The organism is Streptomyces sp. H39-C1 (genome assembly GCF_027158125.1).
Classification (GTDB): Bacteria; Actinomycetota; Actinomycetes; order Streptomycetales; family Streptomycetaceae; genus Actinacidiphila; species Actinacidiphila fildesensis.
In genome coordinates this window covers 63802-121472 of record NZ_JAPVLS010000017.1, presented here as the reverse complement: position 1 = coordinate 121472, position 57671 = coordinate 63802, and the positions used below count along the sequence as shown (strand labels likewise).

Here is a 57671-nt window from a genome sequence, read left to right as displayed (position 1 = left end):
TGACCGAAGCCCGGTACCGCGGCCAGAAGGTCATTGCGGTCGCCCCCGACTACGCCGACAACGTGAAGTTCGCCGACGAATGGCTGCCGGCCAAGCCAGGCACCGACGCCGCCCTGGCCATGGCCATGGGCCACGTCGTGCTCAAGGAGTTCTTCGTCGATCGTCACACCCCGTACTTCACGCAGTACGTCAAGACCTACACCGACCTCCCGTACCTGGTCCGGCTCGACGAAGCAGCCGGAACGGGTGGTGTGAGCGGCGAGAAGACGTACACGGCGGGCAAGTTCCTCACCGCCTCGGACCTCGCCGCGCACCAGCATGAGGAGAACGCCGCGTTCAAGACCGTGCTCGTTGACGCGCGGACAGGACAGCCGACTGTTCCGGGCGGCTCCCTGGGGCACCGCTACGGCGAGGCCGGTGTGGGCAAGTGGAATCTGGAACTCGGTGACGTCGACCCCCAGCTGACGCTGATCGACACCTCGCAGGAGAGCGTGCTCGTCCGGTTCCCGCGCTTCGACACCCCCGACGGTGCGGCGGCCGATCTGCCGCGCGGTGTGCCGGTCCGGCGGGTCGACGGCAACCTGGTCACCACCGTCTACGACCTGCTGCTCGCGCAGTACGGCGTGGGCCGAGACGGCCTTCCGGGAGAATGGGCCACCGGGTACGACGACGCCGAGTCGCCCTACACCCCGGCATGGCAGGAGACGATCACCGGTGTCCTGGCCTCCACGGCGGCCAGGGTCGGACGCGAGTTCGCCGCGAACGCCGAGGAGTCCAAGGGACGCTCGATGATCGTGATGGGTGCCGGAACCAACCACTGGTTCCATTCCGACACGATCTACCGGGCGTTCCTCACCCTCACCAACCTGACGGGTTGCCAGGGGGTCAACGGCGGCGGCTGGGCGCACTACGTCGGCCAGGAGAAAGTCAGGCCGCTCACCGGCTACACGCAGATCGCCAACGCGCTGGACTGGAACCGGCCGCCGCGCAACATGATCCAGACCGCGTACTGGTACCTCCACACCAACCAGTTCCGCTACGACCAGTTCGGTGCCGACACTCTGTCCGCCAAGACGGGCAGCGGGCAGCTCGCGGGAATGAGCACCGCCGATGTGGTCGCGCAGAGCGCGCGCATGGGCTGGATGCCGTCCTACCCGACCTTCAACCAGAACCCACTCGACCTGAGCGACCAGGCCGCCGCGGCGGGGATCCCGGTGGGCGAGTACGTGGTCGGGCAGTTGAAATCGGGGGCCCTGGAGTTCGCGGGGGAGGACCCGGACGCCCCCGAGAACTATCCGCGCATCCTGTCCATCTGGAGGGCCAACCTGCTCGGCTCGTCCGGCAAGGGCAACGAGTACTTCCTCAAGCATCTGCTCGGCGCCGACTCCTCGGTACGGGCCACCGAGACGCCGCAGGACCGACGTCCGGTCGACGTGAAATGGCACGACGAGGCCCCCGAGGGCAAGCTCGACCTGCTGATGACGATCGACTTCCGGCAGACCAGCACCACGATCTTCTCCGACGTCGTGCTGCCCGCCGCCACGTGGTACGAGAAGCACGATCTCAACACCACAGACATGCACCCGTTCGTGCACTCCTTCAACCCGGCCATCGCACCGCCCTGGCAGACCCGCACAGACTGGGATGCCTGGCAGACGATCGCCGAGAAGTTCAGTGAGCTCGCCGCCACCCGGCTGGGAGTCCGCAAGGATGTGGTGGCCGTTCCGCTCACCCACGACACCTCGGACGCGATGGCGAACCCGCACGGAATCGTGCGGGACTGGAAGAAGGGCGAGTGCGAGCCGGTCCCCGGGGTCACGATGCCCAGGCTCGTCGAGGTCGAGCGCGACTACGGGGCCGTGGCCGAGAAGATGAACGCACTCGGCCCGCTCGTGGACACGCTCGGCGCGACCACCAAGGGGGTCACCTTCGAGCTCGGCGCCCAAGTGGACTACCTGCGGCGCAAGAACGGCACGGTCCGGACCGGTGCGGCGGCAGGCCGGCCGTCGCTGAAGCGTGATGTGAACGTCTGCGAGGCGATCCTCGCGCTGTCCGGCACCACCAATGGGGCGCTTGCCACCCAAGGGTTCAAAACGCTCGAGAAGCGCACCGGCGTGCGGCTGGCCGACCTCGCCGAGGAGCACGAGGGCAAACAGATCACCTTCGCCGACACCCAGGGCCCGCCCGTGCCCGTGATCACGTCACCGGAGTGGTCAGGATCGGAGAGCGGCGGCCGGCGGTACTCGCCCTTCACCATCAACGTCGAGCGTAAGAAGCCGTGGCACACGCTGACCGGGCGTATGCACTTCTACCTCGATCACGACTGGATGGCCGAGCTCGGCGAGGGACTGCCGGTCTACCGGCCCCCGCTGAACATGGCGGCACTGTTCGCCGAGCCCTCCCTCGGCAACGTCTCGGACGGCTCCGACGGCCAGGGCGTCGAAGGGCTCACCGTGCGCTACCTCACCCCGCACAACAAATGGTCCATCCATTCCGAATACCAGGACAACCTGTTCATGCTCTCCCTCTCGCGGGGCGGCCAGAACATCTGGATGAGTGACCGCGACGCCGCGAAGGTCGGAATCAAGGACAACGACTGGATCGAGGCGGTCAACCGCAACGGCGTCGTGGTCGCCCGGGCGATCGTGTCCCACCGGATGCCCGAGGGAACGGTGTACATGTATCACGCACAGGACCGGCTCATCGACGTACCGATCGCCGAGACCTCCGGCAAGCGCGGAGGCATCCACAACTCGCTCACCCGGCTGCTGGTCAAACCCACACATCTGATCGGCGGCTACGCCCAGCTCACCTACGCGTTCAACTACCTCGGCCCCACCGGCAACCAGCGCGACGAGGTCACCGTCATCCGCAAGCGCTCGCAGGAGGTGACCTACTGATGAGAGTCATGGCACAGATGGCGATGGTGATGAACCTCGACAAGTGCATCGGCTGCCACACCTGCTCGGTGACGTGCAAGCAGGCATGGACCAACCGCTCCGGCACGGAGTACATCTGGTTCAACAACGTCGAGACCAAGCCCGGGCTCGGCTACCCCCGCACCTACGAGGACCAGGAGAAGTGGAAGGGCGGCTGGACGCTCAACAAGCGGGGCCGGCTCACACTCAAGGGCGGTGGCCGGTTCAAGAAGCTGCTGACCATCTTCTCCAATCCCAAGCTTCCCTCGATCAACGAGTACTACGAGCCCTGGACCTACGACTACTCCACGCTCACCGACGCGCCAGCTCAGGAGCACACGCCGGTCGCGCGTCCCAAGTCGCTGATCTCCGGTAAGGACATGAAGATCGAGTGGTCGGCCAACTGGGATGACGACCTCGGCGGCTCCACACTCAACGGCCACCGGGACCCGCTGCTGAAGAAGATCGCCGACAAGGTGAAATTCGAGTTCGAGCAGACCTTCATGTTCTACCTGCCGCGCATCTGCGAGCACTGCCTGAACCCTTCGTGCGCCGCCTCGTGCCCCAGCGGTGCGATCTACAAGCGCGAGGAGGACGGCATCGTCCTCGTCGACCAGGACAAGTGCCGTGGCTGGCGGATGTGCGTCTCGGGCTGCCCCTACAAGAAGATCTACTTCAACCACCGCACCGGCAAGGCCGAGAAGTGCACCTTCTGCTTCCCCCGCATCGAGGTCGGGCAGCCCACGATCTGCTCCGAGACCTGCGTCGGCCGGCTGCGCTACATCGGCTTGATGCTGTACGACGCCGACAAGGTGCTCGAGGCCGCGTCCACCACCGACGACCAAGGGCTCTACGAGGCCCAGCGTGACGTCTTCCTCGACCCGTCCGACCCCGAGGTGGTGCGCGCGGCCGAGCAGGCCGGCATCGCCCGCGACTGGATCGACGCCGCCCAGCGCTCCCCGATCCATGCCCTGATCACCACCTACAAGGTGGCACTGCCGCTACATCCGGAATACCGCACCATGCCCATGGTCTGGTACATCCCGCCGCTGTCCCCAGTCGTCGATGTGGTCAAGGAGACCGGCGAGGACGCCGAGGACAAAGGCAATCTGTTCGCCGCGATCGACGCCCTGCGGATCCCGGTCGAGTACCTCGCCGAGCTCTTCACCGCCGGCGACATCGCGCCGGTGGACGCCGTGCTGAAGAAGCTCGCCGCGATGCGCTGCTACGTGCGCGACATCAACATGGGCCGTGAACCCGACGCCTCGATCCCCGCCGCCGTCGGGATGAGCGAAGAGGACATGTACGACATGTATCGCCTGCTGGCGATCGCGAAGTACGACGAGCGCTACGTCATCCCGTCCGCCCACGCCGAGCAGGCCCACTCCCTGGAAGAGCTGGCCACGGAGTGCTCGCTCGATTACGAGGGCGGGCCCGGGATGGGCGGTTCCGGCCCGTTCGGGGAAGGATCGGGCGCCCCGACGCCGATCGCGGTGGAGAACTTCCAGATGCTGCAGGACCGGCAGACCTCCGACTCCCTGGCTGGCCCCGACGACAAGGGCAAACGGGTCAACCTGCTCAACTGGGACGGCAGGGGCTCTCCCTCCGGGCTCTTCCCCTCGAAGGGGTCGGACTCGTGAGCAAAGCCCGCGCGAAGCCTGCGCTGGCTTCGCACCAGCTGACCATCGTGTGGCAGTCGGTCTCCCTCCTGCTGGACTACCCGGACGAACAGCTCACCGGACGGATCGCGCTGGTCCGGTCCGCGATCGGACAACTGCCCCCGGCGCTCGGCGGGACGATTCGCGAGTCCGTGGAACAGCTGGAGGCCACGCCGCTGGCGGAGCTGCAGGCGAAGTACGTCGAGACCTTCGACAACCGCAGACGCTGCAACCTGTTCCTGACCTACTTCGCCCACGGGGACACCCGCAAGCGGGGAATGGCTCTGCTTCGATTCAAGCAGGTCTACCTGCGCGCCGGCTTCACGCTCGACGATGCGGAGCTGCCCGACCACTTGTGCGTCGTGCTCGAGTTCGCCGCGACGGTTGACCAGGAGCTCGGCCGAGGGCTGATGCTCGACCACCGGGCCGGTCTTGAACTGCTCCGGCTGTCGCTGCGGGACATGGCCTCCCCGTGGGCCGGCCTGGTCGCAGCCGTCACCGCGACCCTGCCGCCGCTGCGCGGGGACGAGCGGGACGCCGTGAGCCGCCTCGCCGCAGAGGGACCGCCCGAAGAAGAGGTCGGGCTCGCACCCTTCGCCAACCCCCAGTTCAGCCCTGCCGCGTCGCGGGAGACGACACCGCTGCCCATGCCCACCTTCCCAGGAGCCCGAGCATGATTCAGTTCCTGTACGTGGTCTTCCCCTACATCTGCCTGACGGCCTTCGTCCTGGGACATCTGTGGCGCTACCGATACGACAAGTTCGGCTGGACCACCCGCTCCTCCCAGCTCTACGAGAACCGGTTCCTGCGGATCGGCAGTCCCCTGTTCCACTTCGGGATCATCGGGGTGTTCTTCGGCCACGTGATCGGGCTGGGCATCCCCAAGTCCTGGACCGAAGCGGTCGGTGTATCCGAGGGGATCTACCACTTCCTGGCCTTTTCGGTCGGGGCGCTGGCGGGGCTGGCCACGGTCGTCGGGATGGTGATCCTGATCTACCGTCGGCGCACCGTTGGCCCGGTCTTCTCGGCCACCACCCGGATGGACAAGGTGATGTACCTCTTTCTCGCCGTGGTGATCTTCCTCGGCCTGTTCAACACGGTGGCGGCCAACGTCTTCGAGCACTACGACTACCGGGACGGTGTCTCGGTCTGGTTCCGCGGGATCTTCCGATTCGACCTCCACCCTGAACTCATGGGCGAAGCGCCGCTCGGATTCCAGCTCCATGGCCTGTTCGCCATGGCGCTCTTCGCGCTGTGGCCCTTCACACGGCTCGTCCACGTGTTCAGCGCCCCCCTCGGCTACCTCACCCGCCCCTACATCGTCTACCGCAGCCGCGACGTCACACAGCTCGGCAGCCATCAACCACGCCGCGGCTGGGACCGGGTGGGCTGACACCCGCGAAGGCCAAGAACCACCGACCGTGGCAAGAACCTCCCGCTTGCTTCCCCCTGCCGGGCGCTCGGCGAAGCCGAACAGCCGCAGCCGGCCCTCCAGGGCACGGTCAGCGGGCCGCGCCGCCTGAACAGCGGATTCTCGGGCTCCGGCCATGATCCTCACCTCCGTCGTCCGACGTCCCGCCTGCACACCAGGACCGCCCAGGACGAAAGCCCCCACATGGCCTGGCCGTCGTCCGGCTCCTCACCGGCAGGGCCGTCTCGGCCTGCCCGGTGTGCGGAGAGCAGTGCCGTGATTCCGCTGCCACACCACCGCACGACCCCGGCCTGCCGGCCGCCGTACGACGGACCGGCCCTCTCACCCCGGACGGCCAACCGCGGGACCTCGGACTCTATGAGGCCATCGCGCAGCGGCACTCCAGCCGGATGCCGTTCTCCGGCCGGCCGGTGCTCGAACCGATCGTGGCCGAGATGGCGACCGTCGCACACGCTGCGGGCGCACGCCTGCACGTGCCGGACATCGCCGGACAGCAGCGGATGCCGCACCTGACAGCCGATGCCGAGGCGCGCCACCACGCACGCCTGGACCGCACCGCCGGAACCCTCACCTGGATCACCGCCCCAGAAACAGCCACCCGCTACGGCATACTCGTCACCGCCCTCGGCCCGCCTGATGCCGATGCGAGACTTCACCGGCGCGCTGCTGGCCCTCCGCCTTCCCGCCCGGTGCTTTGAACGCCACACTCAGACAGCGTCCGGGCGGCGGCCACACGCCCCGATCCCCTGGGCAACTGGGCACTCCACTACCCGTCTTCCCTCCCAGCACGCCCGCAGCCCCGCCTGTCAGCGCCATGACGCAGGACATGCTCCTGGCGTGTTCAGTGGCGGGGGACGACAAGTGGATTCAGTTCATCGTGCGGAGCGGCGACAAGCCCAGGAGAAGAGGGCCAGTCGGGGCGGCCACCAGATCCTCAACAGTGATCGGGTCCAGGGCGGCGTAGAAGGCTTCCTGCGCAGCCCGCAGGGCGTGGCGCAGCCGGCAGGCGCCGCGGAGCGGACACGGCGGATCGTCCTCGCAGCCCACCACATCGCCCGTGCCTTCCAAGTCGCGCACCAAGCGGCCGACCGAATGGCGGCGCCCGTGCTCGGTGAGGGACAGGCCGCCGCCCCGCCCGCGCCTCGCCTCCAGGACACCCAGATGCTGGAGGCGGGCGACGACTTTCGCGGCGTGACTGTAGGACGCGGCCACGGCATCGGCCACCTCACGCGTGGTCGGCGCCGCATTCTCTTCCAGCACCGCCAGCCGCATCGCGACACGCAGCGCCAGATCGGTTCCCTTGGTCAGTCGCACGACCCCAGTCTAGTTAATACGCATCCTGAACTCCGAATTTGCTTTGTGGTGTGCGTCACCCGTGCGGTGGCGCACTCAAGGTCATGCAGAAGCCCTCACTCGATGGGTGTCGTCCCACGCCGGCGCCGAATGGGCGCGACTGCCGCAACTGCCGGCCATCTCCATGCGCGAGGAGCCGCTGACCCAAGGGACCGGCCGCCTGCCGGGTGCGGGACAACCGTCCTCTCGTCCATGACGGCACACCCTGCGGCGCCCTATCGCGCGGCCAGGGCGCTGATGCCGAGTGCGGTCAGGCCGATGACCTTGGCGGCCTCCAGCGTCACGTAGTACAGGTGTCCGCGTGAGCGGGGCAGGTTCTCCCCGGCCAGGACCCGGTCGGAGCGGCGGTTCAGGCGAGGGCGGATCACCGTGAGCTGCACGGCGAGCAGCACCACAACCGTGACGGCTGTGGCGGTCACCGCCACCGGTGGGGTCGTGGTGGTGATCGCGGTGATCACGGTGAGCGCCAGAACGGCCTCGACCGTATTGAGCGCGCGGAAGACGAGTCGGCCGATGCTCAGCCCGACGGGTACGGTCACGCCGGGCGCGCGGAACTTCAGTGGTGCTTCCAGGAACGAGATGGCCAGCAACATACCCAGCCAGACGAAGGCCGCGGCGGCAGCAACGGCGGTGCCCGGGGTCATCAGGCGCCCGCCTGCGCGTCGGCAGGGCGTGCGCCGATCCGCAGTCCCGGTCGCCGCCGGTGCACGGTCAGATAGGTCAGGCCGCCGGCACCCGCGGCGAGGGCCCGCGCCGAGCCGTGCGGAAGCCACAACGTAACCCCCGCCACCAGGGGGAGGGTGCCCTGCCCGGTATCGGCTACGCCCTCGCCTGCGGTGACGAGGAGGAGGACATCGAGATCGGGTTCGCGGTGCCAGTCGATGCGCTCACCCGGCGGGAGACGGACGAGATTGGCATCGAGTTGACGCTCTGGCACATCCAGACGCCAGAGCGCGCCCTTACTGCCGGCGTCGCGGTCCTGGCCCAGTCGCGACACGTCGCACAGCATGTGGGGCACCGCGGCGGATTCGGGCGATGGAGCGGTCATGGGATTCTCCAATGGCGGGAGGCGCCGTTCTCGGTGGCGGCGCGCGAGTCCACGGCTGTCAGTTGCTGCCGAGCCAGAGGTCGGGGCCGAAGATCTCGTAGTGGATGTCCGCGGCCGGTACTCCCGCCTGCAGCAGGGCGCCGCGCACCGCCCTCAGGTACGGCAGGGGCCCGCACAGGAAGGCCGTCAGGCCGTCTGGAAGGTCGAGCAGTCCCACGTTGGTGCGTCCCTCCCGTGCGCCGGGCATCTCGGCGTGGGCTTCCTCATACCACAGGTGCAGTGCGGCGTGCGGCAGCCTGTCCGCGAGCCGGGTGGTCTCTTCGCGGTGCGGGTGATCGGACGGGGAGCGGTCCGCGTGTGCGATCAGCACCGGACGACTGGATCCGGTGGCCGCGAGGTGGTCGAGCATGGAGAGCATGGGGGTGTTGCCTATTCCGGCGGAGGCGAGCAGCAGCGGGCCGTCACCGCCGGGCAGCGTCAGCCCACCGCACGGTGCTGACACCGTGAGAGTGTCACCCACTCGAAGGTGCTGGTGCAGCCAGGAGGAGACTTCCCCGTCCGGCCCGGCACCGCTTTTCCCTCGCACCTGCTTGACGGTGATCCGCCAGTCCGGGTGACCCGGGGAGTGGGAGAGGCTGTACTGGCGGATCTGCCGCGCCCCGTCCGGCAGTTGCACCTGGACGCTGACGTACTGGCCGGGCAGGAACGGTTGCGTAGGCCGGCCGTCGGCGCGGCACAGAGTGAACGAGACCGTGTCCGGTGTCTCCTCACAGCGTCCGCTCACCCGCATGGGGTGCCAGACATCGCCCTCGGTGACACCGGCCTCCTGGTAGAGCCGGGCCTCCACCGCGATCAGGGCGTTGGCCATCAGCCAGTACACCTCGTCCCAGGCGGCTGCTACCTCGGACGTGACCGCGTCGCCGAGGACCTCGGCGATCGCTGCGAACAGGTGATGGTGGACGATCTTGTACTGGTCCGAAGTGATCCCGAGCGAGGCGTGCTTGTGGGCGATCCGTGACAGCATCACATCCGGCCGGGCCTCGGGGTGAGCGACCAGAGCGGTCGCGAACGCGGCGATGGACCCGGCCAGCGCCTGCTTCTGCGCCCCGTTAGCCTGGTTGCCGCGGTTGAACAGATCCCGCAGCAGCTCCGGGTGGGACGCGAACATCCGGGAGTAGAAACGCTCACTGATCTCGCCGATGGCCGAGCCCACGAGGGGCAGCGTGGCACGGACGACCGGAAGGGACTGCTCGGAAAGCACACCGACTCCAAAGAGGTAGATGATATTCGCATTTGTGACACCACCCGCCCCGGGGCAGGCGACAGACCTCGAACGGCATTCGACACACCAGCAGCCCCGGCGGGGGGATACCGGGCGTCACGCAGTGAGACTGCCGCACGCTCCGCGACGATCCGGCGACCGTGACCGCCGCATCCGACCCTGCCGACCGTGCACTGCGACGATATCTAAATACGCAACTGGGATGCCACTTATTGGTTGTGGGGAGCGCCACATCCACCGATGCGGTCACATTCTTCAACCGGGCGGCCTGCCCCTGCTTCGCGACTGTGCTCAGCTGCACGACCCGTACGGCGCCGTCCCACCACGGGCGGCAGGCAGGCGGCGAACGTTGCCGAGGGCAGCCGCCTGTTCCCGGAGCCGGATGATCTCGTCATGCTGTGCAGCGAGTCGAGAGATGGCGACGGTCTTGAACTCGGTGAGCGCGGCGACGACTTCGTCCCGCTTGGTGACCCGGTCCTTGAGCTCGGCGACCTCGGTCTTGAGCCGTTCGATCTGCGCGGCCCATGGGTCGATGATCTCGCCGGCCTGCCGCAAAGCAACAAGGCGCCGCTCGAACTCCTCGGCCAGGTGCTGGTAGGGGCCCGGCCGAGGAGTGCCGTCCCGGCTTTTCTTCGGGTAGAAGCCGGTCCGGATCACGCCGGACTAGAGAGCCAGGGATTTGAGATCGCACTCGCCGCCCGGCGGGAACTCCCCGCGCAAGAGCCGGTCCATGGCTGCTCGGATGGCGTCCTCGTTGCGCGCGCGGTCGCTGTCGCTGATCCGTCCCATCAGATGGCGTCCTTCCCCGCCGCTCCTGCTTGCGGCTTGGTCGATCTCAGCGAGCACCCGCTCGGCGCGGCTCACGCTGACTTCCAGCCGGGTCCGCTCGATCTTCTGCCGGCGGCTGAGGCCGCCGATGAACACCTTGGCGGTCTCCCGGGATTCCTCCCACGCTGGCCGGTGGCACGGATGGTGCGTGGCTTGGGGACAGCGTGCGGAGTCACACATGTCGGCAAGTGGCCGGTCGGCGTCGGGAGTGCCGGCCAAGCGCAGGCACAACGCCTTGGCCGGATCGATGAACCAGCAGTAGTTCAGCCGTTCCCAGGTAGAGAGTACGGGCCCGGGTCGCGAGCATGGAGACGACCTCCAGGTCGTTGTCGACGATCTGGCTGCTTGAGCCCGCGCGGCTGCTGGTGGAACGCATCCGAATCGAACCCGGCCTGGGCTGCGAGGGCGGGGATGTCGGAATCCTGAAGGTGTAAGCCCATGACCTCAGGGACGTCTTCCGGACGGTGCGGGTCGCCGGATGCGTGGGTGCGTCCGGCCAGAAGGACCACAACCCTGCAGCCGGTCAAATCGGCGATGCTGAAAACTGTGCACGCATGCGGTGGCATGCCTACTCATGCGGGCGGTCCTTCCCGGGCTGGGACGCGGTGGCGAGAGCCTTTCTGATCACGCTAACCGGCGTCAGGTCCGCTTTCGTGGCGTTATGAATCAGCTGGCGGCCAAGACATCAACTCGCCCTCCACATTGCTCCTTAAGCCCTGTTGCTCGTCTGGGCCGGTCGCTAGCCTGTCGCAATGTCGAAGCGTGACCACCAGGGCCCGGGCCCCAATGGGCAGTCATCGTCGCCGCTCTGAGGCTGTCGGCGTATGGACGCTGCCCGCGTCAGAGGCGGTCAACCGGTAGCCGCGGTGGAGGCTGCCGTGGTGGAGACGCCGTGGGAGGTGACCACCAGCCGGGCGCTGCCCTCCGTGAGTTGGTAGGCCAGGCCGACGACGCCGGCGTGTCCGGCGGCGACCTGGTCGGCCAGGATACGGGAGCGGTCCAGGAGCAGGTCCACGGTGTGCTGTACGTGCGCGTCGATCAGGTCTCTGTCCGCCGTGAGGCCCGCCGCGCGGGCGGTGAGCACGCTCGGGGTGACGCGCTCAACGATGTTCCGGACGTACCCGATGGCCGGCAGCCCGTCTTCGACAGCGGCGCGGGCGGCAGCGACGGCGCCGCAGGAGTCGTGTCCGAGGACCACGACGAGGCGGCAGTCCAGCACGCTCGTGCCGTACTCGATGCTGCCCAGGACCTCCGGCCCGAGCACGTGGCCGGCGGTGCGGACCACGAACAGGTCCCCTAGCCCCTGGTCGAAGATGATCTCGGCGGCCAGCCGCGAGTCGGAGCACCCGAGCAGCACCGCGAAGGGCTTCTGGACCGGTGCAAGCTCGGCCCGCCGGGCGGCGTCCTGGTTCGGGTGCTGCGGGGCACCGGCCACGAAACGCTGGTTCCCGGTGAGCAGGGCGTCGAGAGCTTGGGCAGGAGAGACAGGAGTGGATGCCATGCAGGCAGCCTATGAGGAGGCCGCCGTCGCCACGCAGCCCGGGGCGCCGAACAGACTTCGCTGCCTGTCAGGCTGCCGGCGGCATTCCGGGCCGGTGAGCGGGGAGAATGGATGAATTGTCTACGGGTATCACCGCGCCAAGGGCGCACCGGCCCTGGGTGCGCTGCCCGGCCAGGAAGGGCCGTTCGGCCGCCGCCCGAGCCGGAGCAGATGGGCGACACCGACGCGGATGCAGGCCCCGGCGGACGGGCGGCGCCCGTGGTGCCGTCGCCCAGGGACGGGAGCGTCCAGTGACGCTGTGGCGGCAGGTCCTGGCGGCACTGAACGATGACAGCCTCGGCGACGCGGAACGGGAGGCCAGCGTGGCCCGCGGCGCCGCCCAGCTCGCCGTCCGTCGGGCCCCGGCGGCCCAGCAGGCCACGCCGAGTCAGTGATAGCCGTGGCGTTCGATGAGTTCGCGCTGGTCTTGGACGCCTACCAGGCCAGCGCCGCCTTGAAGGAATCCGGCCCCGCCAACTGAGTAACCCGGACGGCCCAGGCGGCGTTGAACCCGGCGTGACCATGACGATGCGGCTCGCGCCCGTCATCGGGGTGCAGTGCAGTGGAAGTGAAACGGTTCCCAACCCCGAGCTAGAGCCGATCCTCACCGAGCTTGCCCAGCAGTGGGAGCTGGACGATCCGTCCCCGGCCAGAGGGACGAGGAATGGATGATCCTCGCCCGTCGGCATTTCCTGGCGGGCCCGCTGACCGCGCGGTGCGAGCACGGCCCCCGCCGCCCCCGCACCGCACCCCCCAAGGAGCCCGCAGACGCCACCGGCGTCGCGCTTCCGGGCTGCCGGACCGGCACACCGTGGTTGGGCCCACCGGTCCGGCAGCCCCACCAGTCCACCACCCGACCCGGCCCGGAAGGAACGCCGCCCGGTACCACGAAGGCCCTGACCACTCGGGGGATCAGGAGGGAAACTGACGCGCCCCCGCCCCCGGGCGGGAATCGGAGCCGCGGACCACACCGGCCCGCCGTGGGGCGACAGCGAGCGTCGAATCCACCAACGCGTATGGCAGCCGGAAGACCCCCCTTGTCACGAGCCCGATAGCTTCCAGCTCGCCCATCCGGCACGACGCCTCGTGAGCGTTGTCCGAGGCCGACGGCATGATGCGGCCATGGGCGAGGAGTACGAGCACCGCTTGGCCCGCCTGATCGCCAAGCACCCGGACAGCGCCGACCACCAGTTGGGCCCGAGGACGTCTCCCTGGCTTTGGCGACGCGTCGAGAGTCATTGCAGTCCAGCGCGGTCGCAGTGGATAACTGGTCGCTGTCGAGTCACAGCCCCCCAATGAAGAGGGCTGGCGTCAGCCGACGGTCAGAAACACCACACAGCCGCACAAAGAGAATGCCCCCAGCGTGAGGGCGACGCAGGTACACAGCAGCCGTAGACGCAGTTGTTCGTAGCGGGTGGTGTATTCGGCCCGCAGCTCGTGGCAACGGACCGTGACCTGCCGCAGGACCCTGAGAGAGACATCAAGGCGGGCATCGGCGTACAGGCGGACGATCTCGTCGCGCTGGGTATCGGTCAGCCACGGCATGCGGTCGGCGAACGCCTCGGCCTCGGCCTGCGCGTTGTGGATCTCCGCCTGGCGGATCAGGTGTCCTTCCAGCCGGGCGATGCCAGCGGCGATGTCCCGTGGGCTGTCCATCCGCGTACCGTCTCCGCCTCAGTCCTTGGCGCCGTTGTTCTGGCCGTCTGCCTGTGCGGAGGCTGAGCCGTGGCGGGCGCCGGCGTACCGTCCCTCGAGGGCGGCGATGTCGGGGTGGTGCAGGTCGAAGGCGGGGGACTCGGAGCGGATTTTGGGCAGGGTGAGGAAGTTGTGCCGTGGCGGTGGGCAGGAGGTGGCCCACTCCAGTGAGCGGCCGTAGCCCCACGGGTCGTCGGTCTCGACCTTCTCGCCGTACTTGGCGGTCTTCCAGACGTTGTAGAGGAAGGGCAGGGTGGACAGGCCCAGCAGGAACGCCCCGATGGTCGAGACGGTGTTGAGGGCGGTGAAGCCGTCGGAGGCGAGGTAGTCGGCGTAGCGGCGCGGCATGCCCTCCGCTCCCAGCCAGTGCTGGACCAGGAAGGTGGTGTGGAAGCCGACGAACAGTGTCCAGAAGTGGATCTTCCCCAGGCGCTCGTCGAGCATCCTCCCGGTGAACTTAGGCCACCAGAAGTAGAAGCCGGAGAACATTGCGAACACGACGGTGCCGAAGACCACGTAGTGGAAGTGGGCGACGACGAAGTAGCTGTCGGTGACGTGGAAGTCGATTGGCGGGGAGGCCAGCAGCACCCCGGTCAGTCCGCCGAACAAGAAGGTCATCAGGAAGCCTGCCGCCCACAGCATGGGCGTCTCGAAGCTGAGGGAGCCGTGCCACATGGTGCCGATCCAGTTGAAGAACTTCACCCCGGTCGGCACCGCGATCAGGAACGACATGAAGGAGAAGAACGGCAGCAGCACCCCGCCGGTCGCGAACATGTGGTGGGCCCATACCGTCATCGACAGTCCGCAGATCGCGATGGTCGCTCCGACCAGACCCAGGTAGCCGAAAACGGGCTTGCGTGAGAAGACGGGGATGACCTCAGTGATGATGCCGAAGAACGGCACCGCGATGATGTACACCTCGGGATGGCCGAAGAACCAGAACAGGTGTTGCCACAGCAGTGCTCCGCCGTTGGCGGCGTCGAAGACGTGCGCCCCGAATTTGCGGTCCGCCTCCAGGGTGAGCAGCGCGGCGGCGAGCACCGGGAACACCATGATCACCAGGACGCTGGTCAGCAGCGCGTTCCAGCAGAAGATCGACATACGGAACATGGTGAGGCCGGGGGCGCGCATGCAGAGGATGGTGGTGATGAAGTTGACCGCGCCCAGGATTGTGCCGAACCCGGACAGCGCCAGCCCCATGATCCACATATCGCCGCCGACCCCCGGCGAGTGCTGGGCGTCGTTGAGCGGCGCGTAGGCGAACCAGCCGAAGCTCGCGGCGCCCTGCGGGGTGAGGAAGCCGCCCACGGCGATGAGCGATCCGAGCAGGTAGAGCCAGTACGCGAGCATGTTCAGTCTGGGGAAGGCGACATCGGGGGCACCGATCTGTAGCGGCATGATCCAGTTCGTGAAGCCGGCGAACAGCGGGGTGGCGAACATCAGCAGCATGATCGCCCCGTGCATGGTGAACGCCTGGTTGAACTGCTCCGTCGACATGATTTGTAGCCCCGGACGCGCCAGCTCACCGCGCATCACCAGCGCCAGTACTCCGCCGAGCAGGAAGAAGGCGAACGACGTGGTCATGTACAGGGAGCCGATCTTCTTGTGATCGGTGGTGGTCAGCCACTGCACGACCGCGGATCCTCGTTGCGTCGCCGGCCTTGGTGCTCCGATCGGTTCGGTCTGCACCGCCATATTGGTCTCCCTCCCGCCTTACGGAACCTGGGCAGTGTCCGCTGTGTGCCCCCCCTATCCGCTGCGGACATGCGGCGGAATGAAATGAATCATTCGTTTGGCGCAATCCGGGGCGGTCGCGCGTCAGCGCGGGTGATGCGGATCAAGTTCCCTCGTGTCGGAGGGGGATGGGTGACCGTGGGTTCTTGTCGGCTCGGAGAGTGGGCCGTTCGGGTGTGCGCGCCATCTTTTGGTGAGGCTGTCCAGGTCTGGCCTGCTGACCGTGCGGGCTTCGGCGGGGGTGGTCGTTGCTGGTGTCGCCGCGGCCGGAGCCGGAGGTTTCGACGAGTCCCTCGCGGTGTGAGGCGAGCCGCTCGTCAAGAGGTGCCGCAGGCGCGTATGCGACGCGGCTGCGGGTATACGTGCGTCTTCTGCGAACAAGGTGCAAGGCGACCTAGATGGAACACATCTCCCTGGGCGAGGGCCGTACGGTGCCGGGTCCCGAGCCCCGCGGCTCACAGCAGCGTTGGACGGTGACAGCGAGTGCATCGCCAAGGCCCGCTGTCTGGCGGCTGCCGGTCTTCTCACGCGGTTGCAGGCCGAATTCGGGCTGCCGGTATCGGCGCCACGGACCTCACGCACTGGTGGTCAGCGAACTGGTTACCAATGCCGGCAAGTACGCCCCCGGTCCCGTGCTTCTGGAGTTGCGGATCACCGGTGATCTGGCCGAGAGATGTGATGGGCGTGGCCCAGCCGTCACGGCACGCTGGGGATCGGCGGCACCTCCGGCTGGTCTATGCGGGTTTCTCACCAGGACCTCACCCGGCGGCGAGTTCCTCCAGTGGCACGTCCGGATCGGCCAGCCGGTCCCGGTCGACCTGAGTGCCGGAGCGGACCAGGTGCTGGATCGCTTCGTTAACGTCCCAGATGTTGACGTTCATGCCGGCCAGCACGCGGCCCTGGGCCGTCCAGAAGGCGATGAACTGCATGCTCGTCAGGTCGCCGCGGACGACCACGTCGTCGTAGTCGCCGGGTTCGGCGTAGCCGGCGTACTCCATGCCCAGGTCGTACTGGTCGGTGAAGAAGTAGGGCACGCGGTCGTAGGAGGCAGCCTCGCCCAGCATCGATCGTGCTGCCGTCTCGGGCTGGTGGAGGGCGTTGGCCCAGTGTTCCACCCGGATGTGCTTGCCGAGCATCGGGTGGAAGGCGTTGCCCACGTCGCCCGCTGCGTGGATGTTCGGGTCGGAGGTCCGCAGGGAGGCGTCAACGGTGATGCCGTTGTCGACGTGGAGGCCCGATGCGACGGCCAGTTGGGAGTTGGGGACGGCGCCGATGCCGACCACGACAGCGTCGGCGTCGATGCGGGTGCCGTCGGCCAGCCGGACGCCGGCGGCCGTCCCGTTCTCGCCGACGATCTCGGCGACCTGTGCGGTCAGGCGCAGGTCCACGCCGTGTTCCCGGTGGAGGTCGGCGAAGACGGGAGCGATCTGCCGGCCCAGCACGCGCAGCAGCGGCAGTTCGTCCGCCTCCAGGACGGTCACCTCCACGCCGGCCTCCCGGGCGGCGGCGGCCACTTCCAGGCCGATCCAGCCGCCGCCGACGAAGACGATGCGGGAGGCGGACTGGAAGGTCCGCTGGATGCGTTCGCAGTCGCCGACGCGGCGCAGGTAGAGCACGCCGTCGAGGTCCGCGCCGGGTACGGGGAGGCGGCGCGGGGAGGCGCCTGTGGTCAGCAGCAGCTTGTCGTAGCCGATCGTCTCGCCGCCGGAGACGGTGACCGTGCGCTGGTCGCGGTCGAGTTCGGTGACGAGGGTGTCCCTCCGCAGGTCGATGGCCTGGTCGATGTACCACTGTGCCGGGTGGACGAAGATCGTGTCGCGGTCCTGCTTGCCCTGCAGGTAGCCCTTGGACAGTGGCGGCCGCTCGTAGGGCCGGTCCGGCTCGTCCCCGATGAGTAGGATCCGGCCGTCGAAGCCGTGCCCGCGCAGCGCTTCGGCGGCTTTGGCGCCGGCCAGGCTCGCTCCGACGATTACGAACGTGGGTGGTGTCATCGCGCGTGCTCCCTGCTGTCAGCGGTGCGCTCGGGCCGGGCGCTGTCGGAGGCGTGCAGTCGTGCCGCGAGTTTCCCTGCCAGTTCGTCCCAGCTGGCGTCGAACGTCTCGAGGCCCTGGTCCTCCAGCACCTGGACAACGTCGCGGTAGTCGACCCCGGCGTCAGCGAGGTCCTCGAGCACCTGGTGTGCCTCGCCGTAGGTGTCGCGGATGCTGCCGGCCGGCAGCACCGCGTGGTCGGCGACCGCGTTCAGGGTGGCCTCCGGCATGGTGTTGACCACGTCTGGTGCGACCAGGTCGACGACGTACCGGGTGTCCTCATACGCGGGATCCTTCACGCCTGTGGACGCCCACAGCAGCCGCTGCGGCCGGGCACCGGCCTGTTCCAGCCGCTGCCACCGGTCGGTGGCGAGCATGTGCTCGTAGTGCTCGTAGGCAATGCGGGCGTTGGCGATGGCGGCGCGCCCTCGCAGCGCGGCGGCCTTCTCGCCGCCCGTCCGGTCGAGCCGCCGGTCGATCTCTGTATCCACCCGGGAGACGAAGAACGACGCCACCGACGTGATGCCGGACAGGTCGTGTCCGGCGTCCCGGGCGCGTTCCATCCCGGTCAGGAACGCCTCCGTCACCGCGTCGTAGCGCTCCAGTGAGAACAGCAGCGTGACGTTGATGCTGATGCCCTCGGCTAGACAGGCGCTGATCGCCTCCAGGCCCTGTTTGGCGGCGGGGATCTTCACGAACAGGTTCGGCCGGTCCACCAGCCACCACAGCGCCCGGGCCTCGGCGACCGTGCGCGCGGTGTCATGCGCGAGCCGCGGGTCGACCTCGATCGATACCCGCCCGTCCACACCCCCGCTGGCGTCGTACGCCGGCCGCAGCACGTCGCAGGCCCAGCGCACGTCGAAAGTGGTCAGCACGCGCAGCGCCTCCTCCACACCGACCCCGCGCAACGACAGATCCGTGATCTGCTCGTCGTAGCAGTCGCTGTGCTCGATGGCCCTGGCGAAGATCGTCGGATTGGTCGTCACGCCGACGACGTGCCGTTCCGCGATCAGCCTGGCCAGGCTGCCCTCGACGAGCCGCTGCCGGCTCAGGTCGTCCAACCAGACCGAAACCCCGGACTCGGACAGCTGAGCGAGCGTGTCGGTCACCGTATGCCTCCCTTGCCGGCGCGGGCGTCATGAACCGCGAAAGACTCCTCAAGTCAAGACTCACCCAGAACGCGCCCGGCCGCAGGTCGACCCTCGGCGGGTCAGACACCGGCCAAACGCACACCTACGGCGAGGCCGCCCCAGGGTGCACCATCACCGCGCTGACTGCATGATCAAGACGTCGAAGGTATAGCCGGTGCACGGACGGCCGGTTCGAGATCGACCGCGAGGAGCAGGCCCGGGCCCAGGCGGCTGCGGCGAACAGACGTCCACAGGAAGTGACGATACGTGAATGATCAACAGCAGCCACCGAGTGAGGCGCCGAAAGTCGGCGGCCTGGCCGGCGACGACATCGGTTACGACAGTGAAGAATGGGCCGCCGTCCGCCCCCGGCGCATCACCCCCGAGCAGTGGCAGCAGTTCGAGGGCTACATGCAGGAGATCTTCACAGCCCTGGGCATGCCGGGATCCCTCTCGACGGCCGATACCCCGCGCCGCTTCCTCCGCGCGCTCTTCGACGCGACCAGCGGATACGAGGGGGACGAGAAGCTGGTCACCGCGTTCCCGACCGAGTGCCGCGGCGGCCCTGACTGCCGCATCAGCCAGGTGGTGGAGGGGCCGATCCCGTTCTTCGCCCTCTGTGAGCACCACAGCCTGCCGTTCTTCGGCATCGCCTACGTCGGTTACGTCGCCCACGAGCACATCCTCGGCCTGTCCAAATTGACCCGACTGGTACGGCTGTTCGCCCGCCGCTTCTCGGTGCAGGAGCGCATCGGCCAGCAACTCGCCGACGCGCTGGTACGCATCCTGCAACCGCACGGCGTCGCCGTGCACCTGGAGGCGGTGCACCTGTGCACGCAGATGCGCGGCGTCCGCGAGATCGAGTCCAGCACCCGCACCACCTACTGGCGCGGCACCTACGACACCGAGGACCAGCTGAGAATGGAGTTCTTCCACCTGTGCGGCCCCAGAAGCACCAGCCGTGGCTGAACCTGACGCCGCCCCCACGGCCCCCGTCCCCCACACCGAGCCGCTGGTGCGGCTGTATGAGGAACCCGAGGCGCCCCGCTGGGGCCTGCCACCGGCGCTCGCCGCACTGTACGGAGGCGACCTCGGCTTCCCCGAACCGTGCCTGTACGCCAACTTCGTCGCTTCCCTCGACGGGGTGGTGTCGCTCGGCCCGCAATACTCGTCATCCGGTTCGACGATCAGCGGACGCGAACCCGCGGACCGGTTCGTCATGGGACTGCTGCGGGCCTGCGCCGACGCCGTCCTCATCGGAGCAGGCACGCTGCGCGCCTCACCCCGCCACCGGTGGACGCCCGAGCACGTCTACCCGGCCGCCGCAGCAGACTTCGCCCAGCTCCGCCACCACCGGCGCCGAGCTGCCGAGCCGGAACTGGTCGTCGTCACCGCGAGCGGCATCCTGCCGGCCGAGCACCCCGCCCTGCAGGCGGGCGCGCTCATCGCCACCACCACCCAAGGTGCCGGCCGCCTCGCCGGACGCCTCCCACCGACCTGCACCATCCTTCCCCTCGGCGACGGCCCGACCCTGCGCATCCCGCAGGTGCTCGACACCATCCGCGCCCGCGGGCACACCACGATCCTCTCCGAGGCAGGGCCGCGCCTGGTCGGGCAACTCGTCGGCGCCGGCATCCTGAACGAACTGTTCCTGACCCTGTCTCCCGTACTGGCCGGCCGCGCAGACACCACCCGCCACGGACTGATCGCCGGGCTCGAACTCCTCCCGACCTGGCACGAGACAGCCGACCTGATCAGCGCCCGGCAGCGCGCTTCCTATGTGTTCCTGCGCTACCGACTGCCCGGTCGCCGCCCCGAGGCCGACGACAGCTACCGCCAAGTGCCGCCTCGATGAAGAGAGGCAGCCCAGATCGACCGCGCGGCCCTTCAGGCCCGCCCACCGGAGCGTAGCCGTACCGGCACTGATCAAACACGGCCCCGGGCAAGCGCCCCCAGAGCTCATCCGGAACACTCCGTAGCCACCTGTGGCATCCCGGGACACACCAAAGCCCTCATGGTGAGCCACGCCGTGATAGTCGCCGGCATCACGGGTAGTCTGTGGTCATGTCCGAGCAATTCCAGATCGAGCCGATGGGGGATCACGACTATCTGGTGCGCACCTGGTACAGCGGTGACGTGATCGAGTCCCGGTTCCAGGCAAGTCCGGCCGTCGTCGACCAGGTCGGTGCGGCAGAGGCCGACGAGCAGCGGGTGATCGAGGAAACCGCCCTCTACCTCGCCGAGCGGCAGCCCGTCATGGACTTTCCCCCGATGGTCGATCTCGACGATGTCGCGGCCGTCTACGGTGACCACTACATCGATGAGCTGAGCCGCCGCCTCAAGGGTTCCTGACGCGCCGCCCTGCACACGTTTGGCCTGGCGGGGTCCGCCAGCGCGCCGGACGGGTTGCGGATCCCACCCGCGGAGAGACGAAGAGCGATCGAACGGGGGGCGCACTTGGGAGGCTACATGTACAGCAAAGCCACGCTCGCCGGTCACCCCATTCACCCGATGCTGATCGGCTTTCCGGTCGCCAGTTACACCGGAACCCTGGTGGGCTTCGCCGTGTACGCGGCCACCGGGCACCAGTTCTGGCTCAACCTGGCGATCGCACTGAACATCGTGGGCGTCGGCAGCGCACTGCTCGCCGCAATCCCCGGACTCGTCGACTGGGCCTTCGGGATCCCGCGCGGCTCGGCGGCCAAAACCGTCGGTCTGGCCCACGCCGGCCTCAACGTGACCGCCCTCGCGCTGTTCGCCATCAGCCTGGGGACGTACGTCACCCACTGGAATGGCCCGGCCACCGGAACCACCCTTGGCCTCGCCCTCACCTCGGCTGGCGTCCTGTGCACCCTCGCCGCCGGCTTCCTCGGCTGGATGCTGGTTCAGGACTATCACATCGGCATCCGCCTCACCCCGACACAGGAACTCGACGAACTCGAGGTGCAGAACGTGCACCGGATCGTCACTCACAAGCGTCACGCCGCCTGACCCACGTCGCGTTGGCTGGGCCCGGCGGCCCCGGGCCCCGGGAGGCACCCCGCCCGTGCGGCTGGAGGAAGCGTCCTCACGACGGCCTCTGAGCCGACGGCTGGATATAGCGCAGGGCGGCTTCGACACCGAAGCCTCTTGGACGCGCAGACAGGCGGAGGCGAACGGAGGATGCCTACCGCGGCGTCTCAGGGAGGGAAGGGTGCCTGCGGGTGCTGTGGCTCCTGTGGCAGCCCGGCGAGCACGGCGCCCCGGTGCAGCACGTCGCGGAGCATGGCGGGGGTCAGGGTGCGGGTGGACATGTTGCGCTGGCTGGGGTGGTACCCGCCGATCAGGTGTATCCGCCGTTCACCGCCTGCGTCGGTGAGGAGGGCTTCGGTGCCGTGGCCAAAGGCTGGGCGGGGGCGGGGCAGCTGCCAGCCTGCGCTCGTCAGCACGGGCAGCAGCGCCTGCCAGGCGAAGCCGCCGAGCACCACGATGGCCCGCAGCGTCGGTCGCAAAAGTTGCAGTTCGCGGGCGAGCCACGGACGGCAGGTGTCGCGCTCGGTAGTGGTGGGCTGATTGCCGGGCGGCGCGCAGTGCACGGGCACCGTGATCCGCAGCCCGTACAGTTGCATACCGTCACCGCGGTGGGTGGCGGTCGGCTGGGAGGCCAGGCCGAGGTCGTACAGGGCGGCGTACAGCACGTCGCCGGACGGGTCGCCGGTGAAGATGCGCCCGGTGCGGTTGCCGCCGTGCGCGGCCGGTGCCAGGCCGACGATGGCCAGCGCCGCGTCCGGCGGGCCGAGGCCGGGTACCGGCCTCGCCCAGTACTCCCACTCTCTGTATGCCCGGCGCTTGACCAGGGCGACCTCTTCCCGCCAGGCCACCAGGCGCGGGCAGGCCCGGCAGGTGGTCACGGCGGCGTCCAGCCTGCTCACGTCACGCATCCGTGGTGCGGTCGCGGCCGGGAACTGCTGCGGCTCCGGGGTGGCAGGGCCTGTGTCGCGCACACCGTTCTCCTCTCCTTCGGGCTGAGGGCGCGGGTACCGACAGCCGATCTCCGGCCAGCCCACCCACTCGGCGATAAAATTGGGTGAGCCGAACACATCCGCTCCCACAGGTGACGTCACCGCTGTCCACCGGTCCCGGGCCAGGAGCGGCCGATCGATCTGAAGGGTGCCGTCATGGCCGAACAGATCACCTATCGCCGAGTCTATGAGGAGACCTCGCCCGAGGACGGCAAGCGGGTGCTCGTCGACCGGGTTTGGCCGCGGGGCATGCGCAAGGAGGACGCCAACCTGGACGAGTGGCTGCGTGATGTCGCCCCGACAAGCGAACTGCGCAAGTGGTACAGCCATGAGCCCAGCCGCTTCACGGAGTTCCGTCGCCGCTACCTGGCAGAACTACGCGATGCCGGGCACCGCGAAGCCGCCGAGCATCTGCGTGGCCTGGCGGCGCACGACAAGCTCATGCTGTTGACCGCCACCAAGGACGTGGACCACAGCCAGGCCGCTGTCCTGGCCGCATGGCTAACCAAGAAACGGTGACGAACACACGAGGGTCTCAAGGACGGCGAGGGCTGATTTTTGTCGTCGACGGCGGGTGGGGCGCAGCTTACGTCGTGCGGTGCTGTGTCGTGGGCGTGGCCTGCACTGGCCCGTCACGGTCTGCGTCGACCATGCCCCGGCTCGCTCTCTCTGACAGACCGCGGACGAGTCCTGGTCGACTGTCTCCGCCATCAAGGACCTCGGGGTGCTGGTCCATCGGCGCCGCGCGGACGAGTCCATCGCCAGGTGTGGCGCCATGCTGGGGGATCCTGCGCCCGAGATGTGAGGAGCGATGATGGTGCGAACGAACATCATCCGCAAGGAGCGCATGACCGTCAGCTACGACGTGGTGAACGGCTGGACGGTTGTTGAGATCGACGGCGAGGTGGACGCCCACACCTCCCCCCTGGTCCGTGAAGCAGTGATCAAGCTCGTCGACGGCGGACACCGCCACTTCGTCCTGGATCTGAGCTTCGTATCCTTCATGGACTCGATGGGGCTGGGCATGGTCGTGGCGGTCACGAAACGCATCCGTGAACACGAAGGCTCACTGCGGATCGCGTCCGCCTCCGGCCGGATCGTCAGAGTCTTCGACATCAGCGGCCTGCGTAACGCTTACGAGATCCACCCCTCACCAGAAGAGGCAACGCGCAGTGCTCCCTCGCTCGGCAGCCTGGCGCACTGGCCCCGCCCGTCAAGCTGAGGAACTCTCACGGGAACGACCTGCTTCTGCTGCGCAACGTTGTCGAAGCCTCGCCCGGTTTGGAGCAGCGCATCCCGGCCTGAGGCATCGCGCCGGTGAGGGATGGCGAGAGATACGGCAACCATGGTGAGGTCACGGGTACGGGGGGTTCGGTCTCCTCCATGGCGTGCAGGGGGAGGGTGGAGTGGGCATCGGCGCCGCCGACACGCACCTCGGCCGCGACCCAGATCGCCCATGGTCTCCTGAGGCTCGGCGCCTTTGCGCCGCGCGAGGCGGGTGTGCCCCTGGACGCAGTACGGACACTGGGTCAGGTGGGCGACTGCGACGGCGATCAACTGCTTGGTCTACTCCGGCAGAGCCTCTGCGAAGAAGGCGCGGCTGAAGTTGTCGAACGCTTCGTTGATGACCGGGGCGAGTTGGCCGCGTCGCCGGCCGATCTCAGCGGGTGGCTGGGTGGTAGACGGCCTCACTCGTGGTGTTGCCTCCGCTTGTTCGCGTCAGGGTGTCGGACGGGCGCGTCAGTGAGCGGGTGAGGAGCTGCTACTCATGCTGTCGATGGGCAGCTGGGCTGCCTGGTGCCGCAGTAGAGCGAAATCACGGCGGTCTTCGTACACGACGATGCGCATCGGCTGTTCGAGCAGTGCCTTGAGGGCGGTGAGGAAAAGGGCGCCGGTGGCGCCGTCGAGGGCCCGGTGGTCGATGGAGTGGGTCAGGGCCATCACTGTGCCGGCGGCGAGTTCGCCGTCGCGGACGACGGGTTCGGGGTGGGCGGCTCCGACGGCGAGGATGGATGCCTGCGGGGGACTGATGACGGCGGTGAAGTGGTCGATGCCGTAGGGGCCGAGGTTGCCGTGGTGAAGGTGCCGTCGGCGAGATTGTCGAGGCTGAGGTGCCCGGCGCGGGGCCCTGTCGGCGAGGGCGCGGGGCTTCGCGAGCGCTCTCGGTGAGGGTCTTGCGGTCGACGTCGTGGATGACGGGGACGGTCAGTATGGCCACTTAGTAATGCAGTCCTTCATGGCCCTGTTCGTCCCTCGCCTGGACGCCTGCTTCGAGCCGGTCGACACGGGCCTGGCCATGGTCACGGTCTACGACGTGACGTTCGCGGGGTACAGCGGCCATCTGGTGAAGGGCTGGCTGAAGATGCTGGCCGCCGCCGAGGGTCTGCTGCCGCTGGTCGTGGAGTTCGCTCCCGGCGACAACGCAATGCCCGACGGTTCGGGATGTCCACTCCTGAGCGGCGGGTGCGGCGGACCAGTGTGGCGCTGCCGCCTGCCGAGCCTGCACGGTGGAGGGCCTGGGCTCCGTCGCCCGGGTTGCCGGAGGCGGGAAAGCCGCTGACCATGAGTGCGGGCGGTTCTCCGACTGTGACGGGGGCCGCTGGAGCGCCCGCCTGCGGCGCGGGACGGGAACCGATGATGGCGGTGAACGCGAAGAACAGGCCCCGGGCCGACACCGGGGCGCGTACGCGTCGCACCGACCGGTGGCGACGGCGTACGTGGCCTACGGGCTGGCCCCGAACGAAGCCCACACCGCAGAGTCCGTCTGTACATCAGAGAAAACCGTCGCCCTGACCTTCGCCCTCGTGGTGATCAACGGCTGGAACAGGCTCGCTGCAGGACTGCACGCACCGGTCACCAGCCTCGACGGACTCGACCTGCCGCCGAACATCCCTGGAGCCAGCCGATCCTGAGGAGCCTTCCGTGACCGTCGACAGTTTTGCCGCCCGAGGACCGCTTTCCGCCGCCGGATTCTCCTTCACCATCTACCGGCTCGACGCGGTCGAAAGGGCCGCGCGGCTCCCGTACAGCCTGAAGTTGCTGTTGGAGAACCTACTGCGCAACGAGGACGGCCATACGGTGACCGCCGACCAGATCAGCGCGCTGGCCGGCTGGGATCCGGCCGCCGAGCCGGCCGCCGAGATCCAGTTCACCCCGGCACGAGTGCTGATGCAGGACTTCACGGGCGTGCCGTGCATCGTGGACCTGGTGGCGATGCGCGAGGCGTTGGCCGCCCTGGGTGGCGATGCGGCGCGCATCGACCCGTTGCGGCCGGTGGAACTGGTCATCGACCACTCCGTGATTGCCGACCACTACGGCGTTCCGGAGGCGTTCGACCGCAATGTCGAGTTGGAGTTCCGGCGCAATGCCGAGCGCTACCAGTTCCTGCGCTGGGGCCAGAACGCCTTCGACAACCTGCGCGTCGTTCCGCCGGGCACCGGCATCTGTCACCAGGTGAACCTGGAGCACTTGGCACGCGTCGTTTTCGGCGAAGACGGGGTGGCCTTCCCCGACACCCTGGTCGGCACCGACTCCCACACCCCGATGGTCAACGGACTTGGCGTACTCGGCTGGGGCGTGGGCGGCATCGAAGCGGAAGCGGCCATGCTCGGCCTGCCCCTGAGCATGCTCATCCCCCGGGTCATCGGAGTGAAGCTGACCGGCGCACTGCCCGAGGGCAGCACCGCCACCGACCTGGTGCTGACCATCGCCGAGAAACTGCGCGCGCACGGCGTGGTGGGCACCTTCGTGGAGTTCTACGGTCCCGGCGTGGCCAACGTGCCGCTCGCCAACAGGGCCACCATCGGCAACATGAGCCCGGAGTACGGCGCGACCTGTGCGATCTTCCCCATCGATGACGAGACACTCTCCTACCTGCGGCTCACCGGACGCAGCGCCGAGCAGGTGGCGCTCGTCGAGGCGTACGCCAAGGAACAGGGCCTGTGGCACGACGCCAGTCACGAGCCCACCTACTCCCAGACGCTGGAGTTGGACCTGTCGGCTGTCGTGCCGTCGATCGCCGGGCCGAAACGCCCACAGGACCGCATCCCGCTCGCGGACGCACCGCGCGCCTTCCACGCCACACTGGACGGATATGTCCGCTGGGACCCCGCGCCGGTCGGGCTGGACGCGAGCAGCGCGGAATCCTTCCCCGCCTCCGACCCCGTCGCGGTGACCGGCAACCGCCCCGGTGACGCACCCGCACACTTCGAGACCGCCCCAGCCGCGGACGACCCGCCCCTGAACATCACCCGTCTGACGCTGAAGGACGGAACCAGCGTCGAGATCGGTCACGGCTCGGTGGTGATCGCCGCGATCACCTCCTGCACCAACACGTCCAACCCGCAGGTCATGGTCGGCGCCGCCCTGCTCGCCAGGAAGGCGGTCGAACACGGGCTGAGGCCGAAACCGTGGGTGAAGACTTCCCTCGCCCCCGGCTCGAAGGTCGTCATGGACTACTTGGCAAGCGCCGGCCTGGTCCCGTACCTGGACAAGCTCGGCTTCGCCCTCGTCGGCTACGGCTGCACCACCTGCATCGGAAATTCCGGCCCATTGATCGACGAGGTGGCCCGCGCCGTGTCCGAACACGATCTGGCAGTGGCCGCGGTGCTCTCCGGCAACCGCAACTTCGAAGGCCGCATCCACCCCCAGACGAAACTCAACTACCTTGCCTCCCCGCCGCTGGTGGTCGCCTACGCACTGGCCGGGTCAATGACCTTCGACCTCACCCGCGACCCACTCGGCACCGGAGGCGACGGCAAGCCGGTGTTCCTGCGCGACATCTGGCCCAGCCAGCAGGAGGTCCAGGACGTCATCGCTTCCTGCCTGCGGCCGGAGATGTTCACCCGCGACTACGCGGACGTCTTCGCGGGTGGCGAGCAGTGGCGGGCCCTGCCCACCCCGGAAGGCGAGTTGTTCGCCTGGGACCCCGATTCCACCTATGTGCGCAGGCCGCCCTACTTCGACGGCATGAGTCGCACGCCCGAGCCGTTGCACGACATCGAGGGCGCTCGGGTGCTGGCCCTGCTCGGCGACTCGGTCACCACCGACCACATCTCACCCGCGGGCGCCATCAAGCGCGACTCTCCCGCCGGGGAGTACCTCACCGGCCACGGCGTCGCACCGAGGGAGTTCAACTCCTACGGTTCCCGGCGCGGCAACCACGAGGTGATGATCCGAGGCACCTTTGCCAACATCAGGCTCCGCAACCTGCTCGCGCCGGGCACTGAGGGGGGCGTCACCCGGCACCTTCCCGACGGGGAGCAGAGCACCATCTACGACGCGGCGACACGGTACGCGGCCGAGGGCGTGCCGCTGCTGGTGATCGCCGGAAAGGAGTACGGCTCCGGCTCCTCCCGCGACTGGGCAGCCAAGGGCACCGCCCTGCTGGGTGTGCGCGCCGTACTGGCCGAGTCGTATGAGCGCATTCACCGCTCCAACCTCATCGGCCTGGGCGTCCTGCCTCTGCAGTTCACCCCCGGCCAGAGCCGAGAGTCCCTCGGCCTGACCGGCGAGGAAACGTACGCAGTCCGCGGCCTGGCGGGCCCGGGGGAAATGCCCCGGGAGGTCACGGTCACCGCCGTGGGTCCGGCCGGCGTGCTTCAGTTCGCGGCCCGTGTCCGTATCGACACCCCCACCGAGGGCGACTACTTCCGTCATGGCGGCATCCTGCCCTACGCACTGCGCACCCTGCTGCCGTCGGCGTGAACCGGCACCGCTCCACCCGGGCCTACGGAAACCAGCCGACGTGGCTCACTGGCCGGCCGTGTCGGGCAGGCGCACGGCGAGCAGGGCGACATCGTCGTCGAACCTCTGGCCGCGCTCGGTCAGCAGCTCGTCGCAGAACGCGTCCAGCGGCGCGCGGGCCAGCCTAGAGGCATGGTCGGCCAGCGCGCGCAGCGTGTCGTCGATGTCCTGGTCACGGCGTTCCACCAGGCCGTCGGTGAACAGCAGCAGCGTGGTACCCGGTGACAGCGGGTGTGTGTGGTCGAACCGGGGCACGGACGGGTCGATGCCGACGGGGATCCCATGGCGGGCCGGGGCGAGGTAGCGGGTGTGGCCGTCCGCGGCGACCAGCAGCGGCGGCGGATGCCCGGCGTTGGTCCAGCGGAACCTGTACGCGTCCTCGCTCTCACCGCCGCGCTCGATGCGGCCGAGCACCAGCGTGGCGGCGGTCGGATCGCCGAACATGGTCAGGGCCGCGTCGAGCTTCGACACCACCAGGCTGGGCGGCCCGCCCCGGTCGTAGGCCAGGGCACGCAGCATGTTGCGGATCTGCCCCATCACCGGGGCGACCTGCGCATCGTGGCCGGTGACGTCGCCAACAACGACACAGGTCGCCCCGTCTGGCAGCACCAGGGCGTCGTACCAGTCACCGCCGAGTTTCGGCAGGTCCGACGCGGGCTCGTAGCGGGCATAGACCTCGACCGGCGCCAGGTCGGGCAGAGTGGGCAGCATGCTGCGCTGGAAGTGCTCGGCGGCACGGTTGAGCTGCCCGTACAGGCGGGCGTTCTCGATGCTGACGCCCGCAGCGCTGGCCAGCGCGGTCAGCAGCGCCTCGTCGTCGTCACCGAAGGACGTCCCGTCCGTCTTGTCGGCCAGGTACAGGTTGCCGTAGACCGTGCCGCGCACCATCAGCGGCGCCCCCAGCAGCGTCCTCATCACGGGGTGGCCGGGCGGGAAGCCGACGGAGCGGGGGTCGGCCAGGATGTCTGGCACCTGAAGCGGTTGCCGGTCCGAGACCAGGCTGCCGAGCAAGCCGTGCCGCTGCGGGAGCCCCACGGTGGCCGTAAGGTGCTCCGCATCCACCCCGACCGTGATCAGATCGGCGAACTCACCGCTCTCCCCGAGCACGCCCAGTGCTCCGTAGCGCGCGCCTACCAGGTCGGTGCCCGCCTCCACGATGTGGTGCAAGACCGCCCGGGTGTCCATGTCGGCGCTGATGGCCACCACTGCGTCCAGCAATCGTTGCAGCTGGCGCTGCCCCAATGCGCGGGGCGTGGGCTCCGTCCTCGGCGCATCCGGGGATTGCGCCTCAGCCGACAGTTGGGTCTCGTCGCTCGCCGTCGTTGGAGGCTTGGAAGTCTGCTCCGGCCGCCGCCTGGGATTGTGCGCCATGCCTGCTTCCTCCCTGCGCCGTCAGCACCTGGACGCCTGTCCGACACCCTACGGTCTTGCCCGAATTGGGAGCAGCCACAACTCGCGCTTGACGCGTGGAGATCCCAGCCCAGGAACACACCGCCGCAGCATGCGGCACGATGTCGGAACGGCGCCTGCCTCCGCAAGCCCTTGCCAGGCCGACCACGGCAAAGGAGAGGTCAGGGCACGACGACGACGGGGCAGTGCGCGCGGCGGGCCATCCATGCCGGTACCGACCCGATCAAGTGGTGCAACCGGTGCTCCGGTGCTCCCAGCACCAGGGCCTCCGCCCAGTGCTCGTCCGCCAGGCGAGCCAGCTGGCGCGCCGTGTCGCCGACGCAGTCGGCGACGTGAACCTCCACGCCGGCCAGGGTGGCCGCGGTGAGTGCGTCGGCGAGTTCCGCGCGTAGCCGATCGAGCACATCGTCCTCGGGGTCGGCGACGAAGACGAAGGGGGCGTCCGTTCCCATATCATACCGCGAGGGATCCGGGCTGATGTGTGCCACGAGCAGTGGCCTGCTGGTCCGGCGGGCCAGCCCGGTGGCCCAGGCCAGTGCACGGCGGCTGGCTCTCGATCCGTCATAGCCCACCAGAACAGGATGCGCCGGAGCAGCAGGCGGCGCAGGCGACGTCTCATCTGACGTCACGGCTGCACTCACACGCTCGATGGAGGGGCACACTGGGCAGGATACCGGTGCCTCGGGCTCGGGATCAGCCTCGCGCACAGCCGGGGGCCTGCCGCACCCAATCGGCTGCTGTGCCGCGGCCCGTTCGCCCACAGTGCTGTCGTCGTTGTGCACGTGGCTAGTCCCGCTCCTGTTCGCTCTCGGCGCATGGCGGCGCCTGCTGCACCGTGGGAGCAATGGCGGCGTAGTACCCGGATGCGACGCGATACGACTCCGCGAGTCACAGTCTCCAACGAAGCCGGCGCGATTCAGGACGTATCCATGTTGGCCTCCATCCCGGCGGTGCCGCTCCACCTCGGACGGGCGGGGTAAGCCTGACCAGGCGGTCGTGCGCGCTTGCTGGGAGGCGAGCGGGACAATGCGGCCGGTGGGACAGTAGAGCCATGGAGGCTGACGGTCGACCTGGGACCGGCTGGGCTGCGGCGGCGCGCAGGACGGCTCGGGTGGACGGCTACGTGCCTCTGCGTGACTACGCGGTGATCGGTGACGGCCGGACCGTGGCTTTGATCGCTGCGGACGGTTCGTTGGACTGGCTGGGGCTGCCGGACCTGGACGCGCCGACGGTCTTCGCCGGTGCCCTGGACGCCTCTCGTGGTGGCCGGTTCCAGTTGGAGCCCGAGGAGCCGTACCAGGTGACCCGCAGGTACCTGCCTGGCACGAATGTACTGGAGACGACATTCCGTACGGAGCGGGGGACGGCAAGGGTCACGGACGCGCTTTCGCTGGACGACGACCTGGCGCTCACTCCGATGCGGGAACTGCAGCGCAGGCTCGACGGTGTGGCGGGGACCGTGCCGATGCGCTGGAGCCTACGGCCCCGGTACGGCTACGGCTCTCGCGCACCGCGCATGGAATGGCGCCGGGGTATCCCGGTGGCCATCGATGGTGCCGATGCGCTGGCTGTGTGTGGCTGGGATGTCGGCGTGGTGGAGTGCCATGACGGCGCAGTCGGAGGCCGGTTCGACCTGTGCGAAGGCGCCACGGCCCTGATCGCTGTGCCGTTTGCCCACCAGGAGCCGCTCGTTCTGCCGACCCGCGGCGAGTGCGAGGCGAGGATGGAGCGCACGTGCCAAACATGGCGCCGCTGGGCCGGCTCACGGGAGTACTCCGGGCCGTGGCAGGAAGCGGTCTCACGCAGTGCGCTCGTACTGAAGCTGCTCGTCTTCGCCCAGTCAGGAGCGGTCGCCGCCGCGGCGACCTCCTCCCTGCCGGAGTACATAGGCGGCCAACGCAACTGGGACTACCGGTTCTCCTGGATTCGGGACTCAGCGTTTGCTCTGGACGCGTTCCTGCAACTCGGGTGCCCTGCTGAGGCACATGCCTACTTCTGGTGGCTGATGCACGCCTCCCAGCTCACGCACCCACGGCTGCGGGTCCTCTACCGGCTGGACGGCGGAGCCCCCGCCCACGAGCGGGTCCTTCCACTGGCGGGCTACCGGGGCTCGGCTCCGGTGCGGACCGGCAATGCGGCCGTCGACCAGGTCCAGTTGGACACCTACGGCGAGTTGCTGCATACCGGTTGGTTGTATGCCGGTGCGACGGGGCGGCTGGACGCGGACGTAGCCCGCAGGCTGGCGGAACTGGCTGACTTCGTCTGCGCCGGCTGGCAGCGGCCCGACTCCGGAATCTGGGAGGTCCGCAGCACGCCCCTCCACTTCACACAGTCCAAGATGATGTGCTGGGTGGCGCTCGACCGGGCCATCGATCTGGCACAACGGCGGCTGATCCCCGATCGACACGCGCCTCGCTGGCGCGCCGCCCGGCAAGAGGTCCACCATTTCATCGAGAACCAGTGCTTCTCAGATCGCGGCGGCTGCTATGTACGGTCCGCCGGAAGCGAGGACCTGGACGCCGCCGTGCTGCTCGGCCTGCTGTACGGCTACGACGGCGCCCATCCGCGCCTGCGCTCCACGGTAGACGCCATCGATCGCAGACTGCGCAACGGTCCGTATGTTGCCAGGTACTCCGGTGAAGACGGCATCAAAGGCAGCGAGGGGGCGTTCGTGGCCTGCTCGTTCTGGCTGGCGGAGTCCCTGGCACGGACCGGGCGGGTGGAGCGGGCCGCCACCTTGATGGATGACCTGGTCGCGCTGGCCAATGACGTTGGCCTGTACAGCGAGGAGATCGACCCGGCTGACGGCGCATTCCTCGGCAACCTCCCCCAAGCACTCAGCCATCTGGCACTCATCAGCGCGGCCACCGCCATCGACACGGCCCGTAGCGTGGCAGCCCGATGAACCCGGCAGGTATCGCCGCAGGCGGATTCATCGGAACGCTCATTCTGACTACCGCGTTGCGCGCAGCCAGCGCGTTGAGCCTGACACGCATGGATCTGCCGTTTCTGCTCGGCACGGTGGTCACGGTCGACCGCACCCGCGCGAAGGCCCTCGGGTACCTGATGCACTTCGCCAACGGGCAGATCTTCGCCTTCGTCTACTATGCCGTCTTCCTCGCTATCCATCACGCCGGCTGGTGGTTGGGCGCGCTGTTCGGCCTGGTCCACGGACTCTTCGCCGTCACGGCGCTGGTGAATACCCTGCTGCCGCTCGTCCACCCCCGCATGGGCAGCCCAATGACCAGTGCTCCGGACGTGGCACTGCTCGAACCCCCCGGCTTCCTGATGCTCAACTACGGCCCGAGCACACCGGCCGTCACCATATTGGCCCACATCGCCTACGGAGCTCTGATCGGCGGATTCGCCTCGCTCTCCGGTTGAGGCACCACGAGAAACTGGCGCGGATGAAAGTGTCGCGCCCTGGTACGAGGCTTCCCACCACCCCTGCCTTACCGAGCGGTAGGTGCGGGGGGCCTGTAGCGTACAGAGAAGGTCTTCCTGGGAAAGCCGAGACGGCAGCGGGCAGAAATTGGGGGCCTCGATGGGATCAGACGCAGCCTCGATGTCCGGTGCCGGCGAGTCGGCAGCCGGCGCCGAACGGGCCGATCCGCCGGGGGCGGACCGCGGACCGCAGCTTGCATCGGTGGTGATGTTCGTATCTGACCTCGACCGGTCGGTGGAGTTCTACCGCGAACTGCTGAAGATGAGGGTCACAGTCCGCACCACTACCGCTGCGCTGCTCGTTGGCTCCGACGACATGCAGGTATACGTGCGCGGCATGGGCAGGGTCACCCACGCCCTGGGCGGTATTGGCGTTCAGTACGTGATCTGGACTGCGGACAGCCTCGATGATCTCCACCGGTGTGAGCGGATCCTCAAAGAGCGCTCTGCCCACACCTCGTCCAGAGAGATGGCCGACGGCTTCACCGTGGTCGAGGGACGCGATCCCGACAATGTGCCTCTGGTCATCGCCTACCCCGGGCCGAACAAGGCAGCACGGCATGAGATTATGACGCGGATCTACACCTGGTGAGCATCGCCCTGGCCGCTCTGCCCCCGGGAGGCATCAGGTCGCCAACGTCTGCGGAATTGCCGGCCAGTGGGTCACGGCAGGGTGGGTGCTGTGAGCGCCGGCGCTGCGGGACCGCGCAGATCAGTGGTGAGCCGGCCACCGCCATGGTCGGCTCCCCTTGGTGGGGTTACTTCTGGTAGTTCCTTCGACGGCGCCCCTGTGTCGCATTTCTCGCCGCTCTCAAAGCGCTCGTCGAGTAGCCCTGGTGCGTCTGGCGCAGGGCCTTCCACGCTCGCCACCGTCGGTCACACGCTGAACACTGTTCATGGGTACTCGCCAGGTCCGGCTGTTTGAATCAGGTGCCCGCGCCACGGACAACCAGGACGGGACAGGTGGCGTGGGTCACACAGTGCTGACTGACAGAGCCGAGCAGGACGCCAGCAAATCCGCCGTGTCCGCGGCTTCCGACCACGAGTAGTTCCGCGCCCCGAGCAAAATCCACCAGGACACCCGCAGGGTGACCCTTCCGGACGTATGAGCGCACCCCGACGTGTCCACCGTGGGGCAGTGCCAGCTCAAGCGTGGCAGCAAGCCTTTCCTTGGCGATCTTCTCGAAGTTCCACTCCTCCGGTGGCTTCGGCACCCAGCCGTACGTAGTGGGGAATTCCCATGCGATCACAGCCGCCACCACTGCATCGAAGCCCTTGGCGTGCCCGACTGCCCAACGCAATGCAACCATCGACGCCTCCGATCCATCCACACCGACGACAATCCGCCGGTCGAGTCCGCCTGGCATTTCGCGCATATAGACCACCTGTCTTTCAAGGTCAACTGGCTACCTTGCCTGAGTATGGACGCTCTGCTGCGCGGAGACGCGGTCCCGTGCGCGCGCGTTGGGAAACGGACTGACTATTAAAATGAGAGGTCGGCAAAGGCTCGCAGTCTCGCCCGCGCACGACCGGCGGCTGCGACAGCACCAGTCGACCGCCTTCGGGCACTGGCCCAGGCCGGGGCCTGCAAACTCGGCAGCGAAGGAGGCACGATGTCAGCCATCGATCGTTACCTCAAGAACAACGAGGTCTTCGCCCTGGAGTTCCCCGGACCACTACCGATGGAGCCGACCCAGCACGTCGCCGTGGTGGCCTGTATGGACGCGCGGATGAACATCTACGCAATCCTCGGCCTGAGGGAGGGTGAGGCAAGTGTGATACGGAATGCTGGCGGCGTTGTCACGGACGACGTCATCCGCTCCCTCGCCATCAGCCAGCAATTGCTGAATACTCGCGAGATCATCCTGGTCCATCACACCGACTGCCGGATGCTCACGTATCCCGCCTATAGCCTCAAGCCGCCGATCCGCAGCACGGGCGGCCGCAAGCCCCTTTGGCCGGAAGAGTCGTTCCACGATGTCGAGATCGATGTCCGCCGCTCGATGAGCCGTATCAAGGCGAGCCCCTACATCCCTCACCATGATGCCATGCGCGGGTATGTCTATGACGTCGCCACGGGGCGGCTCAACAAGGTGCAGTGATCACAGGAGCGATACGTCGCGGATGCTGCGAGCCGGAACGACACCGTGGTCGGCAACAGCATCCAGTGTCCCCTCAGACATGGTGCTGACCACGTCGGGGGCGACCAGGTCCATCACGTACCAGGTGTCGTCGTAGGCCGGGTCCTTCACCCCAGCGGACGCCCAGAGCTGGGCGCGCGACATCCTGCGCACAACCAACGTGGTCAGTGCCTGCAGTGCCTGCAGTGCCTCGCCGACCTCGACGGTGCGCAGCGCCAAGTCCTGAATCTGGGCCGTAGGCATCGCTGGCCTTTGCGAAGATCATCGGGTTCGTCGTCACCCCTACGACATGCCGGCCCCTGACCAGCTGTGCCAGGCTACGGTCGGTCAGCCTCTGCCGGCTCAGCGTCGAGCCAGATAGATCTCCCGCTCTCCGATAGCCGAGCAAGCACATCCACGACGCTTCCTTCTCATTTCGGCATCCGAGGAACACAGCAGGTGATTGTCGTGCATCAGGATGGTTTTGCTGGCGTGCTGGACGGCACGACCACGACAGGGAGGTGTGCGTGATGCACGACCTCGGTGCTGGTGGACCCCAGGGTGAGGCGTCCCCACGCGCCCGAGCCTCTGCTGCCCACGACCAAGAGGCAGGCATCTGCACTCGCTTCGAGCAGGACTTGCGAGGGGCGTCCCGGCTCCACTTTGATCTCTACCTCGACCGGGGTACCCCCCAACTGCTGCATGGCTTCTTCCACGGTGTGGGCAATGGCCTCATACGTGGCGTCACGTATCTGTGTGTCCAGGCCGTAGGAATCCGGCACGGTCAGCCATCCGTAACTGCTTGCCCTGGAGGCCGTGAAATCGTACGCACAAACCGCACGCAGGCTGGTATTCCGCGACTGTGCCTCGTGCAGGGCGAAGCGCATGGCGAGTTCGGAGATGTCTGAGCCATCGGTTCCCACAACGATTGGTGCATGCCCCGTGAACTGCGTCATGGAAATATCCATTTCGGTTGGCACTGCGGGTTCAGGTGACCCTGCGGACCACCAGCGCGGTGATGTCGTCCCGTTGGTCACCTCTGGTGTAACGGCGCAAGTCGTCGGCCAGGTCGTGGGCCACGTCCCACGGAGACACATCCGCCCAGACCCGGAGTTGTTCTTCGAGGGGATAGAACCCGCCTGCGGTGTCACGTGCCTCGGTGACGCCGTCGCTGCAGAGCAGGAGTGTCGCACCAGGGGGGAAGTCGAACCAGTCGACGATCCTGGGTTCCGCAGAAAGTTCCGCCAGACCGAGCGGCACGCCTGGTTCGCCCGTGGGAGCGGTGGTGACGGGTCCCCCGTCCAAGAGGTACAGCGGAAGGTGGCCGCAGCTAAGCTTGGCGTTTAACCCCGCAGGTCACCCGACCTGCTGAACTGCGGTTCTTCCCGGGACAGCGGACGCGGCCGTTCCTCACGCTTCGAGATGTCGAGTAACGAATCGTGAGAGAACGGCCGCTGCATATGAGTCTCCCCGTCGACGCACCCGCAGGCGAGGCATTGGGTGTGTTGTCCCGCTTTCGTGTCGAGTTCTACGACTGCCTGTACAGACGCGCGGACGCGCTCTTCGAGCTCACCGACGCGGTGCTGTGTGCGGACGGGCCGGTGAAAACTCTGGTCGAGCTCTCCTTGGCGGTCGAGCATCGGCGCGGGCACGGTGCGCTGTACGCGGCCCTGGACCGTGGCTGGCTGGAGCCGACACGGTTGCGCCGCGCGCTGGCGGGCCTGCCGCTGCCGAAGGCGGCCGACGGGCGGATCGTGCTCGCCGTGGACGTGTCGCACTGGCTGCGACCCGACGCTCCCACCAGCGGCGACCGGCTCTTCTGCCATGTCTACGGACGCGGCGACCGCAGCTCGGACCAGCTGGTGCCCGGCTGGCCCTACTCCTTCGTCGCGGCCCTGGAGTCCGGCCGCACCTCCTGGGTCGCTCTCCTGGACGCGGTCCGCCTGGGCCCGGCCGACGACGCGACTACCGTCACTGCCGCCCAACTCCGCGATGTCGTCGTACGGTTGATGAGCGCAGGTCACTGGAGACCAGGCGACCCGGACATCCTGATCGTGATGGACTCCGGCTACGACGTCGCCTATCTGACCCACGCTCTCGCCGACCTGCCCGTCGCGCTGGTCGGGCGCCTGCGCTCAGACCGGGTCATGCTCCGCGACCCCGGCCCCGCCCGGTCGGGTCCCCGGGGCGGGCGCCCCCGCCGGCATGGCGGCGTCCTCACATTTAAGAAGCCCGACAGCTGGCACGGGCCCGACGTCACAACCGCCACGGACACAACCCGCTATGGCACGGCCACCGCGACGGCCTGGGACCGGATGCACCCCCGACTCACCCACCGCGGACCCTGGCTGAACCACGCCAAGGAAGAACTCCCCGTCCTGCACGGCACGTTGATCCGCCTGAAGGTCGAGCGCCTGCCCGGTGACCGTGACCCGAAACCGGTCTGGCTGTGGTGCTCGGCCACCGCCGCCGCACCGGCGGACCTGGACCGCTGGTGGCAGTCCTTCCTCCGCCGCTTCGACCTGGAGCACACCTTCCGCCTGATGAAACAGACCCTGGGCTGGACCGCCCCGAAAATCAGGAATCCCGACACGGCCGACCTGTGGACCTGGCTGATCATCGCCGCCCACAACCAACTCCGCCTCGCCCGGCCCCTCGCCGAGGACCTGCGTCGCCCCTGGGAACGACCCAGCGAGTCCCGCCGCCTCACCCCAGCACGGGTCCGCCGGGGGTTTCGCAACGTCCGCGCGACAGCAGTCAGCCCGGCAAGCGCGCCGAAACCGTCCCGACCAGGTCCCGGACGGCCTCCCGGCTCGAAGAACAAGCAACGGGCCAGGCGCCACGACGTCGGCAAGACCGTCAAACGCGCCGAATCGATCAAGGAACACCAAGCCCAGCGGGGTTAAACGCCAAGCTAAGGGCCTGCGTTGCGTCCGAACCATCGACGCCGAGGATGAGAGCAGTGACGAACCGTTCGGGCTCTCCGGTCTGCGCCGCAAAGGCATTGTGGAGGCCGACTGCCGTCTCCAGAGCGTCCGCTACAGCGGTGAGCGTAGGCTCACGCTGAGCAGTCTCACGAAACGCGCCGAGCACAGCGAAGGCGGCTGCCACCGCGGGCAAGCCCTTGCCCTGAACGTCGCCGATGAGCAGACGCGTCCCGTACGGCGAAGCCACAGCCTCGTAGATGTCACCGCCCACCAGTAGGTCTTCCTCCACCGGAAGACATACTCCGTCGACGATCACCCGATCAGTGAGCACAGGCAAGGGGCGCAGCATCTGGCGCTGAAGCGCGGCAGCGCCAGATCGCATCCGCCGGGATTCCTCCTCCCGTCTGATCCGCTTATGGCAGGTCAGCACGCACAGCATGCCGAGAACAAAGGCCAGCACCATCACGATGACCTGGTCGCCGAGTGAGGGAAGCGGCCGGTAGACCAGTACTGCGATGATTACCAGGATCACCCACCCGACGGCATAAACCGTCTCGCGTAGCGTACCGATGGTAGCCGTCAGAGCGGGAAAGATAATCATGAGGGGGATCAATCGCACCGTGCTGTCACTGATGGCCAGCTCCAGCAGCACGAGGGGAATGGTCAGCGCCACCACGGACATCAAGGCGACGCCGGGCATGTGCTGAACACGCCTTCGCGATGTCTTCCGCCGCCCGCGCGCCTTGGAGAGCGCGTCAATGAGGTGAGGCCACATCAGCCAACGGAACACATTTCTACCGTCCCGCCGAAATCCCATCCACGCAAGTTTTGCTGTCGGGCTGCCCTACCAGAGCCTGACGGTTCACCTCCCGGTACGCGCTTACAGCCAGGCGTCACGATCAACGTGAGGCACACGCTCCATGGTGGGGCATGGCGTTGGGAGATGCCGGGCGCGCTCCGCGGTGGGACCTTGGGAAAGGGGAAAGATGTTGTCGGCCGCTCCGTACCGCCCCGGTCCACGCGCTGTCCGCTCTGACGTCGTCGCGGAACAGGAGTGCCCGAGATGCCGAAGGCGCAGTGTGCCGACACACCCAACGCGCTGGCGGCGCGGAGGACGGCACACACTCAGGGAACTCGTACACCAGTTCGCCCATCCGCTCGCGCTGCTGCTGGTGCTTGCCGCCGTACTGGCCGCCGCAACCGGCACGACCTCGCTGGCCGTGGCCATCCTGGCGGTGATCCTGCTCAATGCGCTGCTGGCCTTCGCCCAGGAGTAGCAGGCCGAGCGGGCGGTCGAGGCGCTGTCCGAGTTCCTGCCGGAACTGGCGACGGTGGTCCGCGACGGAGTGACCCGTGATGTTGCCGCCGCGTCCCTGGTGCTGGGGGACGTCCTGATCGTCGAGGAGGGCGACGGCGTATCCGCGGACGCACGGCTGATCGGCGGGGGGTCGAAGTGGACCTGTCGGCGCTCACGGGAGAGTCCTTCCCCGCGTTCCGGACGGCCGAGTCTGTCGACCGTCCGGGTCCGCTTCTTGACACGAGGGATCTGCTGTTCTCAGGTACGGCGTGCACCGGCGGCCAGGCTTCAGCAGTGATCACCGTAATCGGGATGCATACCGAACTGGGCCGGGTAGCGGCGCTCAGCCAGCGCACCCACCGCAGGGAGAGCTCCCTGGAACACCAGGTGAAGCGCGCAGCCCGGCTCATCGGGATCATCGCGATCGCGGTGGGGGTGGCCTTTCTGCCCCTCGGCCTCGCCGCAGGTCTCTCCCTCGGAGCGGGCGCGACCTTCGCCATCGGGCTGCTCGTCGCCAACTTACCCGAGGGACTGCTTCCGGCGATCACCCTCGCCCTGGCCATGGGCGTGCGGGAGCTGGCCCTCCGGGGAGCGGTGGTCAAATGGCTGTCCGCCGGCGAGGCGCTCGGCGCGACCACCGTCGTCTGCACCGACAAGACCGGCACCCTTATCGAGAACCGGATGCGGGCGGTCGCTCTGTGGATCCCGCAGGGCGAACGCCCGGCGGACGATCCGGCACCCCCGTCGGCGGGCGTACACATCCTCGTCGGCGCCGCAGTTGGAAGCCAGCCGCCGCACCTACGACAACATCCGCAAATTCATCGTCTACATCTTCACTCACGCGGTCCGCGAAGCGGTCCCCTTCCTGGCGTTCGCCCTCTCGAGCGGAGCCCTTCCCCAACCGCTGACGGTGATGCAGATCCTCGCCGTCGCCCTGGCACCGACACCCTCCCCACCGAGGACGCGGCGGCTGAGATCGTCGCGCACGCGTACCGGATCGCGGCGGCACATGGCTGGTCCACCAGCCACCAGCCCCGGTACTCAGCGGAACGGCATCGGGAACAGAGGAGAGACTCGTGAGAGCGCCTGACGCCGCGCGGATCGCCGTCGCCGCGAACCAGAGGCGGGAGGGGCGGGAGGACGCGCTAACACCGCGGAGCGGGCCCTGCTCACAGGCCCGGGCAGCACTCACATGCATTGCGCGGCCTCGCGATTCATCGTCTACCGCAGCCGAGTCCGGGCCCGCCGTGCGGAGCTGGAAACCAGCTAACGCTGCCGACGACGCATCGGCGTCCGCCGCTGATAGCGTGCTGTGATGCCTCCCGTGACACTGCTGACGTTCGGACACGGCCTTGCCGCACGCGAGGACCTGACCGCCCTCATTCATGGTGCTGGTGTACGCGGTGACGGACTCCTCATCTCTGACCATGTGTGATCGCGGTCTGGCCCACGGGATTCGCGATTCCCTGGACCCTGGCTATTCCGGCGCCCATGCCTCTTCGAAGGAAGAGTGTGAACAACGAGCCCGGGCTGATCCCCAGGCAGATCAGGACGGCGACCTTCGCGACCTCGGCGGCCACGTAGTACAGGTGCCCACGGGAACGAGGGAGGCACTCTCCGGCCAGTACCCGGTCGGACCTGCGGTTGAGCTGGGGACGGATCACGGCCACCTGTACCAGGAGCAGGAGGGACACGGCGACGGTCAGGAGGGTGACCACGCCGGGAGCGCCGCCCACGACGACCGCGACGATTACAGCGCCGGCCAGCACGGCCTCCACGAGGTTCAGCGCCCGGAAGACCAGCCAGCCGATGCCCAGTCCGATGGGGATGGTCACCCCTGGAGGCGCGGAATTTCAGCGGTGCCTCCAGGAAGGAGATCGCCAGCACCATTCCGAGCCAGACGAAAGTGGCCGCGCCCGCCACGGCGGCAGACGCCCGGTGGAATACTGGCTTGCGAGAAACCGGACCCCCAGCATGGGCTCCATATGCGCCTCGATGAGGCTCTGAATATCTGCCTCGACGTCAGCAAGACGCGGCATGACCTCGGTCACGCCGCCTTTTGTGTTGAACAGCTTCAGGCCCGACACCTCCCCCTCCCCGCGTTCCCGTCCTGCAACAACGGCCGGGGCAAGATCGTTTCCGGAGGAAGAGATCAAACCCGTGCAAGCGGCACGGCTGACCCTGAATGACCAAGATCAGCCGTTGGTTTGACACAACCTCGTAGAGCGCGATATCTCCTAGCAGACAGCTAAAGACGCACAAACGGACGCGCTGGTGCGCCTATTCTTGGCGTTTCAGGGCTGCGAGTTCAGGATGGTGGGGGAAGTCTCCAGTTGCTGTTTCGAGCAGTGTGCGGAGACTAATCCGCTGTCCTCCCCCGCCGAGTTTGAGGTTACGCAGCGCACCGAACCAGTTCGCCCGACCGGTCCCGTAGAGCCTTAGGCGTGAGAGGTCTCCGCCTGCCCGGGCCCAGACTTCCTGATCGGTCGGGCCTGCGGGGTATAGGTCCGCCATGATCGTCTCGATCTCGCGCCAGCTGTCGGGCTCAACTGGTTCCGTGGGGGTCGGGGCTTTGAGACCGCCACGATCGAGTGCGACGGGGAAATTGTCTTCCAGATCGGAAGCCTTGAAGATGGGGTGCTGTCGACCGGGAAAGGATGTGCGGACATTTTCGGCGACGTGGTTGAAGACGTCGAATACCCGGATTAGACCGTCTCCTGTTGTGCGCGCTTTTCCTTTAAATGCTTCGAGGAGGTACTGCGTGAACACGCTGTTACGAGCACCGTTCATCACCAGGGAGAATTCCTGCGCGCGGGATGATGCAATAACGACGCGGCCGGTTCCCTGGGTGAGCTGATGGAGGGCTTTTTCGCTAAACCCTGTGCGGATGGGATCTTCTTCGCGATGTGTCTTCAGTGCGGCCACTCCACCAGCGTGGCAGGCGTCGACCAGCACCACCAGTCGCTGTGCATTGATTGCGGAAAGTGCTGCGGTGAGCTCAACTTCGAGGAGTGCCGTTCCAGGAAGATTGTTGGCCTGACAGTCGACAGGAAGGAGGGCGCTGATTTCGCCTACGGCTGCGGGGAATCGGGCACCATGTCCCGAAAAGAAGATAACGACTGTGTCCTGCGCCACGGATGATGATGCCAGGTCGGCCAAGCCAGAGCGAATCCCTTCCAAAGTCGCCTGGTCGTCCAGGAGGACCTGGACTTGGTTCGGCGGGAATCCGCAGTACTCTACCGCCCGGAGGGTGGATGCAATATCCCGGGCATCGTTCAGTACGGCCTCTGGGAGACTGCTTATATTGTCGTAGTTTGCCACACCGATAACTAGTGCACGCCTTGCCCCGTGGGTCATTTTCTCACAGCCCCATTTTCTTCGAGCACCGCTCGGCGGTCATCGCTCGTTCGTGAATTTTTGGTTACTAGCGAAAAAACTAAGGGATTGGTTCGCCGGGTAGTCGTTCCGCATTTCGTCCAGAAGTGACTTCAAGCGAGGCTTTCTGCTGCCGTGCTCGATGCGTTGGAGTGCTTGGTGCCATCGTGTGCGGCCGGTGCCTGTTTGATCGAGATCGGCGGCACGGCCGCCTGCTCGTTCCCACAACTCGCGGTCGTTGGGTCCTGCCGGGTATAGCTCGGCCGCCAGGTCTTCCAGCGCTTTCCACCGCTCGGCGGAGCTGACCGCGGACAGTCCGTGTCGCCATCGGTCCAACAGACTGATTATAGGCAGGCACGCGCGTAGCGCAGGCCGGATGTCCTCACGCCCGTAACGCAGCATGACTGTCAAATCCCCGGCCGTGTGGCGCCAATGCCGATCCAGTGCGAGATGGCCGATGGCCTCCCAGGTAGCGGCAGGAATGCGCTGCCCACTGGAGACAACCGTGCGAAGCCATCTGCGGAAGCGATCTTCCTCGAATGCTGGCAACACCGTCACAATCCCGACAACCGCACCGGCTTCCAAACGGCCAAGCTGACCGTCGAGTTCGGGACTACTGAGAACAGCGGTTTGGAGAAGCGGTTCCAGGTGGAACGGGGGCAGGCCCGTAGCAGCCTTCTCCAGCCATCCCTGCACGGTCGCCCTGATGAGGGCGTCGTGATCCGGGCCGCTGAGTTTCGCCCATAGTTCGGAACGGCGTGAGAAACCGCTCAGGTCGGCTAGGGGCGTACGGGACAGAGCGCCGATGAGGCCGTCATGGACAGGTCGGCCGTCAATAAGGTCGATGAGAGCCGATTGAAATGCGGCCTCTGGGTTAGCGGGCCCTCGCCAAGCGTTCAGGTCGTAGTTCAGCGAGGCCGCCCACAGGGCTTGAGCCGTCTGAGTGGAGAAGTCGACGTTCGTGAGGAGCGTTAGTGTCCGGGAGGCGTAAGCGCCTGCCAGGTCAATCATCCGTGGGTCGCCGATGTCGATCGAGCAGCGCACAATCTGTTCCGGCGTCGCGTTCCTCAACGCTAGCTCCAGGCCGTCCGCGAAAGGGTTGGCTTGGATGGCGAGTTGGAGGCGGGCGGCCTCGCATGGGGGGAAGGCCGTCGACGCCGCGACGCCGTGCAGTCGCAAGAAACGCCCTTCGCGGGCAAGGGCGATCATGTGTTGCGCCGCGCCGAGGGGCAGCGTGCGCGGGGCAGTCTCAACCAGTCGTCCCTCCAACTCCCCCTCCGGTTCAGCCGCTGTCCACAGAGGCCGCAAAAGATCTGGATCAGCTGCAACCCAGCGCCATACAGCGCGAGCGAACCCCGGACCTGGCGCGCACGCCGCCTTCCGCAGTCCTCCGAGAACGGCTTCCCGCCATAGGCGCGTGCTCTTGGACGGCTGTGTGGCGTCCTGAATCATCGTGGTGAATGACATATCCTGGGTGGCCGGGAAGGCGTTGTCCCCCGTCCACGTCGCCAGTTGTTTCCATACCGCCTGGGCGTGGTCGAACCCTTGCATGTCGAGGTTCCGCAGTGTCAGGACGTCGTCTGTGGTCGCGGTCTCAAGCTGGTGCAGTAGGCGCCTAATGAGATCGGCCTTGCCGCTCGTGCCGCGGGTGGGCTCGGGTGACAGTCTCTGCACTAGCCGCACGGCGGCGATGGTGCTGTCGATCGTGGCCGGCACGTCAGTAGTGAGCCGGTATGCCTGTTCCAGCAGGGAGAGTTCGCTGAACCCGTTGCTTTCGGCTCCGATTTCGTCAGCGAAGGAGAGTAGTAGTGTGCTCTCCTCGTGGTCGGTGAGTGCGGCGGCCACCAGGGAGCCCGGCACCGGTGTCACGGTGTCCAGCCGCTTGTACCCGCGCCACCGCGCTTCGAGGCTACGGGGGGTGCATACCAGTGCTGGCGTTGGAATCTCGACAAGGTCGGCGGGGCCGAAGCTGAGGCGGAACGCGAAGTTTCGGCGCATCGCCGGCCACAGCCGAGCCCACAAGGACACGACAAGGTCGTCGAAGTCTTGGTGGCCTAGGCGGACCGCGGGGCCGGCCGGGCGCTGTACGAGCGCTGCTGCGGCCGCTGGCAGATCGGCTGCGGCAGGGGGGATGTCGTTCTCGAATTCGAGTTCCAGGGGTGCGATGGTCAGAGGGGCGTGGGGTCGGGCCATCAGCCGAGCGAGAAGGGGTCGCAGGTCGGAGGCGGAGACGAGGTCGTTGAGAGACACGATGAGCGCGTGAGACAGCACCATTCCTGCCCGCGTTGCTTGCGGGTCCCGGAAGGTGCGAGCGAGCACGTAGTAGTCATCGTGGGGAAACCCTGACAGGAAAGGTGACCACTCCACGCCAGACGGTGCGGTGTCGGGCAGGTCGAGTCGGGGTGCTAGCTCGGCTGCAAGGCCCCGGAGGCCACTGGTTTCCCTGAGCGCATGCCCTCCCCGGACTTCCCCGAACAGCGCCTGCTCTGCATGAATACGCAAGGCCCTAGTCCGCCTTTTGTCGGCTGTGTTCGTCAAGAAGGAGGTGGATTGGCCAGGTGAGGTCGGGTGAGTGCGTCCCCTCAGGCATCACGACGAACCCGAAGTGCTCAGGGCCGCAACTGGAGTACTCGCTGTCGGATGTGTGCGGGTTGAGGGGGCGCCCCAGGGCTGACAGCCCCAAGACGCAAGGCTCAGGCCATCTGGCACTGAGGAACGCCCAAAACATTGGCAGGCGTGCCCGGAGTGCCTCGGCCGGGGTGCCGTCGAATCCGAGTTCGTCCCAGCAAGTGAGCAGTACGGCCAACTGTGGGTTTCCCAGTCGAAGTGGGGACGACATATCCCTGACGTAGATGAGCATTTGGAGAAGCTCAATGAGGCGCGCCTGGTCCGAGATCTGGTGGGCTGAGTTCTCAGGAGCCGCTTTCCGCAGGTCGGAAAGGGGGCGTGAGAGTACGTCTTCGCCCAGTTGCGTCTGTTGGAGGCGGATCATCAGCATCCAGCTGTTTGTATGCTGCACACGCGTACGCCACGCACTTGGCACGCGACGCGACTCGATCATGGATTTGATCTGCTCGCCGCCGTATTCGGGCCAAATGAGTTGTCCGCATGTGCCATTCTCTTGCGATACGGGCCACACGCTGTCCACGTAGGTGGAGGTAGCGGTGTGATCGGCTGCTCTTCCTTCGCTGAGACTTTCCAGTGCCGCTTCAAACGACTCAAGGTTTGTCGCTTGGCCGTCCATGCGAAGTCGGCAGTCCTTCTTCATGAGCCGCCTGAGAAGTTGCGCCCCGTAATGCGTTTTTCCCACACCACTCTCGCCGAGCAGAAGGATGGAATCGCCCGAAGTGCTCATGCTGACCCCACCCCGTACATGAATAGCGGGTCGTCGCTGGCGGATGGGACTGGCGGCAGAACGGCGCACGGCGGTCGTGAGGTGAGTGCCCAGTCCAGAAGGCTAGCCAGGGAGCCGTCTGCCTGCCGTTCGCCGGTGTCGCCCGAGGTGATGCGGACTGAGAATTCTCCAGCCCCGGGCATGGGGCCAAATACGGACTGACGGACGGAGTCCTCCATTCCGGGAGTGATAGGGACGTCTGATTTGGTCCATACCAGTGCAGTAGGGCGAGATTTTCGTTCGTCAGCCACGCGGGCGGCGAGTAGCTGCAGGGCATTGCGGGCGGACCCCATGGTCGCGCCCGACAGCGCCTCACGGTCGGCGACGAGAAGTAGGACATCGGCATGTTCGGCGATCCAACGGGCCCCTGCGGCCTCGGACCCGCCCTTGTTGACTGCCCACTTTTGGAACCACTCGCCTGGCGCGTCGGTGAACAGGTAGTCCGTGGGCTGCTTCTTCTGCTCGGCACGGAAGCTCAGATGCAGCAGCCCTGGGGCCCGTCCGCTGCGGCTGGTTGTGTGGGGGGGAAAACTGGGCGCCTGGCCCGGGGCCCACCGGAGGGAGTTCGACACTGCCTCCCAGCCGGCCAGGGAGAACGAGCCTGCAAACTGGCCTGCGCGCAGATCAGCAGCGCCGCGGCCGAGGAGCAAGTACCAGGCGCCCAACATGGTCGTCTTCCCGGCGTTCTGTGGCCCAATGGTTGCGATGATGCGGGGACGAGCGCGGCCCGCGACGAAGGCGAGATCAGCAAGTCCCAGTGCACTGCCGGACCAGGGCAGCAGTACGTCATCCGTTGGCTCGGGCGCGGAAGTCGCCTTGCCTGTGCCGTGATACACGGGGCATGCGGAAAGGTCTACGTGGCCGAGGGCACAACCGGTGTCGGGAACGAAGCAGCTCTGCTGTGAGCAGTCATTCATACCGTTCACGCTCGTGTCCGCCGTCTGCCGCTGCGGCTGGCCTTGGTGGCGGCTGTGGCGCTGGTGGCTTGGAACTCGCGAAACACCCAGCACGCCCACTGCGGCAGTGTCAAGCGTGCATCATGTGGTACCCCCGTCAAGCGGCGAAAGGCGTTCTCGTCGCGTGAGGCAGGAACATCGCGGTGGGCGATCAGCGCGATCACCGGCCCGCGGCCTTCGGGTTCTGCCGTGATCAGTGCCCCGGCATCCCGGGCTCCATTTAGCGAGGCATCGGTCTGCGCACGTTCGACAAGGTCACGGACCGCGTAGGTCTGTTCCACCTCAACGAGGGGAAGCGACATAACCGTCTCAGCCAGGAAGGCAACCACGCTAGCAGGGGAGGACGCTGGCACCTGCTGGTGCAGGTCGAAGGCCATCAGGGTTGCCGCCACGGTCGGTGGCAGGTCCCGGTAACTGACCTGACCGGTCGGAGAGAACAGAGACTCCTTCCACCACAACAGGGCTACCCTCCGCTGGAGGCCCGCGGTGGCGGCTGCCACGGCGGTCAGTGCTTCCGCGACGTACCCGGACACGCCCGCTGCCAGCGACCGGATCGGCTCCGACAAATCGACGCTTTGAACTGTCACTCCGTCTACGGCCGCATCCAGAGCCTCAGCCACAGAGACAGCCATACGATCACCGAACTCACCTACCCAGTTGTGGGGGGCGTTGTGCGCCCAGTGGGGATTTCCGTTCGTGGCCACCTGCCCCTGCTGCGGGTGCGCGTATTGAGGGCCCGCCGCTGCTTGGAACTCGGCCCTGAGCTGGTCAACATCCGTGCGACCGGCGGATACCGCCAGCGGCGTGAGGTCCGGGACCTTGAAGTCCGCGACCGGGGCTGGGACGGAGGAGGGCACCGCCCACTCGGCTTCGGCCCGCGCGTCGACTACCTTCTCGATCCCCGTGATCACATCGGCCCACACCGAAGTGTCCGCACCCAACTCCGAAACCGCGAAGGCATTGCGAGTCAGAGCGACAAAGGCCGCTCCGACTGGGGCGTTGTCCGCAGCCGCCTGGACGAGAGCCTCAAGAACGATGGCGCGAGCCACTGCCACCGGCGGGCCGGAGAAGGTGTTGACATACGTCACCCAGTGCTTGGCGAGAGCGGCGAGCGCTTCGACGATCACGGGATCGCCAGCATCTACCTCAGGGTCGACAGCCGTTAGGACGTAGGCGACCGCCTTGGAAGGAGACTTCCGGAGTGCACCGGCCAGGTCACCGGCCGCAAGGCCAATCTTCTCGAGCTTGGTGTCATCTCCTTGGACATCAATAAGCCCACTTGTCAAGAAACGCAGAAGGATACTTTCAGCCACTTACGCCCCATTCCCGCCGTGCCCCGCTACCGTATCGCGGTCAAACACCGGCCAGCCGGCTTGTCGCCGCATGTGGTTCACGTCCCGCAGTTGCCTCGGTTCTGAACTGCAAGTCAGGCACCAGAGCTTACCGACAGTAGACCCACTGGGCCTGGTCCGCATGTCGCGACACTCGCATAAGCTGCGCTGCATCCGCCCAGGAACCGCACACTACGTACATCGGATACGGCACACGGCCACCCCGACGGAAGTACCGGCTGGGGCTGGCTGCCTCGAGACGTCACGCCCACGTCAGGAGCGATGCGAGGGTGGAGGCTGCTTGGTAGGACTCCGCAGATTCTCGTAGCGGGTGGCGAGGCCGCGCCGCTGCTTCAGGCGGTCTATAAGCACCGTTCGACCAGGTGGCGGTACTTATAGAGCTCTGAATGAGAGTAGGCGGGCGGCGGCCGCGCCGCAGGCGGTTGGCGATCTGGTCGCACCGTTCGGGGATGGTGCGGCCGATATCGTGCCGCCGCAGCCACTCCGGATCGCCTTCGAGTTGCAGCCTTTGTCGCCCAGTACGTGATCGGGCCGCACCCGCAGGCGTCCCGGACCGATCCAGCGCACCCTTGTCGCCCCCACTACGGCTCCCCACGAGTGCGGGGAGCAGCTCCTGCGTGGCCTCTCTGATCACGCCGACCTCAGGCGGGACACGGCAGGGTCCATCCCCGCGGGTGCGGGGAGCAGGGTGGCCGGCCCAGGCCCGTCGTCTCTATGACGGGTCCATCCCGCGCGAGCGGGGAGCAGGCTGGTGACCTGCGAAGTCAGCCTCAGGAACTCGGATTTGAAGCACTTCCATCGACTCGGACATTACGGACCCCTGCGCCTTTTTGAATTCGGCGGTCACTGAACGCCCCGTTGACGATCCGCCCTTCCCGATCTCCGCAGAAGGTACCCCCGCCGGATACCACGCAGTGTCGTCACCGCCCGCCCCACAGCAGAAGCGGGATGGGCGAGCCGGGGCATCACCAAACCGCGTCAATCACCCCGGAGCACACCCTGCCGCCAGACACAGAACCCGCCAGCACCACCCCCACTGCAGCCCCCCACGCCTGACGGCAGAGCCCCGCCAGATGCAACCGGCGGGGCCCTCACCTCTCACAGACGTCTCACTAACAACACCGACGACCCTAGACCACAAGACCCCGACCTGGCATTACGCCACTTCCTTGTACCCAGTGGACGCCTCTGGACGGCCCCTACAACCTGTGCCAGGTGGTGCCGTTACAGCTCACTCCGAAGGGCAGTCGCGGGCAGGTTTGGCTGCGATCAGGCCGCGTCCCACAGGCCGGCGTCCAGGACGCGTGCCGCCTTGGCGATGCTCCCCGGCATCAGGTGCCGGTAGGTGCGGTACGTCTCCTCGATCGATTTGTGCCCCATCCACTCCGCCACGTCGGTGATCGGGATGCCACTACCCAGCGCGTTGGAGGCGAAGTAGTGCCGAAAGCCGTACATCCCCATCCCGTCCACTACGGGCAGCTTCTCAAACAGTGCGCGGACGCGCCGACGTTCCATCGGCTCCGTGTAGTACCCGCTCGGCCCCCGCAGCAAATACCCTTCCCTCGTCGTGCCGTGCTTCGCCTCATAACGTTCGATCGCCTCCCGCACCGAGCGGGGCAGCGGAACCTCCCGAAACTCCCCCACCTTGCGATGCTTCAGCTTCGCCGGACGGTGCGTGTTGGAGTGGATCTGCTCGTGTACCCGGTACACGTCGTCCGCTACCGCGTTGTTGATATTCACGGACCTGGCTTCGCCATTGCGCAATCCGCACCCCGCCATCATCACGATCTCCAGAGCAAGGTCGTCACCCGCGACCGCCAACGCCTGCTTCACATATGCCAGGTCCGGAATAACCACCTTCTGGCGAACGTACTCCGGCTCCTGCACCCCCTTGATCGGATCATCCGCCATCGCCCCCTTGTCGTAGGCGTCCCGCAGAATCGCCTTGAGGGTGCGCAGTATGTTGACCTGATTCCCCCGGCCAACGCCGTCGGCCTCCAGCTCGTCCAGGAAACGCTCCACCACGATGGGGGTCACGGATATCAGCTTCCGCGAACCTAGGCGCGGAACGATATGGACGTTGATGGAGCTGTTGACGTGCTCGCCCGTTGAGTATTCAGTCATCCGGCGCTGCCGGGGGCGCCACTGCTTGGCGTACTCCGCGACCGTCTTCTGTCCCAACTCCCGGCGCGCTTCCGCGACAGACGGCGCCGTGCGCTTCTTCTCCGCGTAGATCTGCGTGAGGCGTTCGATCGCGTCGTCCTGCGTGGCGAAGCCGCCCTCTTCGAGCTGCTTCCCCAGACCGCTGCGGAAACGGATGGTGTACGGATGGGGGCACCGAGTCGGCTTGGCGCAGGCACAACCCTTGGAGAACGAGCCCATACCCCGGGCGAGTTGACGAGCCATGTGATGAACCTTCCGAGCGAGAGCCAAGCATCTGCGCTCTGGTCCCCGCGCGGCGGTCGCCAGGTCAGCATGTCACGACGCATCCGCGCCCAATGCTGACCGTTTGCTGACCTGAGCCACCCGATCATAGCTTTGACCTGCACACATGCCCAGATGCTAGATCTTGGACTTGAACATGGTGCGCTGCATGGCTGCGACTCCTGGCGGTGAAAGGTCGCGCCCCTGAAGGGTGCGCGCCGTCAGCGAACAGCGTAGGACATGCCCGGCGAAGCGCGGCGATGACCCCCGTCACGGTCTCGCCCGTGTTCAGAACCCGAAGACACCTACTTTCCGGGATACCCGCTGGTCATCGCTCCGCTTCAACATCTGTCGCAATTTCCGGGCCATTTACCGTTGTTCGCCGAGCTTCTCCCGGTCCCCGTTCGCACTGCGTGCACAACTCTTGACATGCAGGAAACACAGGGAGAACCATCGCGGTGTACCGGGAGAGCGCTCTCTCACGCGTGAGGACTCACCCGTGAGGACGCACCCGCATGTCGCTGCCCGCATCGCGTCGTCCGGCCACCGCACGGCCGGACGGCCACCGAGTCCTGCCCTCGCACGTGGAAACAGGAGAGTTGCTCATGCTCGCACCCCCCACCGGTCCACCTGCGCCGAGACCGACGGCGCCGGTGAACCTGCGCAACACGGCCGTGGCGGTCATCACGGCGCTGATCGCCTCGCTGCTCCTCTTCATCCCCTCGCACTCCGCGCACGCGGCGGGCACCCTCCTGTCGCAGGGCAAGACCGCGACGGCGTCGTCCACCGAGAACGGCGGCACCCCCGCCGCGGCCGCGGTCGACGGCAACACCGGCACCCGCTGGTCCAGCGCCGCCGCCGATCCCCAGTGGATCCAGGTCGACCTCGGCGCCACCGCCACCATCAGCCGGATAGCCCTCACCTGGGAGACTGCGTCCGCCAAGGCCTTCGCGATCCAGGTCTCCGACAACGGCACCACCTGGACCGACGCGTACTCCACCACGACGGGCCCCGGCGGTAGCCAGACGCTGGACGTCAACGCTTCCGGGCGCTACGTCCGTATGTACGGCACCGTCCGCGCCACCGGCTACGGCTACTCCCTCTGGGAGTTCCAGGTCTTCGGCACCCCGGGCGGCACCACGCCGCCCACCGGGGGCACGCTGCTCTCGCAGGGCAAGGCCGCCACGGCGTCGTCCACCGAGAACGCGGGCACGCCCGCCGCCTCCGCGGTCGACGGCAACACCGGCACCCGCTGGTCCAGCGCCGCGACCGACCCGCAGTGGCTCCAGGTCGACCTCGGCGCCACCGCGACCATCAGCTCCGTCACCCTCAACTGGGAAGCGGCGTACGCCAAAGCCTTCAAGGTCCAGACGTCCGACAACGCGTCGACGTGGACCGACGTCTACTCCACCAGCACGGGCACCGGCGGCAACCAGACGCTGAACGTGACCGGCACCGGGCGCTACGTCCGGGTCTACGGCACCACCCGCGCGACCGTATACGGCTACTCGCTGTGGGAGTTCCAGGTCTACGGCACCCCGGGCGGCACCACCGACCCCGGTGGCCCGATCGAGGGCGGCGGTGACCTCGGTCCCAACGTGAAGGTCTTCGACCCGTCCACCCCCAACATCCAGGGGACGCTGGACCAGATCTTCACGCAGCAGGAGTCGGCCCAGTTCGGCACCGGCCGGTACCAGCTGTTCTTCAAGCCGGGCACGTACAGCGGCCTGAACGCGCAGATCGGCTTCTACACCTCGATCTCGGGTCTCGGCCTCAACCCCGACGACACCCAGATCAACGGTGACATCACCGTCGACGCCGGCTGGATGGCGGGCAACGCCACCCAGAACTTCTGGCGCTCCGCGGAGAACCTGGCGATCACGCCGTCCAACGGCACCGACCGGTGGGCGGTCGCGCAGGCCGCGCCCTTCCGCCGGATCCACGTCAAGGGCGGGCTGAACCTGGCGCCCGCGAGCTACGGCTGGGCGAGCGGCGGCTACATCGCCGACAGCAAGATCGACGGCACCGTCGGCCCGTACTCGCAGCAGCAGTGGTACACCCGTGACAGCTCGGTCGGCGGCTGGACCAACGGCGTCTGGAACATGGTGTTCTCGGGTGTCCAGGGCGCTCCGGCGCAGGGCTTCCCGAACCCCGTGTACACGACGCTCGCCACCACCCCGGTGTCGCGCGAGAAGCCGTACATGTACCTGGACGGCAACGACTACAAGGTCTTCGTCCCGTCCAAGCGCGTCAACGCCGTCGGTACGTCCTGGCCGAACACGCCGGGCACCTCGCTTCCGCTGAGCCAGTTCTACGTGGCGAAGCCGGGGGTCTCCGCGGCGACCATCAACGCGGCGCTCGCCCAGGGTCTCAATCTGCTCTTCACTCCTGGCGTCTACCACGTCGACCAGGCGATCAACGTGACCCGCGCCGACACCGTCGTGCTCGGTCTCGGCCTGGCCACCATCGTTCCGGACAACGGCGTGACAGCGGTCAAGGTCGCCGACGTCAACGGCGTCAAGCTGGCCGGCTTCCTGATCGACGCCGGTACGGTCAACTCGCCGGTGCTGCTGCAGATCGGCCCGGCCGGATCCTCCGCCGGCCACGCCGCCGACCCCACGTCCATGCAGGACGTGTTCGTGCGGATCGGTGGCGCGGGCCCCGGCCAGGCGACCACCGCGGTCGAGGTGAACAGCAACGACACGATCATCGACCACACCTGGCTGTGGCGCGCCGACCACGGCGCGGGCGTCGGCTGGAACACCAACCCGTCCGACTACGGGCTGAAGGTCAACGGCGCCAATGTGCTGGCGACCGGACTCTTCGTCGAGCACTTCAAGAAGTACGACGTGGAGTGGAGCGGCGAGAACGGCAGGACGATCTTCTTCCAGAACGAGATCGCCTACGACCCGCCGAACCAGGCCGCCATCCAGAACGGCAGCATCAGGGGCTTCGCCGCCTACAAGGTCGACGACAACGTCACGACGCATGAGGGCTGGGGCCTCGGCAGTTACTGCAACTTCACCGCGGATCCGACGATCGTGCAGGACCACGGTTTCGAGGCACCGAACAAGCCGGGCGTGAGGTTCCACGACCTGCTGGTGGTGTCGCTCGGCGGCATGGGCCAGTACGCCCACGTCATCAACGACGTCGGGTCGCCGACGTCGGGTACCTCGACGGTGCCGTCCACGGTGACGTCGTACCCGTAACCCGCTGACGGCATGAGTACGGGGCGCGGGGCGGCACGGAAGTGGGCCGCCCCGTGTCACAGCAGGAGGAGAGCGCTCTCCCTCTGTATGCCTCAGCAGGTGTTCAGAGGGTCCGCAGCAGTTGTTCGGCGCCGGCGACCGCGAGGAGACCGGCGCCCAGCAGCCACATGGCCACCCGGGTCCGGCCCTTCCGGCTCAGCTCGATGACCACGCCGCACACGATCAGCGCCGCCCCGTACACGCCCACGACCAGGACCGACGGCTGGTCGCCGAGCCGCACCACCAGCACGGCCGCCGCGACGGCCATGAAGAACGCGGCGACGACGATGCGGATCCGGCGCGCCTGCCGGGGAGTCAGCGGCTGATGACGGAAGTCGCGGATCAGGGCGAGCCGCTCCCGCGGTGTCGCGTCCTGCCATCGCGGGCCGAGCTGCTGGCTGTCGAGTTCTTCATCGCCGGTTGTGGTCACGGGCTGAGCCTAGGGCCTGGGACGTGGCCCGCGGCCACTTCACCGACCAGTCCGTTCAGGACCCGGCGTGACGCCCGCATCAGATCGGCGACATCCCCGGCAGACAGGGAGTAGACCACGGTGTCCTTCTCACGGGTCGAGGTGACGATCCCCGACCGGCGCAGGATCGCCAGCTGCTGCGAGAGGTTGGAGCGCTCCACCTCGATCGCGGCCAGCAGCTCGCGGACCGGCATCGGCCCGTCCTGCAGCAGCTCCAGGACCCGGATGCGGACCGGGTGCCCCAGCATCCGGAAGAGCTCCGCCTTCGCCTGGTACAGCGGAACCGGCACGGTCCTCACGTCCTCTCGCCCCCGTCGGCCGCGGGGAGCTCGACACCATGGAGCCTGGCCAGCCCCAGCGATTCCTCCAGCGCGTCGAGGGCCCCGGAGATCGCCCCGTACTCGCCGCTGTCCACCGCTGCCGCCAGGGCGGCACGCGCTTCCGCCACCTGCCCACGGACCGCCTCGGGTGTCATCTCCGTCATCGCACCTCCCGCATGCCGCCCCCCTTGATGAGGACATGATGTACGGAAGTGAAGAATTCTTCAATTCACCCGGCCAGGCCGGTTCGCGCTCACCGCGGTGGAGCGCTCTCCCCCTTCTGACGTGATGGCGGCACCGCCGCACTCATCCCTGCGCAGAGAGCGCTTCCACCGATAGGAGATGCCATGACAGGCAGTCCCGGCACCATCCGGCCCCGCCGGAAGCCCCATCGACACCCCTGGCGGCCCCTCGTCCTGACCCTGGTCGCCGCACTGGTGGCAGCCCTTTCCCTGACTGCGGCCGGAGCCCCCGCGCAAGCGGCCGACGCGCTGCTGTCGCAGGGGAAGCCGGTGACGGCGTCGTCCACGGAGAACGCCGGCACTCCCGCTTCCGCGGCCGTCGACGGCAACGCCGGGACCCGTTGGTCCAGCGCCGCCGCCGATCCGCAGTGGCTGCGGGTCGATCTCGGCGCGACTGCCACGATCAGCAAGGTCGTGCTCAACTGGGAGACCGCGTACGGCTCCGCGTACCAGATCCAGACGTCGCCCGACGGCACCGACTGGACCACGGTGTACACGACCACCACCGGCGCGGGCGGCACCGAGACCCTCAACGTCACCGGCAGCGGCCGGTACGTGCGGATCAACGGGACCGTCCGGCACACCCAGTACGGCTACTCCCTGTGGGAGTTCCAGGTCTACGGCACCACCGGCCCCACCACTCCCGCCTGCGGCACCGCCGACGCCGCGCTGAACCAGCCGGCGACCGCGTCCTCCACCGAGAACGCCGGCACCCCCGCGACCGCGGCGGTGGACGGCAACGCCGGGACCCGCTGGTCCAGCGCCGCCGCCGACCCCCAGTGGCTCCAGGTCGACCTCGGCACCGGCCAGAGCATCTGCGGAGTGCAGCTGAGCTGGGAGACCGCCTACGCCAGGGCCTACCAGATCCAGACCTCGGCGGACGGCATCAACTGGACCACGATCCACTCCACCACCACGGGACCGGGCGCGACCGAACTGATCACGTTGTCGGGAACCGGCCGCTACATCCGCGTGTACGGCACCCAGCGCGCCACCGCGTACGGGTACTCGCTCTGGGAGTTCCAGGTCTTCACCACCGGCGGCGGCACGCAGCCGCCCCAGGACGGCTCGGCGCTGCTCTCGTACAACAAGCCGGCCACCGCCTCGACCTACCAGAACGCCAACAGCTGCACCGGCTGCACCCCGGCCAAGGCCCTCGACGAGGACCCGGCCACCCGGTGGGCGACCAGCGACACCAACGGCTGGGTCGACCCCGGCTGGATCGCCGTCGACCTGGGCGCGACCGCGCACGTCACCAAGGTCGTGCTCCAGTGGGACCCGGCCTACGCCACCGCCTACCAGATCCAGGTCTCGCCCGACGGCACCAACTGGGCGAGCATCTACTCCACCACCACCGGCAAGGGCTTCAAGGAGACCCTGACCGTCGACGGCAACGGCCGCTATGTGCGGATGTACGGCACCGCCCGCAGCAGCAGCTACGGCTACTCGCTGTGGACCTTCGACGTCTACGGCACCGGTGGCAGCCCCACGGCGCCGCCCGCCCTGCCGCCGAACCCCGGCAACCCCGAACACCTGGTGTGGAGCGACGAGTTCAACGGCGCCGCGGGCACCAGGCCGGACACCGGCAAGTGGACCCAGGACGTCGGCAACGGCCAGAACGGCGAGCTCGAGTACTACACCAACGGTGACAACACCGCCATGGACGGCGCGGGCAACCTCGTCATCGAAGCGCGCAAGGAGGCCAGCGGCCAGTACACCTCCGGCCGGATCAACACCTCGGACCACTTCAACTTCACCTACGGCCACGTCGAGGCGCGGATCAAGGTGAGCGGCACGCAGGGCCTGTGGCCCGCGTTCTGGATGCTCGGGTCCAACTTCAAGACCGGTACGCCGTGGCCGAACTCCGGTGAGATCGACATCATGGAGCATGTCGGCAAGGTCGCCGACTCGGTCTACTCCACGCTGCACGCCCCGGCCTACAACGGCGGAAACGGCTACGGCTCGCCGTACACCCTCGCGGGCAGCGACTTCGCCTCGGCCTTCCACATCTACGCCGTGGACTGGGACTCCACCCACATGACGTTCTCGGTGGACGGCCACGCCTTCTTCACCGCGGACAAGGCGGTGGTGGAGTCGACGAGGGGCCCGTGGGTGTACGACCACCCCTTCTACCTCATCCTCAACAACGCGGTCGGCGGTGACTGGCCCGGGGCGCCCGACGCCACGACCGTCCTCCCGCAGAAGATGCAGATCGACTACGTGCGCGTCTCCCAGTAGGACGCCGCCGCCACGCCCGCTCGGGCGCCGGCTGCCGGTCGGGCCCCGTCCACACCTGGAC

General features: G+C 67.5%; 50 protein-coding genes and 7 pseudogenes (1 of these 57 running past the window's edge). 25 read left to right on the top strand and 32 right to left on the bottom strand.

What is annotated here, in order from left to right; all coding sequences use genetic code 11:
- The 5 genes from O3W51_RS14340 to O3W51_RS14320 all read left to right on the top strand — a co-directional run.
- Positions 1-2900, top strand: partial view of a nitrate reductase subunit alpha gene (locus tag O3W51_RS14340; RefSeq protein WP_269286033.1) — the 3' portion only. Its footprint begins 835 nt before the window's first position; the window shows 2900 of its 3735 coding nt (coding positions 836-3735); the start codon falls outside the window, past its left edge; its stop codon occupies positions 2898-2900.
- Complete coding sequence (gene narH, locus O3W51_RS14335; protein ID WP_269286030.1) at positions 2900-4558, top strand: nitrate reductase subunit beta; 1659 nt, start codon at positions 2900-2902, stop codon at positions 4556-4558. Before O3W51_RS14340 ends, narH begins: the two co-directional genes overlap by 1 nt.
- Complete coding sequence (gene narJ / locus O3W51_RS14330; protein ID WP_269286028.1) at positions 4555-5253, top strand: nitrate reductase molybdenum cofactor assembly chaperone; 699 nt, start codon at positions 4555-4557, stop codon at positions 5251-5253. The genes narH and narJ overlap by 4 nt, the downstream gene beginning before the upstream one ends.
- A complete protein-coding gene (gene narI, locus O3W51_RS14325; protein WP_269286026.1) occupies positions 5250-5969 on the top strand; it encodes a respiratory nitrate reductase subunit gamma in 720 nt (239 codons plus the stop codon). The genes narJ and narI overlap by 4 nt, the downstream gene beginning before the upstream one ends.
- A gap of 428 nt (positions 5970-6397) precedes the next feature.
- Positions 6398-6706, top strand: coding sequence for a hypothetical protein (locus tag O3W51_RS14320; protein WP_164606842.1), 309 nt, complete (start codon positions 6398-6400; stop codon positions 6704-6706).
- Between the two features lie 169 nt (positions 6707-6875).
- On the opposite strand, the gene O3W51_RS14315 is transcribed toward O3W51_RS14320, so the two are convergent.
- The 6 genes from O3W51_RS14315 to O3W51_RS48465 all read right to left on the bottom strand — a co-directional run bounded on the left by O3W51_RS14315 (position 6876) and on the right by O3W51_RS48465 (position 10615).
- On the bottom strand, positions 6876-7322 hold the full coding sequence (locus O3W51_RS14315; protein WP_164606845.1) for an RrF2 family transcriptional regulator: 447 nt from the start codon (positions 7320-7322) through the stop codon (positions 6876-6878).
- 254 nt (positions 7323-7576) lie between these two features.
- On the bottom strand, positions 7577-8008 hold the full coding sequence (locus O3W51_RS14310) for a hypothetical protein (protein ID WP_443048284.1): 432 nt from the start codon (positions 8006-8008) through the stop codon (positions 7577-7579).
- Entirely contained in the window at positions 8005-8409 is a 405-nt protein-coding gene (locus O3W51_RS14305; RefSeq protein ID WP_164606848.1) for a cupin domain-containing protein, read from the bottom strand. Before O3W51_RS14305 ends, O3W51_RS14310 begins: the two co-directional genes overlap by 4 nt.
- Positions 8410-8467: 58 nt before the next feature.
- Positions 8468-9670, bottom strand: coding sequence for a globin domain-containing protein (locus O3W51_RS14300; RefSeq protein WP_269286021.1), 1203 nt, complete (start codon positions 9668-9670; stop codon positions 8468-8470).
- Between the two features lie 312 nt (positions 9671-9982).
- The gene (locus O3W51_RS14295) at positions 9983-10348 is read right to left on the bottom strand and encodes a hypothetical protein (RefSeq protein WP_331284070.1); all 366 of its coding nucleotides are present in this window, start codon (positions 10346-10348) and stop codon (positions 9983-9985) included.
- A gap of 6 nt (positions 10349-10354) precedes the next feature.
- The gene (locus O3W51_RS48465) at positions 10355-10615 is read right to left on the bottom strand and encodes a hypothetical protein (RefSeq protein WP_331284069.1); all 261 of its coding nucleotides are present in this window, start codon (positions 10613-10615) and stop codon (positions 10355-10357) included.
- A gap of 209 nt (positions 10616-10824) precedes the next feature.
- Between O3W51_RS48465 and O3W51_RS14290 the strand changes: the two genes are divergently transcribed.
- A complete protein-coding gene (locus tag O3W51_RS14290; RefSeq protein WP_269286019.1) occupies positions 10825-10953 on the top strand; it encodes a hypothetical protein in 129 nt (42 codons plus the stop codon).
- A gap of 416 nt (positions 10954-11369) precedes the next feature.
- Here the strand turns inward: O3W51_RS14290 and O3W51_RS14285 are convergent, their stop codons facing one another.
- Positions 11370-12020 carry a carbonic anhydrase gene (locus O3W51_RS14285; protein WP_164606852.1) on the bottom strand — a complete coding sequence of 217 codons (651 nt, stop codon included), beginning with the start codon at positions 12018-12020 and terminating at the stop codon, positions 11370-11372.
- 290 nt (positions 12021-12310) lie between these two features.
- Between O3W51_RS14285 and O3W51_RS14280 the strand changes: the two genes are divergently transcribed.
- Complete coding sequence (locus O3W51_RS14280; RefSeq protein ID WP_164606854.1) at positions 12311-12454, top strand: hypothetical protein; 144 nt, start codon at positions 12311-12313, stop codon at positions 12452-12454.
- Between the two features lie 916 nt (positions 12455-13370).
- Here O3W51_RS14280 and O3W51_RS14275 read toward each other — a convergent pair.
- From O3W51_RS14275 to tal, 4 genes are all read right to left on the bottom strand, one after another.
- Positions 13371-13715: a hypothetical protein gene (locus tag O3W51_RS14275; RefSeq protein WP_164606856.1), complete on the bottom strand. Its 345-nt coding sequence runs from the start codon at positions 13713-13715 to the stop codon at positions 13371-13373.
- Positions 13716-13733: 18 nt separating this feature from the next.
- The gene (gene ctaD / locus O3W51_RS14270; protein ID WP_164606858.1) at positions 13734-15449 is read right to left on the bottom strand and encodes an aa3-type cytochrome oxidase subunit I; all 1716 of its coding nucleotides are present in this window, start codon (positions 15447-15449) and stop codon (positions 13734-13736) included.
- A gap of 797 nt (positions 15450-16246) precedes the next feature.
- Positions 16247-17479, bottom strand: coding sequence for an NAD(P)/FAD-dependent oxidoreductase (locus tag O3W51_RS14260; RefSeq protein WP_164606860.1), 1233 nt, complete (start codon positions 17477-17479; stop codon positions 16247-16249).
- Positions 17476-18627, bottom strand: coding sequence for a transaldolase (gene tal, locus O3W51_RS14255; protein WP_164606862.1), 1152 nt, complete (start codon positions 18625-18627; stop codon positions 17476-17478). The genes O3W51_RS14260 and tal overlap by 4 nt, the downstream gene beginning before the upstream one ends.
- A gap of 288 nt (positions 18628-18915) precedes the next feature.
- Here tal and folE point away from each other — a divergent pair, with 288 nt between their 5' ends.
- The 4 genes from folE to O3W51_RS14235 all read left to right on the top strand — a co-directional run bounded on the left by folE (position 18916) and on the right by O3W51_RS14235 (position 21639).
- Complete coding sequence (gene folE / locus O3W51_RS14250; protein ID WP_164606864.1) at positions 18916-19617, top strand: GTP cyclohydrolase I; 702 nt, start codon at positions 18916-18918, stop codon at positions 19615-19617.
- Positions 19610-20503 (top strand): dihydrofolate reductase family protein, encoded by an 894-nt coding sequence (locus O3W51_RS14245; RefSeq protein WP_164606866.1) that lies wholly within the window; start codon positions 19610-19612, stop codon positions 20501-20503. Before folE ends, O3W51_RS14245 begins: the two co-directional genes overlap by 8 nt.
- A gap of 209 nt (positions 20504-20712) precedes the next feature.
- Positions 20713-21000 (top strand): hypothetical protein, encoded by a 288-nt coding sequence (locus tag O3W51_RS14240; RefSeq protein ID WP_164606868.1) that lies wholly within the window; start codon positions 20713-20715, stop codon positions 20998-21000.
- A gap of 117 nt (positions 21001-21117) precedes the next feature.
- The gene (locus O3W51_RS14235) at positions 21118-21639 is read left to right on the top strand and encodes a DUF2231 domain-containing protein (RefSeq protein WP_164606870.1); all 522 of its coding nucleotides are present in this window, start codon (positions 21118-21120) and stop codon (positions 21637-21639) included.
- A gap of 188 nt (positions 21640-21827) precedes the next feature.
- Here O3W51_RS14235 and O3W51_RS14230 read toward each other — a convergent pair whose 3' ends face one another.
- Complete coding sequence (locus tag O3W51_RS14230) at positions 21828-22568, bottom strand: uracil-DNA glycosylase (protein ID WP_164606957.1); 741 nt, start codon at positions 22566-22568, stop codon at positions 21828-21830.
- Between the two features lie 237 nt (positions 22569-22805).
- On the opposite strand from O3W51_RS14230, the gene O3W51_RS14225 reads away from it, so the two are divergent.
- Together O3W51_RS14225 and O3W51_RS14220 are read left to right on the top strand one after the other, a co-directional pair.
- Complete coding sequence (locus tag O3W51_RS14225; RefSeq protein WP_164606872.1) at positions 22806-23168, top strand: DUF488 domain-containing protein; 363 nt, start codon at positions 22806-22808, stop codon at positions 23166-23168.
- A gap of 292 nt (positions 23169-23460) precedes the next feature.
- Positions 23461-23871, top strand: coding sequence for an STAS domain-containing protein (locus tag O3W51_RS14220; RefSeq protein ID WP_164606875.1), 411 nt, complete (start codon positions 23461-23463; stop codon positions 23869-23871).
- On the opposite strand, the gene O3W51_RS48835 is transcribed toward O3W51_RS14220, so the two are convergent.
- Both O3W51_RS48835 and O3W51_RS14215 read right to left on the bottom strand, forming a co-directional pair.
- The gene (locus O3W51_RS48835; RefSeq protein WP_203672405.1) at positions 23784-24206 is read right to left on the bottom strand and encodes a carboxymuconolactone decarboxylase family protein; all 423 of its coding nucleotides are present in this window, start codon (positions 24204-24206) and stop codon (positions 23784-23786) included. The two genes, O3W51_RS14220 and O3W51_RS48835, sit on opposite strands and share 88 nt — an antisense overlap.
- 183 nt (positions 24207-24389) lie before the next feature.
- Positions 24390-24779: pseudogene (locus O3W51_RS14215) on the bottom strand (2-oxo acid dehydrogenase subunit E2); the annotation flags it as partial.
- Between the two features lie 127 nt (positions 24780-24906).
- Between O3W51_RS14215 and O3W51_RS14210 the strand changes: the two are divergent.
- The 3 genes and pseudogenes from O3W51_RS14210 to O3W51_RS14200 form a co-directional block, all read left to right on the top strand.
- Positions 24907-25056: pseudogene (locus O3W51_RS14210) on the top strand (acetylxylan esterase); the annotation flags it as partial.
- 295 nt (positions 25057-25351) lie between these two features.
- Positions 25352-25561: a hypothetical protein gene (locus O3W51_RS14205; RefSeq protein WP_164606877.1), complete on the top strand. Its 210-nt coding sequence runs from the start codon at positions 25352-25354 to the stop codon at positions 25559-25561.
- 10 nt (positions 25562-25571) lie between these two features.
- Positions 25572-28355 carry an aconitate hydratase gene (locus tag O3W51_RS14200; protein WP_269286018.1) on the top strand — a complete coding sequence of 928 codons (2784 nt, stop codon included), beginning with the start codon at positions 25572-25574 and terminating at the stop codon, positions 28353-28355.
- 45 nt (positions 28356-28400) lie between these two features.
- Here O3W51_RS14200 and O3W51_RS14195 read toward each other — a convergent pair whose 3' ends face one another.
- Both O3W51_RS14195 and O3W51_RS14190 read right to left on the bottom strand, forming a co-directional pair.
- Positions 28401-29636 carry a PP2C family protein-serine/threonine phosphatase gene (locus O3W51_RS14195; protein ID WP_239069612.1) on the bottom strand — a complete coding sequence of 412 codons (1236 nt, stop codon included), beginning with the start codon at positions 29634-29636 and terminating at the stop codon, positions 28401-28403.
- A gap of 329 nt (positions 29637-29965) precedes the next feature.
- On the bottom strand, positions 29966-30376 hold the full coding sequence (locus tag O3W51_RS14190; RefSeq protein ID WP_164606883.1) for a universal stress protein: 411 nt from the start codon (positions 30374-30376) through the stop codon (positions 29966-29968).
- Positions 30377-30927: 551 nt separating this feature from the next.
- Here O3W51_RS14190 and O3W51_RS14185 point away from each other — a divergent pair.
- The 3 genes from O3W51_RS14185 (at position 30928) to O3W51_RS14175 (ending at position 33840) form a co-directional block, all read left to right on the top strand.
- Entirely contained in the window at positions 30928-32709 is a 1782-nt protein-coding gene (locus O3W51_RS14185) for a glycoside hydrolase family 15 protein (protein WP_269286017.1), read from the top strand.
- Entirely contained in the window at positions 32706-33188 is a 483-nt protein-coding gene (locus O3W51_RS14180) for a hypothetical protein (RefSeq protein ID WP_164606888.1), read from the top strand. The genes O3W51_RS14185 and O3W51_RS14180 overlap by 4 nt, the downstream gene beginning before the upstream one ends.
- 181 nt (positions 33189-33369) lie before the next feature.
- On the top strand, positions 33370-33840 hold the full coding sequence (locus O3W51_RS14175) for a VOC family protein (protein ID WP_203672408.1): 471 nt from the start codon (positions 33370-33372) through the stop codon (positions 33838-33840).
- 334 nt (positions 33841-34174) lie between these two features.
- On the opposite strand, the gene O3W51_RS14170 is transcribed toward O3W51_RS14175, so the two are convergent.
- On the bottom strand, positions 34175-34624 hold the full coding sequence (locus O3W51_RS14170; protein WP_239069615.1) for a universal stress protein: 450 nt from the start codon (positions 34622-34624) through the stop codon (positions 34175-34177).
- 237 nt (positions 34625-34861) lie between these two features.
- On the opposite strand from O3W51_RS14170, the gene O3W51_RS14165 reads away from it, so the two are divergent.
- Complete coding sequence (locus O3W51_RS14165; RefSeq protein WP_164606890.1) at positions 34862-35350, top strand: beta-class carbonic anhydrase; 489 nt, start codon at positions 34862-34864, stop codon at positions 35348-35350.
- 36 nt (positions 35351-35386) lie between these two features.
- Here O3W51_RS14165 and O3W51_RS48830 read toward each other — a convergent pair.
- The 3 genes and pseudogenes from O3W51_RS48830 to O3W51_RS14150 form a co-directional block, all read right to left on the bottom strand.
- A pseudogene (locus O3W51_RS48830) lies at positions 35387-35632 on the bottom strand (transaldolase family protein); the annotation flags it as partial.
- Positions 35633-35841: 209 nt separating this feature from the next.
- The gene (locus tag O3W51_RS14155; protein ID WP_164606894.1) at positions 35842-36324 is read right to left on the bottom strand and encodes a universal stress protein; all 483 of its coding nucleotides are present in this window, start codon (positions 36322-36324) and stop codon (positions 35842-35844) included.
- A 31-nt stretch (positions 36325-36355) separates the two neighbouring features.
- Positions 36356-36688: pseudogene (locus O3W51_RS14150) on the bottom strand (PP2C family protein-serine/threonine phosphatase); the annotation flags it as partial.
- 140 nt (positions 36689-36828) lie between these two features.
- Here O3W51_RS14150 and O3W51_RS14145 point away from each other — a divergent pair.
- The gene (locus O3W51_RS14145) at positions 36829-38274 is read left to right on the top strand and encodes an NF041680 family putative transposase (protein ID WP_164606896.1); all 1446 of its coding nucleotides are present in this window, start codon (positions 36829-36831) and stop codon (positions 38272-38274) included.
- On the opposite strand, the gene O3W51_RS14140 is transcribed toward O3W51_RS14145, so the two are convergent.
- A complete protein-coding gene (locus O3W51_RS14140) occupies positions 38246-38995 on the bottom strand; it encodes a SpoIIE family protein phosphatase (RefSeq protein WP_164606898.1) in 750 nt (249 codons plus the stop codon). The genes O3W51_RS14145 and O3W51_RS14140 overlap by 29 nt on opposite strands.
- Positions 38996-39374: 379 nt before the next feature.
- On the opposite strand from O3W51_RS14140, the gene O3W51_RS14135 reads away from it, so the two are divergent.
- Both O3W51_RS14135 and O3W51_RS14130 read left to right on the top strand, forming a co-directional pair.
- On the top strand, positions 39375-39572 hold the full coding sequence (locus tag O3W51_RS14135) for a hypothetical protein (RefSeq protein WP_203672409.1): 198 nt from the start codon (positions 39375-39377) through the stop codon (positions 39570-39572).
- Positions 39573-39626: 54 nt separating this feature from the next.
- Positions 39627-40672: pseudogene (locus O3W51_RS14130) on the top strand (P-type ATPase).
- A 449-nt stretch (positions 40673-41121) separates the two neighbouring features.
- Here O3W51_RS14130 and O3W51_RS14125 read toward each other — a convergent pair.
- The 8 genes and pseudogenes from O3W51_RS14125 to O3W51_RS14090 form a co-directional block, all read right to left on the bottom strand.
- Positions 41122-41482: pseudogene (locus O3W51_RS14125) on the bottom strand (hypothetical protein); the annotation flags it as partial.
- A 44-nt stretch (positions 41483-41526) separates the two neighbouring features.
- A pseudogene (locus O3W51_RS14120) lies at positions 41527-41679 on the bottom strand (transporter); the annotation flags it as partial.
- Between the two features lie 193 nt (positions 41680-41872).
- Positions 41873-42949, bottom strand: a complete 1077-nt coding sequence (locus O3W51_RS14115; RefSeq protein WP_164606900.1) for a caspase family protein — start codon at positions 42947-42949, stop codon at positions 41873-41875.
- A gap of 39 nt (positions 42950-42988) precedes the next feature.
- Positions 42989-45469: a GAP1-N1 domain-containing protein gene (locus tag O3W51_RS14110; protein ID WP_239069638.1), complete on the bottom strand. Its 2481-nt coding sequence runs from the start codon at positions 45467-45469 to the stop codon at positions 42989-42991.
- Between the two features lie 4 nt (positions 45470-45473).
- A complete protein-coding gene (locus O3W51_RS14105; protein ID WP_239069617.1) occupies positions 45474-46322 on the bottom strand; it encodes a hypothetical protein in 849 nt (282 codons plus the stop codon).
- A complete protein-coding gene (locus O3W51_RS14100; RefSeq protein WP_269286001.1) occupies positions 46319-47197 on the bottom strand; it encodes a TRAFAC clade GTPase domain-containing protein in 879 nt (292 codons plus the stop codon). Before O3W51_RS14100 ends, O3W51_RS14105 begins: the two co-directional genes overlap by 4 nt.
- An 86-nt stretch (positions 47198-47283) precedes the next feature.
- Positions 47284-48630 carry a GTPase-associated system all-helical protein GASH gene (locus O3W51_RS14095; protein ID WP_164606904.1) on the bottom strand — a complete coding sequence of 449 codons (1347 nt, stop codon included), beginning with the start codon at positions 48628-48630 and terminating at the stop codon, positions 47284-47286.
- 1308 nt (positions 48631-49938) lie between these two features.
- Positions 49939-51075 (bottom strand): tyrosine-type recombinase/integrase, encoded by a 1137-nt coding sequence (locus O3W51_RS14090; RefSeq protein ID WP_164606906.1) that lies wholly within the window; start codon positions 51073-51075, stop codon positions 49939-49941.
- Between the two features lie 623 nt (positions 51076-51698).
- On the opposite strand from O3W51_RS14090, the gene O3W51_RS14085 reads away from it, so the two are divergent.
- On the top strand, positions 51699-54302 hold the full coding sequence (locus O3W51_RS14085) for a discoidin domain-containing protein (RefSeq protein ID WP_138354210.1): 2604 nt from the start codon (positions 51699-51701) through the stop codon (positions 54300-54302).
- A 103-nt stretch (positions 54303-54405) separates the two neighbouring features.
- On the opposite strand, the gene O3W51_RS14080 is transcribed toward O3W51_RS14085, so the two are convergent.
- Genes O3W51_RS14080 through O3W51_RS14070 form a run of 3 tightly spaced genes read right to left on the bottom strand, consistent with a single transcriptional unit; the run spans position 54406 to position 55294 of the window.
- Complete coding sequence (locus tag O3W51_RS14080; RefSeq protein ID WP_244809595.1) at positions 54406-54771, bottom strand: hypothetical protein; 366 nt, start codon at positions 54769-54771, stop codon at positions 54406-54408.
- Positions 54768-55100 (bottom strand): ArsR/SmtB family transcription factor, encoded by a 333-nt coding sequence (locus tag O3W51_RS14075; protein WP_138354211.1) that lies wholly within the window; start codon positions 55098-55100, stop codon positions 54768-54770. The genes O3W51_RS14080 and O3W51_RS14075 overlap by 4 nt, the downstream gene beginning before the upstream one ends.
- 5 nt (positions 55101-55105) lie before the next feature.
- Positions 55106-55294, bottom strand: a complete 189-nt coding sequence (locus O3W51_RS14070) for a hypothetical protein (protein WP_138354212.1) — start codon at positions 55292-55294, stop codon at positions 55106-55108.
- Between the two features lie 183 nt (positions 55295-55477).
- Between O3W51_RS14070 and O3W51_RS14065 the strand changes: the two genes are divergently transcribed.
- Positions 55478-57610: a discoidin domain-containing protein gene (locus tag O3W51_RS14065; protein WP_138354213.1), complete on the top strand. Its 2133-nt coding sequence runs from the start codon at positions 55478-55480 to the stop codon at positions 57608-57610.
- The last annotated feature ends 61 nt before the right edge of the window (positions 57611-57671 follow it).

What these genes read in the sequence shown, in the direction of transcription:
- narH (WP_269286030.1), top strand. Translation starts at nt 2,900, where the DNA reads ATGAGAGTCATGGCACAGATGGCGATGGTGATGAACCTCGACAAGTGC.
- O3W51_RS14065 (WP_138354213.1), top strand. Translation starts at nt 55,478, where the DNA reads ATGACAGGCAGTCCCGGCACCATCCGGCCCCGCCGGAAGCCCCATCGA.
- O3W51_RS14180 (WP_164606888.1), top strand. Translation starts at nt 32,706, where the DNA reads ATGAACCCGGCAGGTATCGCCGCAGGCGGATTCATCGGAACGCTCATT.
- O3W51_RS14230 (WP_164606957.1), bottom strand. Translation starts at nt 22,568, where the DNA reads ATGCGTGACGTGAGCAGGCTGGACGCCGCCGTGACCACCTGCCGGGCC.
- O3W51_RS14225 (WP_164606872.1), top strand. Translation starts at nt 22,806, where the DNA reads ATGGCCGAACAGATCACCTATCGCCGAGTCTATGAGGAGACCTCGCCC.
- O3W51_RS14105 (WP_239069617.1), bottom strand. Translation starts at nt 46,322, where the DNA reads ATGAGCACTTCGGGCGATTCCATCCTTCTGCTCGGCGAGAGTGGTGTG.
- narI (WP_269286026.1), top strand. Translation starts at nt 5,250, where the DNA reads ATGATTCAGTTCCTGTACGTGGTCTTCCCCTACATCTGCCTGACGGCC.
- O3W51_RS14285 (WP_164606852.1), bottom strand. Translation starts at nt 12,020, where the DNA reads ATGGCATCCACTCCTGTCTCTCCTGCCCAAGCTCTCGACGCCCTGCTC.
- O3W51_RS14165 (WP_164606890.1), top strand. Translation starts at nt 34,862, where the DNA reads ATGTCAGCCATCGATCGTTACCTCAAGAACAACGAGGTCTTCGCCCTG.
- O3W51_RS14070 (WP_138354212.1), bottom strand. Translation starts at nt 55,294, where the DNA reads ATGACGGAGATGACACCCGAGGCGGTCCGTGGGCAGGTGGCGGAAGCG.
- O3W51_RS14145 (WP_164606896.1), top strand. Translation starts at nt 36,829, where the DNA reads ATGAGTCTCCCCGTCGACGCACCCGCAGGCGAGGCATTGGGTGTGTTG.
- O3W51_RS14085 (WP_138354210.1), top strand. Translation starts at nt 51,699, where the DNA reads ATGCTCGCACCCCCCACCGGTCCACCTGCGCCGAGACCGACGGCGCCG.
- O3W51_RS14260 (WP_164606860.1), bottom strand. Translation starts at nt 17,479, where the DNA reads ATGACACCACCCACGTTCGTAATCGTCGGAGCGAGCCTGGCCGGCGCC.
- O3W51_RS14235 (WP_164606870.1), top strand. Translation starts at nt 21,118, where the DNA reads ATGTACAGCAAAGCCACGCTCGCCGGTCACCCCATTCACCCGATGCTG.
- ctaD (WP_164606858.1), bottom strand. Translation starts at nt 15,449, where the DNA reads ATGGCGGTGCAGACCGAACCGATCGGAGCACCAAGGCCGGCGACGCAA.
- O3W51_RS14220 (WP_164606875.1), top strand. Translation starts at nt 23,461, where the DNA reads ATGATGGTGCGAACGAACATCATCCGCAAGGAGCGCATGACCGTCAGC.
- O3W51_RS14290 (WP_269286019.1), top strand. Translation starts at nt 10,825, where the DNA reads ATGGAGACGACCTCCAGGTCGTTGTCGACGATCTGGCTGCTTGAGCCC.
- O3W51_RS14090 (WP_164606906.1), bottom strand. Translation starts at nt 51,075, where the DNA reads ATGGCTCGTCAACTCGCCCGGGGTATGGGCTCGTTCTCCAAGGGTTGT.
- O3W51_RS14115 (WP_164606900.1), bottom strand. Translation starts at nt 42,949, where the DNA reads ATGACCCACGGGGCAAGGCGTGCACTAGTTATCGGTGTGGCAAACTAC.
- O3W51_RS14275 (WP_164606856.1), bottom strand. Translation starts at nt 13,715, where the DNA reads ATGGACAGCCCACGGGACATCGCCGCTGGCATCGCCCGGCTGGAAGGA.
- O3W51_RS14170 (WP_239069615.1), bottom strand. Translation starts at nt 34,624, where the DNA reads ATGCGCGAAATGCCAGGCGGACTCGACCGGCGGATTGTCGTCGGTGTG.
- O3W51_RS14155 (WP_164606894.1), bottom strand. Translation starts at nt 36,324, where the DNA reads ATGACGCAGTTCACGGGGCATGCACCAATCGTTGTGGGAACCGATGGC.
- O3W51_RS14140 (WP_164606898.1), bottom strand. Translation starts at nt 38,995, where the DNA reads ATGCCCGGCGTCGCCTTGATGTCCGTGGTGGCGCTGACCATTCCCCTC.
- O3W51_RS14320 (WP_164606842.1), top strand. Translation starts at nt 6,398, where the DNA reads ATGCCGTTCTCCGGCCGGCCGGTGCTCGAACCGATCGTGGCCGAGATG.
- O3W51_RS14305 (WP_164606848.1), bottom strand. Translation starts at nt 8,409, where the DNA reads ATGACCGCTCCATCGCCCGAATCCGCCGCGGTGCCCCACATGCTGTGC.
- O3W51_RS14240 (WP_164606868.1), top strand. Translation starts at nt 20,713, where the DNA reads ATGTCCGAGCAATTCCAGATCGAGCCGATGGGGGATCACGACTATCTG.
- O3W51_RS14175 (WP_203672408.1), top strand. Translation starts at nt 33,370, where the DNA reads ATGTCCGGTGCCGGCGAGTCGGCAGCCGGCGCCGAACGGGCCGATCCG.